Genomic DNA, 57,371 nt, shown 5'->3' on the forward strand with positions numbered 1-57,371 from the left:
AATTCGTCGTACAACTGGAAAAGCAACCGATTCGGTAGCTTAATAGAATAGTAAAAAATTTTTGCATAGAGGTTTAGGGGGAGTTATGATGAAGTATCGCTCAGTATTTGATATTATTGGTCCAGTTATGATTGGTCCATCAAGTTCACATACAGCAGGCGCAGCAAGAATGGGGCAAGTTGCTCGCCAGCTGTTTCGTCATGAACCAGAAAGAGTAAGCATTTCATTATATGGATCATTTGCAAAGACGTATCGAGGGCATGGTACGGATGTAGCATTGATCGGTGGAATATTAGGGTTTGAAACAGATGACTTACGTATTCCAGAGGCGCTAGACATAGCAAAAGAGCGCAAAATCGAAGTAGAATTCATTGAAGAAGATGCAAATGCACCTCACCCAAATACAGCGAGAATTCGTTTGTATAAAGGTGAAGAAGAAATTGAAGTTGTTGCTTGCTCAATTGGTGGCGGTAAAATTGAAGTTGTAGAATTAAACGGATTCGATCTTCAATTAACAGGCACGAGTCCAGCACTACTTATTGTAAATAACGATCGCTTCGGTGCTATTGCAGCAGTAGCTTCAATCCTTGCGAAACATGAAATTAACATTAGTACAATGAGTGTTTCTCGTAAAGAAAAAGGAAGAAGAGCGCTTATGGTTATCGAAACAGATGAATTATTAGCAGATGAAGTGATTGAAGAAATAAACGCGCAACAAAATATTTGTCAAGTAACTATTATGGAATAATTGCAGGGGGGACACACCATGTTTCGGAACGCAGCGGAACTAGTGGCGCAAGCTAAAGAACAAAATGTAAAAATCGCAGAAATTATGATTCAATGTGAAATGAAAACAAGAAGTATTTCACGTGAAGAAGTAATTGCTGGTATGGAAAAGAACTTAGTCGTGATGGAGCAAGCAGTAGAACGTGGTATTCGCGGAGTGAAATCACCAACTGGTTTAACTGGCGGAGATGCTGTAAAAGTTCAGGCGTATATGAATAGCGGAAAAGGCTTATCTGGAGATACGATTTTGGACGCGGTGAGTAAAGCTGTTGCAACAAATGAAGTAAACGCAGCGATGGGAATTATTTGTGCAACACCAACAGCAGGGTCTGCTGGAACAGTGCCAGGTGTACTGTTTGCACTGCAAGAAAAATTACAGCCGACACGCGAAGAGATGATCGAATTTTTATTTACAGCAGGAGCTTTCGGTATGGTTGTTGCGAATAATGCTTGTATTTCCGGCGCGGCAGGAGGTTGCCAAGCTGAAGTAGGTTCAGCAAGTGGAATGGCAGCAGCAGCAGCGGTTGAGATGGCTGGTGGAACACAAGATCAAGCAGCTACAGCGATGGCGATTTCATTAAAGAATATGCTTGGTTTAGTATGTGATCCTGTTGCAGGGCTTGTAGAAGTACCTTGTGTAAAACGTAATGCAGCAGGAGCTGCGAATGCGATGATTTCAGCTGATTTAGCATTAGCTGGCGTAACGAGTACAATTCCATGTGATGAAGTGATTGAGGCGATGTTTAGAATCGGACAAACGATGCCAGTAGCACTTCGTGAAACAGCTGAAGGTGGACTTGCAGCAACACCAACTGGTCGCCGTCTGCAAGAAGAGATTTTTGGGAAGACTAATAACTAAACAATATATGTTAATAAAAAAATGGAGCTCAAGTAAGATTGAGCTCCATTTTTTATTTTTCTTTTGTTAGTTGTTCTAATGTTTTCCCAAGATTATGTGATCGTTGTGTAGCCTGTGTAATACAAGAAATAAGTGCTTGTTGAAATTTATGTTCTTGTAATACTTCAATGCCTGCTTCGGTCGTTCCGCCAGGAGAAGTAATTTCCTTTCGCAAAACAGAAGGGTGTTTTTCACTTGCTTTTAGCATTTCAGCAGCACCAATCATCGTCTGAAGAATAAGTGACTTTGCAACATCTTCTTTTAAACCAATTGTTTTTGCGGCTTCTTCCATCGCTTCCACTACGTAATAAATATAAGCAGGCCCACTTCCAGATAATGCAGTGACAGCATGCATATCTTCTTCCTCTACAACAGAGACGAGACCGATTGTTTCAAATAAAGCTATGGCAGTCTGAATATGTTCCGCTGTTGCATGTTTTGAAGGCGAGATAGCAGTAGCTGATTTTAAAATAGCTGCAGATGTATTTGGCATCGCACGAATAATCGGAACATCTTTTTGAAGTAGGTTTCTAATCGAGTGAGTAGAAACACCTGCTAATAAGGAAATAATAAGCAGGTTATTATGTATATATTCTTTAAAAGGAGTAAGCGCTTCTGCAACATCCTTTGGTTTCATTGCTAGAAAAAGAATAGTTGTATCAGTGAGTAGCTCTTTTTTATTATGCGTACCTTTGACGCCATATTTTTTATGTAGCTCCTGCAATCTTGTCTCGTTAGAACGATTACTTACGGTAATTTGTTCGCCTTTCACAACATTTGCATGTAATAAGCCACCAATAATAGCTTCAGCAATAGAGCCTGCACCGAGAAAGGAAATGTTTTGAATAGACATGATGTTCCTCCTTTAAATTTGGTTAGAAATTCTTATAAATGTACATACATTCGTTTTTTTATAGGAAACACCTCTTTTTATCTGAAAATAATGACAAATATATATAGAAGTTGTAAACTGAAGAAGTATTCATTTTTGAACCGGAAAGAGACAGGGGGGCTAAGCATGACGGCGATTCACCGAATGGAGATTCCTGTGCCATTTGCAGTTGAAACTGTGAATGTGTTTTTAGTTGAGGGGGAGACATTAACATTAATTGATACAGGGACGAATACAGAAGAGGCAAGAAGTGCGTTAGAAAGGCAATTGGGTACATTAGGATATGCGATAGAAGATATTAAAACAGTAGTCATTACGCATCATCATGCGGATCATTGTGGGCTTTTAAATATATTTTCTGAGAAAACGAACATTATTGGACATCCTTGGAATGAGCCTTGGATCACGCAAAATCCAGAATTTTTAAAGCGGTATCATGAGTTTTTTAGAGAGACAGCTTTGCAATTTGGTGTTCCAGCGGCATTTTTGAAAGACGAGGCGTTATTGACGACGAAGACACTTAAATATTCTTGTAATAGATCGTTAACGCATACTGTGAGAGAGGGAGATCGTATTGATTCTTTACCTGGGTTTACAGTAATCGAAACACCAGGTCATGCTTCCACTCATATTTCATTATATAGAGAATCTGATGGAATATTAATTGGCGGGGATGCTCTCATTAGCCATATTTCTTCGAATCCCATATTAGAACCACCATATGAAGGACAAACAGAAAGGGCGCGCCCGTTATTACAATATAATCAAACGTTAAAGCGTTTAAGTGAAATGAATATTTCGCGCATTTTATCAGGACATGGAGAAGATGTTCTAAATGTGAAACAACTTATTGAAACGAGATTACAAAAGCAAGAAACACGTGCGTTTAAAGTGCTTGAGTTATTAAAGGAAAAACCAATGACAGCATTTGAAGTATGTGTAAAACTATTTCCGGTATTATATAAGGAGCAATTGCCGCTTACTATTTCAGAAACTGTTGGACAATTAGACTTTTTAGCATATAATCAACAAGTGATGATTGATGAATCTTCGCAACAATTGATTTATTATGCAAAGTAGGTGACAGCAATGACGGGACGTTTACAAGATAAAGTAATCGTCATTACAGGTGCTTCTAGTGGAATTGGAGAGCAAGTTGCAATGCAAGTTGCAGAGCAGGGGGCGGCTCCAGTATTAATGGCTAGAACAGAAGAGAAATTAAAAGCGTTAGCAGAGAAAATTAAAGAAACTTATAATACGCCTTGCTATTATTATGTATTAGACGTAAGTGAAGAGATGGAAGTACAATCTGTTTTTTCAAAGGTATTACAAGAAGTGGGACGTATTGATATATTAGTAAACAATGCGGGATTTGGTATTTTTAAAACATTTGAAGATGCGTCAATGGATGAAGTGAAAGATATGTTCCAAGTAAATGTATTTGGATTAGTAGCTTGTACGAAAGCGGTACTACCCTATATGGTGAAAAGGAACGAAGGACATATTATTAATATTGCTTCACTTGCTGGGAAAATTGCAACTCCAAAATCGAGTGCGTATGCAGCGACGAAACATGCAGTATTAGGATTTACGAATAGTTTACGCATGGAGTTGTCTAGTACAAATATTTTCGTAACAGCGATTAATCCAGGTCCGATAGATACAAACTTTTTTGAAATAGCGGATCAATCCGGTACATATGTGAAAAATATGGGACGGTACATGTTAAAACCAACATATGTAGCAGAGCAAATCGTAAAATCGATGCAAACGAAAAAGCGTGAAGTAAACTTACCGAAGTGGATGGGCATTGGTCCGAAACTTTATGTACTATTCCCAGGTTTATTTGAGCGTATTGCAGGTAAATCATTAAGTAAAAAATAGGAGATTTCCATATGGAAATCTCCTATTTTTTTATTTTCCAGTCACATAATCGTAAACGATATCCTCAACTGCCTCGTATACATCAATTTCAGTATTTGAATGAATTATCGTTTGAATATGTTTAATTAGCATTTCCTGATCCTCATTTGACATAGGATTACATTGATATTGCTGAAAACTTTTTATAATCATTTTCTCAATTAATTTTGCATTCATGTTTTCCCCACCTGTATGTACGTATGTATTGTTTTATTGTACTTGAAGTGAAATATAAAAACTACTATGCACTATTTTTGTATAAAAATTCGGTTGTGTATATTGTTTTTCTAGTAAAATTAAGTTTTGTAAGTTTATAAAATTAATAAATATTTAATTGACTCTATAAATATACAATATTATAATCATACTTAATTTAAAGAATTGATATGAGGAGGAGCATATGAAAGTCGCGATTATTGGAGCAACTGGGTATGGAGGTATTGAGTTAATTCGGTTATTAGAGCAACATCCATATTTTTCGATAGCATCTCTCCATTCTTTTTCACAAGTTGGCGAGTGTATAACAAATGTATATCCGCATCTTCGAAATATTCTTGTTCATACGTTACAAGAAATTAATGCGGAGGAAATAGAGAAGGAAGCAGAAATTGTATTTTTAGCAACTCCAGCAGGAGTATCAGCAGAGTTAACTCCAAAATTATTAGCAGTAGGTTTAAAAGTAATTGATCTATCTGGAGACTTTCGTATGAAAGATCCTTTCATATATGAACAGTGGTATAAAAGGGCAGCTGCAAAAGAAGAAGTTCTTAGTGAAGCTGTATATGGGTTAAGTGAATGGAAAAAGTCCGAGATTCAAAATGCAAATTTAATTGCAAACCCAGGATGTTTTGCTACAGCTTCGTTATTAGCGATATTGCCGTTAGTACGTAGCGGCATGATTGAAGAAGATTCAATTATTATCGATGCAAAATCAGGAGTATCTGGAGCAGGCAAAACACCAACAACGATGACTCACTTTCCAGAGTTATACGATAACTTGCGTATTTATAAAGTAAATGAGCATCAACACGTTCCTGAGATTGAGCAAATGCTTGCAGAGTGGGATAGGGAAACGAAGCCAATCACGTTTAGTACACATTTAATACCGATATCACGAGGGATTATGGTTACACTGTATGCGAAAGTAAAACGAGAAATGGAAATAGAACAACTTCAAAAGTTATATGAAGAAACGTATGAACAATCGGCTTTTATTCGAATTCGCACGCAAGGAGAGTTTCCAAGTCCGAAAGAAGTGAGAGGCTCAAATTATTGTGATATGGGGATAGCTTACGATGAAAGAACAGGAAGAGTGACAGTCGTTTCTGTTATAGACAATATGATGAAAGGTGCGGCTGGGCAAGCGATTCAAAATGCAAATATAGTAGCGGGACTAGAAGAAACAACAGGTTTACAACATATGCCGCTTTATCTATAAGGGGGACATGATGATTAAAGTAGCGTCTATTATAAAAGTAGAAAATGGTTCGATTGTAACTCCGAAAGGTTTCTCGGCAATTGGTACTGCAATTGGTTTGAAAAAGGAGAAAAAGGATTTAGGAGCAATCGTTTGTGATGTACCGGCATCATGTGCTGCTGTTTATACAACTAATCAAATACAAGCAGCCCCCTTGCAAGTAACGAAAGACAGTATAGCAGCTGAGGGGAAATTACAAGCGATTATCGTCAATAGTGGAAATGCAAATGCTTGTACAGGAATGAAAGGATTACAAGATGCCTACGAGATGCGTGCATTAGGGGCGGAATATTTTGGAGTGAAAGAAAATTACGTTGCAGTAGCTTCGACTGGTGTAATTGGTGTTCCTTTACCGATGGATATAATTCGAAAGGGAGTTGTAACTCTTATACCGACGAAGGAAGAAAGTGAAGCGCGTTCTTTTTCTGAAGCGATTTTAACGACGGATCTTATAACGAAAGAAACTTGCTATGAAATGATTATTGATGGGAAAAAAGTGACGATTGCTGGTGTTGCTAAAGGTTCAGGGATGATTCATCCGAATATGGCAACGATGCTGAGCTTTATTACGACAGACGCTCATATAGAGCATGACGTATTGCAAACGGCATTATCCCAAATAACGAATCATACATTTAATCAAATTACGGTGGATGGAGATACTTCTACGAATGATATGGTCATCGTTATGGCAAGTGGATTATCAGAAACGAAACCAATCAATATGGAACATACAGACTGGGAAGCTTTCGTATTTGCTTTACAGAAGGTATGTGAAGATTTAGCAAAAAAAATTGCACAAGATGGTGAAGGTGCTACGAAGTTAATAGAAGTAAATGTGCTAGGCGCGAAAGCGAGTGAAGAGGCAAAGAAAATTGCAAAGCAAATAATTGGTTCAAGTCTTGTAAAAACCGCAATACACGGTGAAGACCCAAATTGGGGGCGAATTATTAGCAGTATTGGACAAAGTGAAGTAGCGATTAATCCAAATACAATTGATATTACTCTTCAATCTATCGTTGTGCTGAAAAATAGTGAACCTCAAATGTTTTCTGAAGAGGAAATGAAAAAGAAATTACAAGAACATGAAATTATGATTGATGTGTATTTACATTTAGGAGAAGAGACCGGATCAGCTTGGGGCTGTGACTTAAGCTATGAATATGTGAAAATAAACGCTTGTTATCGTACATAAGGAGAGGGAAGATGAGCGATTATATTGTAGTGAAATGCGGCGGTAGTATGCTAGAGCAATTAAATGATGTATTTTTTGATTGTATAAAGAAATTGCAGCAGAAGTATAAGGTAGTGATTGTCCATGGTGGTGGTCCAGAAATTGATACCAACTTAAAAAATTGTAATATCAAAGTAGAAAAAAGAGATGGATTACGAGTGACACCAAAAGAAGTTATGGATATTGTTCAAATGGTGCTATGCGGGAGTACGAATAAAAAGTTTGTAATGAATTTGCAAAGGCATAATTTACTGGCGGTAGGTTGTTCAGGATGTGACGGCAAATTACTTCAAGTTCAACCTGTCAGCGAGGAGATAGGATATGTGGGAGAAGTAAGCTATGTAGAAACAGCCTTACTAAAAGGATTAATAAATATGAATTATATTCCTGTTATTGCTCCGGTCGGGATTCATGATAATGAGATTTATAACATAAATGCGGATACCGCTGCAGCGGGGATTGCGGCCGCACTATCCGCAAAAGAACTCGTTTTTATTACGGATGTAGATGGGATATTACATGAAGGGAAATTGGTAAAGAAAACAGATGAGTCTGAAATTGCAACTCTTATAGAAAAAGGAGTTATTACAGGCGGGATGATTCCGAAAGTACAGGCGGCACTAGCTTCATTAAAAATGGGAGTGCAAAAGATAAGTATCGTAAATGGTACAAAAGATTTTACTGAAGATACAGGAGAATGTATCGGAACGACGGTAACGAGAGGAGCGAGTATTGTATGACAAGTCATCTTTTTCAAACATATGGGAGAAGAACTGTTGAGTTTGTAAAGGGAAAGGGAACGGAAGTTATTGATAACAAAGGTAACCAATACTTAGATTTTACATCAGGAATTGGTGTATGTAATTTAGGACATTGTCATCCTACTGTTATGAAAGCTGTACAAGAACAACTTGATAATATATGGCATATATCTAACCTATTTACAAACGGCTTACAAGAAGAAGTCGCGTCATTATTAACAGAAAATATAGCATTAGATTATGTGTTTTTCTGTAATAGCGGAGCAGAGGCGAATGAAGCAGCATTGAAGCTAGCTCGTAAGCATACTGGAAAATCTCTCGTTGTAACATGTCTACAGTCTTTCCACGGTAGAACATTTGGAACGATGAGTGCGACAGGACAAAATAAAGTGAAAGAAGGATTTGGTCCGCTCCTTCCGTCTTTTTTACATACCCCATTTAACGATATAAAAGCGCTCAAGGAAGTAATGAATGAAGAAGTTGCGGCAGTAATGGTAGAAGTTGTTCAAGGAGAGGGAGGAGTCATACCTGCTGATCTATCTTTTTTGCAAGAGATTGAAGCATTATGTAATAAGTTCGGTTCCTTATTTATTATAGATGAAGTACAAACAGGGATCGGAAGAACAGGGACATTATTTGCTTACGAACAAATGGGAATAAATCCTCATATCGTTACTACCGCTAAAGCGCTTGGAAATGGCATTCCAGTTGGAGCGATGATTGGCCGGAAAGAACTTGGAACATCGTTTACTGCAGGATCACACGGTTCAACGTTTGGCGGGAATTATGTTGCAATGGCTGCAGCGAAAGAAGTATTGCAAGTAAGTAAAAGACCATCGTTTTTAAAAGAAGTACAAGAAAAGGGCGAGTACGTATTAGAGAAGTTGCGAGAGGAATTACAACATGTCGAATGTATTCAAAATATACGTGGTAAGGGGCTTATGATTGGGATTGAGTGTAAGCATGAAGTTACAAGTTTTATAGAAGAACTAGAAAAAGAGGGACTTCTCGTATTACAAGCAGGGCCAAATGTTATAAGACTATTACCGCCACTTATTGTAACGAATGAAGAGTTAGAACAGGCAGTATATATGATAAAAAAAGTAGTTTGTACAAAAAACGTATCAATCATATAAGGGGGAAATTTCATGTCAACTGTACAAGTACCGAAATTAAATACGAAAGATCTTTTAACACTAGAAGAATTAACGAAAGAAGAAATCATTTCTTTAATTGAGTTCGCTATATATTTAAAAAAGAATAAGCAGGAGCCTTTATTACAAGGCAAAATATTAGGGCTTATCTTTGACAAACATTCAACTCGTACGCGCGTATCTTTTGAAGCGGGAATGGTACAGCTCGGGGGACATGGCATGTTTTTAAGTGGGAAAGAGATGCAAATGGGAAGAGGAGAAACCGTTTCAGATACTGCGAAAGTATTATCGCATTATATTGATGGGATTATGATACGTACATTCTCACATGCGGATGTAGAAGAGCTTGCAAAAGAATCGAGCATACCTGTAATTAACGGTTTAACGGATGATCATCATCCTTGTCAAGCATTGGCAGACCTAATGACAATATATGAAGAAACAAATACATTTAAAGGAATAAAATTGGCTTACATAGGTGACGGAAATAATGTATGTCATTCATTGTTGTTAGCGAGTGCGAAAGTTGGAATGCATATGACTGTTGCAACGCCTGTAGGGTATGAACCGAATGAAGAGATTGTAAAAAAAGCGTTAGCGATCGCCAAGGAAACAGGAGCTGAAATTGAAATTTTGCATAACCCTGAATTAGCGGTGAATGAAGCAGATTTCATTTATACTGACGTTTGGATGAGCATGGGGCAAGAGGGAGAAGAAGAGAAATATACTTTATTTCAACCATACCAAATTAATAAAGAACTTGTTAAGCATGCGAAGCAAACATATTGTTTTTTACACTGTTTACCTGCCCATCGTGAAGAAGAAGTAACAGGAGAAATTATAGATGGACCACAGTCTATCGTATTTGAGCAAGCTGGTAATCGATTGCATGCGCAAAAAGCATTATTAGTAAGTTTATTTAAAAATGTAGAAGAGCCTTCCTAAGTGATGTACATCTCCAGTTGTTAGACACGAATAACAATTGGAGGTGTGCTTTTTAGATTGAAATGTCGTATGTATATTTGGTTAACTATCTCTATATCATTTATAATAAAAAGAGTAAACTACATTTGTTTTTCATATCATGTAAGGACATACTAGATAGACAAAATATAGTTAAAGAGATGATGAATTTGAAAACAACTAAGAAAACATATTCGTTTTTCCAGCGGATGTGGAGAATATTAAAGTTTCAATATTATAAGTTGCTTCGATCACCAGAAGGAGCAAAGAAAGTATCGTTAGGTTTTGCGATTGGTTTTGGTTTAGAGATGTTGGTTATATATACGGCATCGCTCGTCTATTTAATCTTTTATCCAATCGTTCGATTAGCAAAGGGATCTTTTCCTGCTGCAGTTATTGGCAATATTATTGGGAAAATATCGTTTCTCCCAGTAGTTTTATTTCCGCTTGCCTATGCGCTAGGGAAAATGATTTATCCATTTCATGTACAAAAAATACATCATGAACCCTTTACGATATCGGACTTGTTTTCAAGTCACATTTTTACGATATTAAAGAGCTTATTACAGAGTGAAGTGTATGTATTAATTGGAATGACGATTTTAGGAGTTGTATTTGGTGTAGTTTCATATTTCGTTGTGCATTATTTATATGAAAAGAACCGTAAGTTACGCCTGAAGAATAGAAAGAAACGAGTGAGAGAACCACTCATGCAAATATAAAGAGTGTCACATTCATTTTCTCCTTTGAATATGTTTAAGAAAAAGGGGGAGAGAATGAATGTATTATTATTACGTACCGCAAGTATATCCATATGTAAATTATCATCCGGTTTATGATATGAATAGACAATACGAATTATATCGACAACAACAATTACAGCAATTACCACAAATACCACAACAACAGCCTACGCAAGAACAAAAACCATATTTAACGACATGGCCATATTCAAATGTGTACTATGGTAATTATTACGAATCATAAAGCTGCTTCTATGTAGAAGCAGCTTTATGCGTTTGTTTTCAAAATTAAATTTTGAATGGTTTGAAGAGAGTGAATGAGCTTTTCGCGCTCTTCCTCAGATAATGTTTGGAAATTTTCTTTTAATTTGTCTAAAATGAATTGTTGATACTGATTTACTAACAATTTCCCTTCAACTGTTAGGGAAATTAAAATGACCCGTCGATCTTTTTCGCTATAATGACGCTCTATTAGTTCTTCTTGAATCAGTTTGTTTAATAGAGGTGTCATGTTAGGCCGTGAAATCGCTAGCCGCTTGCCGATTTCGGAAACTGCTAATGTGCCATTTTCATGCAGAAGCAGCAATACTTGTGTATGTGATGGCGGCATATGTCTTTGAGAAGAAAATTCTCCAGGAAGCATAAATTTGCGATAAAAAAGAGGCACTAGCGAAAGAAGATGATCAACAATACGTTCCCACTCGCGTGATTCCATATAAAGGCCCCCTTCCACTATCATTGTAACAAAAAAGACATGTTATAAAAATAGAATTGTTTCATGGAAATTTTAATATTTGTAGGCCAACACTTTTTTTGTAAATGAATCGGCAATAATCGCGTAGCCATCATCATTTGGGTGTACTTGGTCAAAGAGTAAATCTTTTTTATCATTTGATATTAATTTACGAATTGGTAAAACGATAGATGGTTGATTTGCTTTTGAAATGGAATAAACGGATTCATTCCAGCCATCTAAAAACATATCTGCATAACTGGCGATGGAGTCATCGAGTTGTAACGGATTATAGAGTTCTGAGAGAATGAGTAAAGCGTTCGGATTTTGATCTCGAACTGTCTTTACAATATTTTTTATATCCGCTTCAAAATGAGCTTTTTCTTTATTTAACATTTTAATACCATCTATAACACCGACATCACGATTTAAACGGAATAAATTATTTCCTCCAATATTAATTGTAATGATATTTGCAGCTTTAATTTTTTGCTTTACATCTTCTGATTGCACTTTTTTAGCGAGACGATCTGTTGTAAGACCGTTTATCCCAAGGTTTTCTACGGTAATTGGTTTATGAATTTGTGCTTCTATTTGTCTAGAAGCTAATTCAGCAAATCCCCCTTGTGTCGATCCATATCCTTTGGCGAGTGAATCACCTAGTACGAGATGATAAAAGGAATTGTTTGTTTGCTTATCAATCCAACTTGGAGTAGATATTTTTTCTGTGTTTTCTTCGGGTTCATTTTGTTTTGTCTCATCGTTCTTTTCAAAATAAGAATAAGAAATGATTAGAAGGAGGAGACAAACAATTGTTAAGATGACTTTTTTCATATATTCATCCTCCTTGTAATTGGTAATTGTATCATATTCAGCAGTATTAACAATGTAAGGGCATATTATATGTTTATGAAAAGTTTACAACAACTTTACAGAAAATTTGTAGAAGTATGTCAAAAAATATTGACGATATGAAAGTACATTATATATGATAATGTCAGATAAGGTGAAATTTTAATGAGTAGGGCTTTATTTCCCACTAATTAAAGTTTCACTAATCGGGCGTTTAAGGGGACTACTCATTAGCGCAGGATGAAATGAAAATCTTGTCTCTAATAGAAGAAAAAAGGTATGTGGTTAGAGGCAAATAGAGGTTTATTTCATTATTTTTGGTAATTGTATAAGGGGGATTTTTTGTGAAAAAGTCAAAAAAAATGCTAGCTGGAGCAACTCTTGCTATTGGTGTAATAGCGCCGCAAGTGTTGCCAACAACAGCTCATGCGGATGAGAACAACGGGGAGAGTACGGTTAACTTACGAATTCTAGAAACATCAGATATTCACGTTAACTTAATGAATTACGATTATTATCAAACGAAAACAGATAATAAAGTAGGTCTCGTGCAAACAGCAACACTTGTTAATAAAGCACGTGAAGAAGCGAAGAACTCTGTCCTATTTGATGATGGAGATGCATTACAAGGGACACCGCTTGGAGATTATGTAGCGAATAAAATAAATGATCCGAAGAAGCCTGTGGATCCTAGTTATACACATCCATTATATCGTGTAATGAATTTAATGAAGTATGACGTCATCTCTCTTGGGAATCATGAATTTAACTACGGTTTAGACTATTTAAACAAAGTAATTAGTAAAACAGAGTTCCCGGTTATTAACTCGAACGTCTATAAAGATGATAAAGATAATAATGAAGAGAACGACCAAAATTACTTTAAACCATATCATGTTTTTGAAAAAGAAGTAGAAGATGAATCAGGTCAAAAGCAAAAAGTGAAAATTGGCGTAATGGGATTTGTTCCACCTCAAGTTATGAACTGGGATAAAGCGAATTTAGAAGGAAAAGTGAAAGCAAAAGATATAGTTGAAACAGCGAAGAAAATGGTGCCAAAAATGAAAGCAGAAGGTGCAGATGTTATCGTTGCACTAGCGCATTCGGGCGTTGATAAGAGTGGATACAATGTTGGCATGGAAAACGCGTCGTATTATTTAACAGAAGTTCCAGGTGTAGATGCAGTATTAATGGGACATTCACATACTGAAATGAAGGATGTATTTAATGGTGTTCCAGTTGTAATGCCTGGTGTCTTTGGAAGTAACCTAGGTATTATTGATATGCAATTGAAAAAGGTAAACGGAAAATGGGAAATACAAAAAGAGCAATCGAAGCCGCAACTGCGTCCGATTGCTGATAGTAAAGGGAATCCATTAGTAAAATCTGATGAAAAATTAGTTAATGAAATTAAAGATGATCACCAAGCGACAATTGATTATGTCAATACAGCTGTAGGAAAAACGACAGCGCCAATTAATAGTTATTTCTCATTAGTACAAGATGATCCTTCTGTACAACTTGTAACAAATGCACAAAAATGGTATGTAGAAAAGTTATTTGCTGAAAATGGACAGTATAGCAAATATAAAGGAATTCCAGTTTTATCTGCAGGCGCACCATTTAAAGCAGGTGGCCGAAACGGTGCTACATATTATACGGATATTCCAGCTGGAACGTTAGCGATTAAAAACGTTGCAGATTTATATGTATATCCAAATACGTTATATGCTGTAAAAGTAAATGGTGCACAAGTGAAAGAATGGCTTGAAATGTCTGCAGGTCAGTTTAATCAAATTGATCCAAAGAAAACAGAAGAACAGCCGTTAGTAAATATAGGCTATCCTACATATAACTTCGATATTTTAGATGGCTTAAAATACGAAATTGATGTAACACAACCAACGAAATACGATAAAGATGGAAAAGTTGTAAATGCAAATACGAATCGTATTATAAATATGACATATGAAGGTAAGCCAGTAGCTGACAATCAAGAGTTCATCGTCGCTACAAATAACTATCGCGGAAGTAGCCAAACGTTCCCAGGTGTAAGTAAAGGAGAAGTTGTATACCAATCACAAGATGAAACACGTCAAATCATTGTGAAGTATATGCAAGAAACACCAGTTATTGATCCAGCAGCAGATAAAAATTGGACGTTTAAACCGATTGTTGCAGAAAAATTAAATACAACATTCGATTCTTCACCAAATGCACAAAAGTATATAAAGAAAGATGGGAAAATATCATATGTTGGACCATCTGCAAATGAATTTGCTAAATATGCAATTGATATAACGAAGAAGAACGATGATGATAAGGAAACTGGTGGAGGAAATCCAACGACACCGCCAACAGGTGAAGGAAATAATGGAGAGAATCCAACGACACCACCAACAGGTGAAGGAAATAATGGAGGAAATCCAACGACACCACCAACAGGTGAAGGCAGTAATGGAGAAAATCCAACGACACCGCCAGGATCTGGACAAACTACAACGGATAATCAAAACTCAAAAGAAACAACAACAACTGTAAGTGAAAAGAAAGAAGAACGTGATTTACCGAAAACAGGTACAAGTGTTGCTTCTACAATTGGAGCAGGTTTGGCACTTGTTGGAGCAGGATTACTTCTGTTATTTAGAAGAAAGAAAGCAAATAGATAGTCGAGAAATATAAAAAGGATTACCGATTAAGGTAATCCTTTTTATTATATTATGAAATTGTTACTGCTTTTTCTTTCTTCCATGAAAGACCAAATCCAGTAAAGCCGACGATAATCGTTAAGACTGGACAAGCTAAACAGAAGATAGCGTATGGCAGGTAATCAAATGTTGGAACGCTAAGGACGTTTGTTAAGAATACACCACTTACACCCCATGGTACGAGTGGGTTAATAACTGTACCTGCATCTTCTAATACGCGTGATAAATTACGACGCTCTAAACCAACTTCATCGTATTTATTAGCAAATGCTTGTCCTGTTAAAACGATGGATAAGTACTGCTCACCAAGTAAGAAGTTTACACCAATTGCAGTTGAAGCAGTAGAAATAATTAAGCGTGTACTATTTTTTACAAAGCTAGAGATGATATTCATGAGCTGCGTGATAATACCCATTCCTTGTAATAATCCTCCCATACAAAGTGCTAGGAAAATAAGTGCAATCGACATCATCATGCTTTGTAGACCACCGCGAGATAGTAAGCTATCAATATCTTTAATACCAGTTTTAGAAACGTAGCCGTCTTGCATAATTTTCATTAAATCAGCTAAAGAAGTGCTAGGTTTAAAAATAAAGAGAATAATAATTCCTACCACAATTCCTGCAAGCAATGTTGGAACTGCTGGAACTTTTTTAAATGCAAATAGGAACAGTAATAAAATTGGAATAAGTGTAACGATAGAAATCGTTGCATTTTTCTCTAATGTGCTAATAAAGTTTGTGAAGTCAACGTCTCCGCTCGTACCGCTTCCTAAAATGAAAAATGCGATAAAAGCAATGATGAAAGCTGGAACTGTTGTCCAAAGCATGTTACGAATATGCTCAAATAAATCTACACCCGTAACAGCAGGAGCTAAGTTTGTTGTATCAGATAAAGGAGACATTTTATCTCCAAAGAATGCGCCAGAAATAATTGCACCAGCGATTAGAGCCGGATCGTATCCGAGAGCACTACCCATACCCATAAAGGCAAGTCCTACAGTTGCAGCAGTTGTAAAGGCGCTACCGATACTTGTTCCAACAATTGCACAAACTACAAAAACAGTTGGAACGAAAATTTTAGGAGATACAATCTGGAAGCCGTATACCATTAAAGTTGGAATTGTTCCAGCAGCGATCCAAACACTAATTAATACGCCTACCAGTAAGAAAATAAAAATAGATGGAATACCAGCTGAAATACTACTGATCATCCCTTTTTCCATAGTAGACCAAGAGATTTTTTTCATAAATCCAAATGCTAATAAAAGAACGATACCAAATAAAATTGGGATGTGTGGTGAAACTTCTAATTGGATAACACTAAAGCCAATACAGAAAAAGATAAATAATGTTAAAAGAACAGATTCAATTTTTGAAACCATTGTTTTTCCCTCCTAAGTAATCTAAAATAGCTCTTTTTTATATAAAATTCGCCAATATTGTGTATTTCCTTCTAAATTTTAGAATTTTGTGACAAATTACTGGTAATTGTTGATCCTTCAATATGATACGGAAATGATTGGATAAAAAAACGTCCCTGCATATAATTATGCAGGGACGAAGAAATCGCGGTACCACCCTAGCTTGTGAAATGAATGTATCACAAAATAAAGGGTCGTATGATATGCGCTAATAAAATAAAAACGCCCCTGCAATATATGCAGGGACGAAAAATTCGCGGTACCACCCTAAATTGTGAAACAGTTTCGTTTCACCACTCTTTAGATATAACGGTCTATAACCGTCTTTCACTACTCCTTACGTTTCGCAAAAGAAGCTCCAGGGGGTAATTCATAATTCGCTCTGTACTGGTTCGCACCGACCACCAGCTCTCTGAAATCAGAAATCGAAATACTACTAAATCCTATCAATGCCGATTCATATGATGTTAGTTAAATTTTTATCACATTTTCATCTTATATGTCAATAAAAATGTTCAATATTTTTTTAGGGAAATAAAGGTTAAATATTTTTAATGTTCTAAATTTGTGCGTTATAATGAATTTGAAAGGGGAGGAAAAGAGTGAAGAAAAAAATAATTCTTTTTACCACCTTACTAGTCATTGGCGGAAGTGCTGGAATTTACACAGCTTTTGCAGCTGAATCAGAGCAGTCAAAACAAAGTCAAACAAAGCAGTCAGAAGTGAAGAAAGTAAAAGAAATAGAAGAGAAGAAATCGATGGAAAAAGCAGCTGAAAAACTAGGGGTTTCTACTGAAGGGAAAACAAAAGAAGAGGTTAAGAAAGAAGTAAATACTGCAAGATTTGAAAAACGTCACGATCTATTAATTGAACATGCAAAACAACTTGGAATTGATACAGAAGGAAAAAAAGATGAAGAGATTATTTTAGAAATTGGAAAGATACAACACGGAAAGTAGAGCAACTTATCATACGATAAGTTGTTCTTTTTTAAGAACTATTTGATTTAAAAATAATTGACAGTCTTTTGGATTTAATGTTAACTTTATTTATAAACAAGTTAACATTAGGGGTGACAATTGTGACTGTTAATAGTAATACGACTGAAAAATCGTCTTATACATATGAAGAGTTATCGGAAAAAAATAAAGCCTATGTATGGCACCCATTTACACAAATGAAGGATTATTTAGAAGAAGATCCTGTCATTATTGAACGCGGAGAGGGAAGAAAGCTATACGATGTAAATGGAAATGAATATTGGGACGGTGTTTCGTCTATTTGGTTAAATGTTCATGGACATCAAGTACCGGAACTAGATGAAGCAATTCGTGAGCAATTAAATAAAATTGCTCATTCTACTATGCTAGGACTTGCTAACGTTCCATCTATTTTATTAGCAGAAAAAATAATTGAAGTTGTGCCAGAAGGTTTGAAGAAAGTATTCTATTCAGACTCTGGTTCTAGCGCCGTTGAAATTGCAATTAAGATGGCCTTTCAATATTGGCAGCATAAAGGAAAACCGAAGAAACAAAGATTTGTTACATTAAAAGAAGCATATCACGGTGATACAATTGGAGCTGTTTCAGTAGGAGCGATAGACTTGTTTCACCAAGTGTATAGTTCACTTTTATTTGAGGCAATTAAAATGCCTTATCCATATACATATCGTTCTCCTTACGGAAATAATAAGGAGGAAATTGTAAAAAAACATTTAGAAGAAATGGAAGAGCTGCTGAAAGATAAACATGAAGAAATTGCAGCAATTATTGTAGAACCTTTAATGCAAGGTGCTGGTGGTATGATTACAATGCCAAAAGGATACTTAAGAGGACTACGTAATTTATGTACAAAATATAATGTTTTATTTATTACAGATGAGGTAGCGACTGGATTTGGGCGTACCGGGAAAATGTTTGCATGTGAACATGAAAATGTAACGCCGGACATTTTAACCGCCGGAAAAGGTTTAACAGGTGGATATTTACCAATTGCAATCACCGTAACGACAGATGAAATTTATAATGCCTTTTTAGGAGGATATGAAGAACAAAAAACATTTTTCCATGGTCATAGTTATACAGGGAACCCGTTAGGGTGTGCGGTAGCAATTGCGAATCTAGAACTATACGAAAAAACAAATTTAATAGAAGAAGTAGCACGTAAGACAGAATATGTGGCGACGCAATTAGAATCGCTCTTTGCATATAAACATGTAGGGGATATTCGTCAGTGCGGGTTAATGGTTGGAATTGAACTTGTGAAGAATAAGGAAACGAAAGAAGCGTTTGAATGGACAGAGAGAGTCGGTGTTCAAGTGTGTAAACGCTCAAGAGAGCTGGGCATGATTTTACGGCCACTCGGCAATACAATTGTATTTATGCCTCCTCTTGCTTCTACAATTGATGAGATTGATGATATGTTACATATTTTGTATAAAGCAATCTCGGATGTTACGGAGGGAGAATAATGAACGGTTTTTTTGTAACAGCAACGGATACTGAAGTGGGGAAAACTGTAGTTGCCGGTGCATTAGCAGGTGTATTTAGAGAATTGGGATATAACATCGGGGTATATAAACCGTTGCAAAGTGGACATGTTGCATCAAATCCAGAGGGAGATGCAGCAAGGTTAAAAGCATTATCAGGTGTACCAACAAAAGAAAATGAAATTTGTCCTTATTCTATTGAAGAGCCTCTTGCTCCGAGACTTGCCATGAAAAGAGCTGGAAGAGTAGTACATTTAAAAGACATTACTGATCATTATAATGAACTATTGAAAGAGTTTAATAGCCTATTTGTAGAAGGAGCAGGTGGACTGGCTGTTCCATATACAGAAGACGCTTTAGTAATTGATTTCGCAAAGGAATTACAGCTTCCTCTTATTATAGTCGCACGCCCTACATTAGGAACAGTAAATCATACAGTTTTAACGATTGCTTATGCAAAGGCACAGGGCTTAACAGTAGCAGGTATAATTTTATCAGGCTGCAAAGAATGTGAAATGGAAAGAGTACAAGAAAATAAAGAAATGATTGAAGAGCTAAGTGGGGTACCGGTTTTAGGTTTATTACCATTCTTTGAAGGTGCGTTTACAAAAGAAGAAGTCTTGGAATCTGCAAAAGAGTATATAATGATTTCAAAATTAGAGGAGTTTATCCGAAATGAATCAAACGTGGCGCACACATCTTCAATCTAAATTGCAACAATTAAATGAGCAAGGGCAGTATCGCAATTTGCATGTAACAGAACAAGCAGAAGAGACATGGCTTATTCGAGATGAAAAAAGGATGTTAAATTTAGCGTCAAATAATTATTTAGGGTTAGCTGGAGATGAGAGGTTAAAAGAAGCTGCTATTGCATGCACAAGAAAATATGGAACTGGGGCGACGGCATCAAGGCTCGTTGTAGGAAATTATTCACTGTATGAAGAGGTTGAGAGAAGTATATGCGATTGGAAAGGCACTGAAAAAGCCTTAGTTGTAAATAGCGGATATACCGCAAATATTGGAGTGATTTCTTCATTAGCCTGTCGTCACGACATTGTGTTTAGTGACAAATTAAATCACGCAAGCATCGTTGATGGAATTATATTAAGCGGAGCAGAGCATAAAAGGTATCGTCATAATGATTTAGAGCATTTAGAGAAGCTGTTGCAAGTAGCACCGCCAAAAAAGAAGAAATTAATCGTAACAGATACTGTTTTTAGTATGGACGGTGATACTGCATATTTAAGAGATTTAGTGCAAATGAAAGAGAAATATGGAGCAATGATTATAGTTGATGAAGCACATGCGAGTGGGATATATGGAATTGATGGAGCAGGATTGTCCCATATAGAAAAAAATATTGCTCAAAATATTGATATACATATGGGGACATTTAGCAAGGCTTTAGGGTGTTATGGTGCGTATTTGACAGGTGATGCAATGTATATAGAGTATTTACAAAATATGATGAGAAGCTTTATTTTTACTACTGCTTTACCACCAGGAATGTTAGGGGCGGTACAAAAAGCAATTGAAATTGTGAGAGAAGATAATGAAAGAAGAGAGAGACTTATAGAGAATGGAGCATATTTTAGGACACATTTGCAAGAAGCTGGTTTTGATATTGGGAATAGCTCAACTCATATTGTACCGATTGTAGTCGGTTCAAATGAAACAGCTTTACGGTTTAGTAAAAGGTTGCAAGAGGTAGGTATTGCAGCAATTGCAATTCGTCCACCAACGGTTCCAGTTAATAGTTCACGGGTCCGTTTTGCGGTTACGTCCCAACATACAATAGCTGATTTGAAATGGGCTATTCAGCATATTATACGCATTGGTAAAGAAGAGGGGTTTTTCGTATGAAAGAGCTAAAGATTATTTTTATTCCTGGGTGGGGAATGGAAGAAGGTGTTTGGACTTTAGTTCTGCCGTATTTTAAAGGATATTCTGTTCAATGTATCAATTGGCGTAATGTGAAAGAACAAAGTGAATTTGCGGGGCGAATAATAGATGTAGCAAAAGATGAAAATGTAATTTTAGTTGGATGGTCACTAGGAGCGTTAGCAGCAGTTCAAGCTCATAAAAAGGTTAAGGCAAAAGGTATCGTACTAATTGGTGGTACTGCCAAATTTACAAATACGAGCGATTATACGAGTGGATGGAATACTCTGCATGTAGAACGGCTAAAAAAGAATGTAGCGAGAAAGAAAGAAGATACGCTCAAGCGGTTTTATGAAAATATGTTTACAAAGGATGAGCTGAAAGAGAATACAAGGTTTGAAGATATGATAAAACGCTTTAAAGGTGATTCTATTCAGTCTTTGCAATTAGGTTTGAAGTATTTAATAGAAGCAGATATGAGAGAAGAACTGAAAGAAATTAAAGTCCCTATACTACTTATTCACGGAGAGCAGGATGTAATTTGTCCATTGTCTGCAGCACGTAGTATGTCTGAGAATGAGACTGCCACGCTCAAGATAGTAAGTGAGGCTGGACACGCATTATGTGTAACGAATTTCGAATATTGCGGAAATGAGATAATTCAATTTGTAGAGGGGATACGACATGATCAACAAAACGTTACTACAAAAACGGTTTAACGCGGCAGCTGTATCCTACGATCAATATGCAAATGTACAAAAAAAGATGGCACATTCATTACTTTCTACATTGAATCGGCGATATAGTGCAAATTCATCGATACGTATTTTAGAACTTGGATGCGGGACAGGATATGTTACAGAGCAATTATCAAACTTATTTCCGAAAGCACATATTACAGCCATTGATTTTGCTGAAAGTATGATTGCAGTTGCGAAAACTAGACAAAATGTGAAAAATGTAACGTTTTACTGTGAGGATATCGAAAGATTACGACTAGAAGAAACATATGATGTCATTATTTCAAATGCCACATTTCAATGGCTAAATGATTTAAAACAAGTGATAAGAAATTTATTTCATCATTTGTCTATAGATGGGATATTACTCTTTTCAACGTTTGGACATGAAACATTTCAAGAATTGCATGCTTCGTTCCAGCGGGCGAAAGAAGAAAAAAATATACAAAATGAAACATCGATTGGGCAACGTTTTTATTCGAAAAATCAGTTGCGCCATATGTGTGAAATAGAAACAGGGGATGTGCATGTTTCTGAAACATGTTACATAGAGAGATTTACAGAAGTTAGGGAGTTTCTACACTCTATTCGAAAAGTAGGAGCGACCAATAGTAATGAAGAATCATATTGTCAAAGTCCCTCACTCTTTCGTGCGATGCTTCGCATATACGAAAGAGACTTCACGGAAAATGAAGGGATAATGGCGACGTATCATGCTTTATTTATGCATATAACAAAAGAGGGGAAGAGATGAAATGAAACAAGTACAAACAAAAAGGGATTGGAAAAAACTTGCACATGACGTAGTAGAAGAGAAAATGATTACGAAAGAGGATGCGATTGCGATATTAGAAGCTGATGATACAGAAGTGTTAGAAATTATGAATGCAGCTTACATCATTCGCCATCATCACTTTGGTAAGAAAGTAAAATTGAATATGATTATTAATACGAAATCTGGATTATGTCCTGAAGATTGCGGATATTGTTCACAGTCTATTATTTCAGAGGCGCCGATTGATAAATATGCATGGCTAACGCAGGAAAAGATTGTAGAAGGAGCACACGAAGCAATTCGCCGTAAAGCAGGTACATATTGTATTGTGGCATCTGGTCGTCGTCCGACGGATAAAGAGGTGAATCACGTAATTGGAGCAGTTAAGGAGATTCGTGAAACGACAGATTTAAAGATTTGTTGTTGTTTAGGTTTCTTAAACGAAGATCAAGCAGGACGTTTAGCAGACGCGGGTGTACATCGTTATAACCACAACTTAAATACACATGCAAATAATTACGAAAGCATTTGCTCCACTCATACGTATGACGATCGTGTTGATACAGTTCAAAAAGCAAAACAAGCGGGCATTTCACCATGCTCTGGGGCAATTTTTGGAATGGGGGAGACAATAGAAGAACGTGCTGAAATTGCATTTGAATTACAACGTATAGATGCAGATTCAATTCCATGTAATTTCCTTGTTGCTGTAAAGGGTACGCCGCTTGAAGGACAAAAAGAATTAACGCCGGTAGAATGTTTAAAAGTGCTGGCGATGATGCGTTTTGTAAACCCAACGAAAGAAATTCGCATTTCAGGGGGACGTGAAATCAATTTACGTTCTGTACAGCCAATCGGTTTATTTGCAGCAAACTCTATTTTTGTCGGAGATTATTTAACGACAGCTGGACAAGAACCGACTGCAGACTGGGGTATGATTGAAGATTTAGGGTTTGAGATTGAAGAATGTGCATTATAAGATAGATAAAAAGCAAACTTGTAAAAGAGTTTGCTTTTTTGTAAATAAAATGTAATAAATAGTTGTGAAAGCTTGATACTATTGGTTTTTGAGCAAAAAAAAGAATTTTGGTGGACGAATTTTCCAAGCCCCAATTGTACATAGTAAATATGTAATTTATATTGGGTTGGAGGATTTTACATGCACAAATATATATTAGCGATTATGACTTGTCTAATTTTACTAAAAGCAATAAGTGCTGATCCAGTTAAGGCCGCCGAAAATCCTGAACAAAAAGAGATGCAACAACGAATTGAACAACATTTTCGAACGAAAGCTGAACATTTTGGATTGAAAACAGAAGGAAAAGACTTAAAGGAAGTGCGAAAAGAAATTACTATTATAGAAGAGGCGAAGAAAAGAGAGAATGTATGGAGAACAGCACAAACGCTTCGTATACAAACAGAAGGAAAAACAATGGATGAATTAATAAAAGATGTACGGAAAAAAGTAAAAAAATAAAAAAGAGGCCGCAGCCTCTTTTTTATTTTTTATGCCCATTGTTTTGATAAATGAGCCATTTCAATCGCAGCAACGGCGGATTCATAGCCTTTATTACCAGCTTTCGTGCCCGCGCGTTCAATCGCCTGCTCGATCGTTTCAGTCGTTAATACACCGAAAATAACTGGGATGTCTGTTTGTAGTGATAAAGATGCAACTCCTTTTGCTACTTCATTACAAACGTAATCGTAATGTGTTGTAGCACCACGAATTACAGTACCTAACGTAATAACAGCATCATACTTCCCGCTATTAGCCATCTTTTTAGCGATTAAAGGAATTTCAAATGCGCCAGGAACCCAAGCAACATCGATATCAGTTTCTTCTACACCGTGACGCTTTAATCCATCTAAAGCTCCGCCGAGTAACTTACTTGTAATAAATTCATTAAAACGTCCAACAACAACCCCAACTTTTAATCCTGTACCAACTAAATGACCTTCGAATACCATAATGAATCTCTCCTTTTATTATAAGTTTAGTAAATGTCCTAATTTGTTTACTTTCGTTTGTAAATACGTTTTATTCTCTTCTTTTGTTGGCATTTGCAATGGAACACGCTCGATTACTTCTAAATCGTAACCTTGTAAGCCAGCAATTTTTCGCGGGTTATTCGTTAATAATCGTAACTGTTGTAAACCTAAATCTTTTAAAATTTGAGCGCCAATACCGTAATCACGCAAATCAGCTGGGAATCCAAGTTTTTCGTTTGCTTCTACCGTATCGAATCCTTCTTCTTGTAACTTATAAGCGCGAAGCTTATTAAGAAGGCCGATGCCTCGTCCTTCTTGTCTCATATAAAGAAGAACGCCTTTTCCTTCACGTTCAATTTGAGCAAGTGCAGCATGGAGTTGTGGTCCGCAATCACAGCGGCATGAGCCAAATACATCTCCTGTTAAGCACTCTGAATGAACGCGTACAAGTACAGGCTCTCCTGTTGAAATATCACCTTTTACGAGTGCGATATGCTCTTTCGTATCTAATGAATTAGAATAGCCAATTGCATGGAAAGTACCGAAATCTGTAGGTAATGTAATTTCCACTTCTCGCGTCACTAGTGTTTCATGGTGGCGGCGATAAGCAATTAAATCTTCTATTGTAATCATTTTTATATCAAATTGTTTTGCGCACTGTAGTAAATCAGGTACGCGAGCCATCGTACCGTCCTCATTGATAATCTCACAAATGACTCCAGCTGGTTCTGCTCCGCAAAGCTGTGCTAAATCGACGGCAGCTTCTGTATGACCAGCACGGCGCAAGACACCGCCTTCTTTCGCAATTAATGGAAAGATATGTCCAGGACGATTGAAATCAGCACCTTTTGATGCAGGGTTTAATAATTCTTGTATCGTAGTTGCCCGTTCGTGAGCGCTAATCCCTGTTGTTGTAGAAACATGATCAATACTCACTGTAAATGCAGTATGATGCGAATCTGTATTATGAGCTACCATTGGTTCTAATTGTAGACGTTCTGCGTATTCTTCCGTAATCGGTACACAAACGAGACCACGCCCATGTGTAATCATAAAGTTAATCGTTTCTGGCGTAATATACTCTGCTAAAGCGATAAAGTCGCCTTCATTTTCACGGTTTTCATCATCGCATACGATAACGACTTTTCCTTGTTTTAAATCTTCTAGAGCTTCTTCAATACGATGAAACATAATGCTTCCCCCTTATAGAAATCCGTTTTCTTGTAAAAAGCTTTCGCTCATTGAACCTGTTCGTTTTACAGGTTTAGAAATAAAGCGTTCGATATATTTACCGATCATGTCACACTCAATGTTTACGATGTCACCGGCATTCTTTGCTCCGATAACAGATTCGCTTACTGTGTGCGGGATGAGTGAGATTGTGATGGAAGATTTGTCTATATCAAATATTGTTAAACTCGTTCCATCAACAGCAACGGATCCTTTATGCAAACAATAGCGCAGCAATTCATCAGCAATAGCTATTTTGTAATAGACGGCATTATAGTGTTGTTTTTTGTTTAATATCGTTCCGATGCCATCAATATGTCCTGAAACGAAATGTCCACCGAATCGTCCGTTTGCAGCTATCGCCCGCTCTAAATTTACTTTAGAGTGTTGTTTAAGCATGCGAAGTGATGTTGATTGCATCGTTTCAGGCATTGCGTCCACTGTGAATGAAGTTGTTGTGAAACTCGTTACAGTTAAGCAAATACCGTTAACCGCGATACTATCACCTAAGTGAACATCTGATAAAATATTATTTGCATGGATCGTTAACTTCATCGCTTCTCCGCTTTGATGCATGTTTGCAATCGTTCCTAATTCTTCTACAATTCCTGTAAACATTCCGTCACCTCACTTCGGGCATTCGCAACGATTTTTATATCATCACCAACTTGTTTCATCTCTTGAATTTCCAAGGAAAGTGCATCATGTAATGCTGCGAAACCATTTCCCCCAAATAAAGTAGGGGCATCTTTCCCGCCAATTAATTTGGGGCTTATATAAGTTACAATTTCATTGAGATGCTTTGTTTGTAAGAAGCTTGCGTGAACTGTTTGACCACCTTCAACGAATAGAGAAAGAATTTGCTTCTCTCCAAGAAAGAAAAGGAGGTCCTTGATTTCTATATGTTTTGTTTTCATTTGGAATATAGCTATATTTTCAGATTCATAAGAAGCTATTTTCTCTTTATTTACATCCTTACCGACAATAATCCATGTCGGTGCTAAACCATCTGTTATGACATGAGAAGATGGTGGCGTTCGTAAATGGGTATCTAAAATAACACGAATAGGATTTTTACCCCCGTTAGGAATTCTTGTCGTTAAATGCGGATTATCAGCTATAACTGTATTCACTCCAACGAGAATCGCATCATGTGTATGACGATATTGGTGAACATCAGCTCGTGCTTCTTCACCTGTAATCCACTTACTTTCACCCGTGACAGTTGCTGTTTTTCCATCTAAGCTCATCGCTGTTTTTATTGTTACAAATGGACGCTTCGTTTTCATGTAGTGAAAAAAGAAACGATTTAATAAGGTGGCTTCTGTTTCAAGAACACCGGTAGCTACCTCGATGCCAGCTTCTTCTAATCTCCTTTTTCCAGTACCAGAAACGAGAGGATTGCAATCAAGAGTAGCAATTACAACCCGTTTGACTCCTTTTTTGATGAGCAATTCACAGCAAGGTGGTGTTTTTCCAAAATGGCTACACGGTTCAAGTGTTACATAAACGGTGGCTCCTTTTGCTTTTTCACCAGCCATATGAAGCGCGTGAACTTCTGCGTGTTCTTCACCAGCACGTAAATGAGCACCAATACCGACGATGTTTCCTTCTTTTACAACAACAGCACCAACCATAGGATTTGGACTTGTTTGTCCAGATGTCCCTTCTGCTAACTGCAGGGCAATCCTCATATATTCTTGATCTGTCATTCTCTTCACCTCTCCTGAAAAAATCAAAAAACCCCAAGGATTTTATATCCTTGGGGTTTGGGAGACGTGATTTCTAGAAATATAGTTCGAATACGAAAGTACAGGAAAGAAACCTAACGATGATTGGTATTTTTGCATAAGGAAAAATACTAGCAAAAATATCGGATTTTTCAAACGCTAGTCGTATCTTTTTATTTCAGTATAGAAACATAAGTATACAAAATAAAACATATATAAAGATTCAAAACGAAACTTTAAAAATATGCATACTGAAATAAAAGTGTATTCGCTATATAAAATTACTAGAAAACATATCCTTCTCCCATCCAGACTATACTGTCGGCCCTAGAGTTTCACTAGATCCACCGTTTTCGAGTTGAAAACGGGTCACGGACTTAGAAGTTTGCACTTCATCACCGCCGGTTGGGAATTTCACCCGACCCCGAAGGATGTTGTTTGCTCAAATTATAGCACAAAAAAAATAAAAGGCTAGAAAAAAATATTCGAATGTGAAGAATTGTGTGAAAATATATGTAAGTTGGAATGAGGACAAAAGTACGAGGAATGTTGTAAGGAAAAGGGGGACGAGAGTTAATGAAAAGAAAAAACATGCACAAAAAAATGTGCATGTCACATGTGAAATTATTCTGCCTCTGGTGCTCTAACGACAGACTCGAATTTCCCTTTATGCGAAGCATCGCAATAAGGCATATTTTTTGATAAACCACAACGGCATAAAGAAAATGCCGGTTTTGCTGGGAATACATTCCCTTGTGAATCGACTAATTCCACGTCCCCTGTAACGCGAAAAGAGCCATTATCATTTACTTTAATTTGTACTTTCGCCAACGCCATCCCTCCTTCCCAAACGCTTAATTTCATCATATAATTAAGAGAAGTACTTGACAATATAAAGTGAAACTTTAATTAGTGGGGGAGGTATCCCCCACTAATTATTAGTTGAACCAATCGGGCTTTTAGGGGCAGTTAATTTCCCACCTAACTTCTTTGTTTTAGCTGAGTTTTGAGGTGGGAGTTTTACTGCCCGCAAATAGCGGGGTAAAATGAGCACTTTCTTTGGGAGAGAAGAGAGTGTTATAATGTTTTTTATAACTGACTAGAGTAAGGTGACGAGAGATGGATAAACAATTACATACATTACGAAACATTGCAAATGAGCGCACGTGGGCATCATTTTTGAATGATAATCATCCATATAGTTTGTTACATTGGTCCATTGCAGGTGTAGGGCAAGAGGCAAAGGATGTTTGGTTACTTCAAGATGAAGTAACATTTCAAACGACAGAATTTCCAACGTTAGATGATGCAATGCAATGGATTTCTGTAAATATGGAACAAGTTACAGACGTTTTAGCGCAATAAAAAAACAGGCTTATGCAAGCCTGTTTTTTGTTTCTTTTACATATGAGTTTAAAAATTGATCAACGGCTGCTTCATACTCTTCTTTATTTTCGTTATAAGAGCAAGCGTGTGCACCGCGTTCTGCAATATAAAGTTGTTTATTGTTTTCTTTTGCTTCATATAGTGATTTCGTCATATCAGCTAAAATATAATCATCATCTTTACTATGAATAAAGAGGACGGGATTATTAATATTTTTTATACAATCGATTGGTGAAACTTCGCGAATCGTATAACCGTCACGTACTTTTAAAAAAGCATTTGCTAAAGGTAATAAAGGCCATTTAGGTAAATGGAATTCAACCTTTAAACGGTGTTGTAATTGCCCGTAGAAATCAGAAAAAGGACAATCTGCAATATAGAAATCAGCACCATCTTCTACAAGTCCTGCGTATTGAAGAAGTGTTGCAGCTCCCATAGATTCACCATGAATACCGAGTGTTATATTTGTTCCAAAGCGACTTTTTAGCCAGTCAACTACAGATTTTAAATCATGTTTTTCATAGTATCCATAGCTTGTTGTTTTTCCGCCAGTTTTACCATGACGACGATGATCATAAATAACGACATTATACCCTCTGTTTAAAAATAACCTTGCATATTTTACAGAGTTCATTTTATTTACAGTTACGCCGTGACAAAAAATCATAAACTTATTGGAATGACTAGCAGGAATGTAATATCCGTGAAGATCATATCCGAATTGCGAAGGAATATGAATTTCTTCTTTATGAAGAGCATCAAAATCCTCTAAACGAAAATGTTTTTTCGTTTCTCTTTCGAGTACTTCTTCCTCTGTTTTTTTCTTTAAGTACATCACTTTATTTGTAAAGAAAATCCCAAGGGCAGTTATCGCACCTAGTATAGTAAACAATGCTGCAAAAAAACGTTTCATACTTTACCTCATCCTCCAAATACCGTTACATGTGATACACTTACATTGTATCACAATGATAGAAAAGGGGAGAAATAGGAAATGGTGTATATACAAAAAATTACGCCAGCGATGAAAGAAACAATCCGAATGTTCATGTGTGAGAACTGGGGGAGTTCATTGATGGTTTCACGTGGTAAGGGGCATCAGTTAGAAGAGTTGCCAGGATTTGTTGCGCTCTCGGATGACAGAATAATCGGAATTATAACGTATGAAGTGACCGGAAATATGTGTGAAATTGTATCGTTAGATAGCTTTGAAGAAAGAAAAGGAATAGGGACGAAACTTGTAGATTGTGTATTACAAGTTGCAGAAGAAGAACGGTGCGGGCGGGTTTGGCTCATAACAACAAATGATAATATGAATGCGTTACGTTTTTACCAAAAACGTAATTTTATGATGACTAATTTATATGTGAATGCAGTGGAAGAGGCACGAAAAATAAAGAAAGAAATTCCGCGTATCGGATATGATAACATCCCAATTTTACATGAAATACAGTTGGAGTATCGTTTAATAAACTGATGTAACAATTTTCAGAAATATAAGTTATTAACCTTGACGAATATTGTAATTTAGGTTACCGTAAAATTGTAATCTATTACCATATTAAGGGGTGACGATGTGGCAACTATACGTGATGTTGCAAAATTGGCAGGTGTTTCAGTCGCAACCGTTTCACGAGTTATTAATGAAAAAGGATACGTTCATGAGGACACAGTAAAACAAGTAAAGGAAGCAATTGAGGAATTACGTTATAGGCCAAATAATGCAGCAAAGCCATTATTTAAAGAGAATTCAACGATAATTGCATTACTTGTAGATAATCTATATGATCCATCAAACATCACTTTGCTACATTGTATTGAGGAAATAGCATATAAAGAAGGATATCAAATCATTGTTTGTAATATAGAGAATAAAGATAGATACATACATATGTTGAAGGGAAATAACGTTGCAGGTGTTATTTTAACAAGATCCGTTTTTAAAAGTATAGGAGAAATTCCACTTCCGTTTGTTGTGATTGATGAAAAAAAATCCCATGCAAATTATTATGAAAGTGGACAAAGAACGGTTTCTTTATTAAAAGAAAAGGGCTGTCAATTTCTTGCTTATTTCGATGAGAGAGAAGATAGTGAAGAAATGGAAGAGCACATATCAGGATTTTTAGACGCTGTTTGGGAGGAAGGGATCTCTTATCGAGAAGTATGTGTACAAGGGTATACGAATAAACAGTTTATTACATTCTTGCAAACTTACCCGTATATAGATGGAATTGTAACTTCAAGTGAAAAGGTTACTTTTGAGTTAATTCAAGCAGCGAAAAATTTAAATATCCGTATACCGGATAAGTTGAAAATTATCGGACCGAACGGGAGCATAGACAGTGAATGGATAGGCCCATCACTCATGAAAATTGAAAGTTGCGCCGAAGAAAATGGGAAAATAGCTTTACAACAATTAAAAGAAAAAATAAAAAAGTAAAAGGTGCGTAAAAAACGCACCTTTTATAATGTAATTGCGGCAATAAATCCGAATATAAGTAACGGGATATTATAATGCAGAAAAGTTGGTACACATGTATCCCATATATGATGGTGTTGACCATCAGCATTTAAACCGGATGTTGGTCCAAGTGTACTATCTGATGCTGGTGATCCTGCATCGCCTAGTGCTCCGGCTGTACCGATAATTGCAATGGTGGCCATTGGACTAAATCCAAGCTGCATGCAAAGGGGGACAAAAATTGTTGTTAAAATAGGAATGGTTGAAAAGGATGAACCAATTCCCATCGTAACGAGAAGTCCAATCACAAGCATAAGAAATGCAGCGAGTGGTTTGTTATTTCCAATTATATGTGCACTCGTTTGCACAAGAGATTCAACATGTCCTGTTTTTCGAAGAACAGCGCCAAATCCAGCGGCTGCAATCATAACAAAACCGATAAAGGACATCATGCGCATTCCGCTTGTTAATATCGCATCTGCTTCTTTAAGAGGTAGACTACCACTTACTGATAAGACGATAATCCCCGCTAAAGCACCGAAAATCATTGATTCTGTTGCTAATTGAACAGTTAATGTGGCTATGATAGATAATAATCCGAAAGTAATGCTCCGTTTTGTATAGGGAACGATTTCATTTGCGGTAGTATGAACTTGTTCTGTTTCATACGTACGAGGTTTCCGGTACGTAATGAATACTGCTACACATAATCCAATAATCATACCAATTGCTGGAATAGTCATTGCTTTTGGAATAAGTGCGACATCAAATGTAAGACCACTTTGCGCAGCATTTGTTTGCAATACGTCATGATAAATTTTTCCAAATCCTGCTGGAATCCACATATAAGGAGTAATCAATCCGAATGTAATAATACATGTAACAAGTCGGCGATCCACTTTCAGCTCATTTAATACTTTTAAAAGTGCTGGAATTAAGATGGGGATGAAAGCGATATGAACAGGAATCACATTTTGTGAGAAACAAGCCATCGTTAAAATGATGAATAAAATAAGTATTTTAGAATAAACTTGTTTTTTCGTGTCTTGTTCATTGCCAATCCATTTTAGTGCAGTTTGAATCATGGCATCTGGAAGTCCTGTTTTGGAAAGGGAAATAGCGAAACCGCCAAGCATTGCATAACTTAAAGCGATTGGAGCACTGTTTCCAAGGCCAGTTGTAAAAGTGTTAATAGTTTCTGAAATACCGAGTCCACCGATAATTCCGCCTGTTAAAGCTCCAACAATGATGGCGACAATGACCTGGACACGTAACAAACTAAGCAATAGCATAACTGCTACTGCGACGAGTACAGCATTCATAATAAATGTAATCTCCCTAAAATTTTATTGTGCTAAGGCAAGTAAATATGAAGCACTTTGCTATATTTATACATAGTTGCGACATATTATTATAAATTGTTTTCTATGAAATGTAAAAGAGCCTTTTGTTACTAATGTTGAAAAGCTAGCTCTTGTTTAATTGATTGTAAAGAATTGGCGAATAATTCTGGTTCTTCTAAATCAGGAGAATGTGCTGAATTTGGGAACCAAATCATTTTTTTTATGGGGGCTTCTATCACATCACAATATTCCTGAACGAGAGCATAAGGAGTTTGATAATCATAGCGACCAGAACAAAAATAAACCGGAATAGATAAGCTTGAAATAGAAGAAAAGAAATCGATTGTCAACATTTCTTCCCATAAAACGCCAGATTTTAAATTTCCTGCGAGAAACTTGAACCAATCTAATAGCGTATATTCAGGGGAAAAGAAGCCTTTTCGTATGAAAGAAAAGGAAGATCCGTTTTGGATTGCTCCGCCGAATGTGCCAAGCCACTTTCTTTGAATAATAAGGCGTCTCGTATCTAAAAATGGTGGTTTGCCTAATTTCAAAAGGGACGCTAATGCTTTTTTATGATCATGTTTTTTTGCAGAACGAATTAAATGCTGATATAGCAATTCTTCGTTTTGTTTCATATGTACAATCTGCCCAATACCGATGTAAGCCTCGATATACTGTGGATATTGATGTGCTATGTTAAGCCCAATAATGCTTCCCCAAGAATGACCAGCGAGAAATAGTTTCTGTTTATTGAACTTTTTAAGTACATATTGAATCACTTCTTTTGCATCGGAAACGAATTGTTCGATTGTAAAATTTGCTCCGAAATCTTTCATTGAAAAGGATTTACCTGCCCCGCGCTGATCCCAATTAATAACGATGAAGTGTTTCTCCAATTCTTTTTGAAAATGACGAATAAATCCAATTTGTGCCATGCCAGGTCCGCCATGACAACATAATAAAATTGGCTGCTCTATGTTTTGCCCGCGCATAAGGAGAGTTTGTTTTCGATTATGAATTAAAACGCTTTCCATCGTAGCAATACTATTAGGAATGAGTTTTTTATTTTCATTATAAAACTGTGGTGTATAGCTACGAAAAAGCATATTGAAAACCTCCTTTTCTGAAATCGTATGAATCGCACAGGCTATTCGTTTTGCATATACTGTTAGAAAATCATTGTAACATACCATACTAGTGTCATTTCAACACGGGAGGAGGGAAATTGTGACGATTGGAGAAATTATAGATTGCTTAAATAGACGTGAATCCATCGCTATCATAGCAAAACGTCTTGAAATAAGCCCGTATACATTATCAAAGAAATTAAGATTGATCGGATATGAATATGATGGAGAACAGAAGAAACGTATTTTTGTAGGAGATGGAGAAGAACCGCGTCACTTACAACTCCAAGAAGCGACAGCCCTTCAATATGCGAAAACGGATTATCAATTATTAATTTATGAACAATTACAAAGCATTTATGAATTATTAAGCAAGAGAGAAGAAATAATCGCGCCAATTATGAGTATAAGTACAGAAAAAAAGAAACGTACTTTTTCTATTAATAAAGAAATATTAGCAAAACTAGACGTTATATCAGAATCGAAAGGAATTCAAAAATCTAAACTTGTAGAAGAGGCGTTACAACAATTTTTACAACAGTATGATTTTAACAAAACATCACATTTTGATAACTAAAGAAAAGGATACTATGTTCATTGTAAGAACGAGTATCCTTTTTAGGTTTTACTAATATTGTGGATTAAGTATAAGTGCGTATCCTTTACAATAAAAATCTGGATCGCATATTAGGGAAATACTTAATTTACCTTTTGAATTCTTCCATCAATAACTGGCTGAATTGGTTCTTTTAATTGTTTTACATAATCGACTAGCGCTTCAAAGTCGTTTGGACCAGTTTCTGAATTCTTCCCATTTTTAAATGATACGAATCCGTCACCGCCAGAAGCTAAGAAAGCATTAGCAACTAAGCTATACGTTTTAGATGGAGATAACTCTTCGCCATTTGTTAAGCGGATATTCGTAACCTTTTCACCGTTTGGTTTATTTGCATCCCACGTATATTGAATACCTGAAATTTGAAGCATTCTTGTTGTTCCTTTTTGCCATTGCTGATTTAAAATGTCACGAATATCTTGACCTGTTAAATCGACTTTAATCAATTGGTTTCCAAAAGGCTGAATGCCATATAATTCGCCCCAAGTAATATCGCCAGCATCTAAGTCATTACGAATGCCACCAGGATTCATAAGTGCGATTTGAGCTTGCATCGTTTGACGCTGTGCGTCGGCAATTATATTCCCAAGAGTAGATTCACCAGCATCATTTTGTTTTCGGTCGATAGGTGCTGTAGATTTTCCTACAACTTCATTTACAAGTGGTGCGATTTTTTCTTTATATTGATCTATTTTTTGTTTTACTTGTTTATCAGGTTCCACACCTTCATGATATGTTGTAATCACTTCAGCTTTTTTCTTTACAATATCTTTTGTTTTACGATCAATTGTTACATCTGCGTCTGAGAAAGCTGTTCCATAAGAGTTCGCTTGGACGATTAGTTTATTATTTACAGTACCATTTACATACGTGTGACTATGTCCACCGAAAATCACATCAACTTCTGGGTCTGTTTCATTTGCAATTCGAGTAAGGTCTCCATTTGTCACGCCAGACTCATCAGTTGTTCCGCCGACATGGGCAAGGACGACGATGGATTTAACACCAAGACGCTTTAATTGTTGCGCTGATTTATTAATTGCTTCTACTTCGTCAGTGATCTGTACATTTTTAAGCATAGTAGGCATCACGACATTTGGCGTATCAGTTGTAACAACGCCAATGAATCCTACAGGAACACCATCTACCATTTTTACAGTAAATGGTGGTAAAAATAAGCGACCAGTTGATTTGTTATAGAAGTTAGCAGCGACATAAGGGAAGTTAGCACCTTTGAAATTCCCTGTTTTCTCGTGATATCCACCGTAAATGAGGCGTTTCATTTCATCGATACCTTCATCAAATTCATGGTTTCCGATTGTACCAACATCGAATTTTAAGTCATTTAAAAATTCAATCGTTGGTTCATCTTGTAACAACGCTGAAACTGGTGGACTAGCTCCGACAATATCGCCAGCATGTACGAGAAGTGTATTAGGGTTTTGCTTTTTACGTTCTTTTAAATAAGTAGCTAAGTATTCAGCGCCACCAGCTTCTTTGTTATTAATTTTTTTAACAGTATCTAGTTGTCCATGAAAATCATTAATACCAAGCATTTGTACGTCTACGTAGCGGTTTTGTTCAGCTGGATTCTGGGATGGGGGAGCGGCAAATACGCTTGAAAAAGTAATGGTGCTTAAAACGGCAACAGCAGGAATGATTTTTTTCCACATAATTTAATTCTCCTTTTTTATAATCTGACATCATACGACATAATTTTAATAGATTCATAGGATTATATCTATATAAAAATTTAGTTTTTTCGAAAAATTAACATATTTACAAAAAGTGAATAATAGAGTAAAGAACCTTTTTTATTGTCGAGTTCATTGTGTATCTACTATAATGGAGGAAAAAGTAAAAGGTGAGTAGCATGAAGAAAAAGAAACAAAGACAAGTGCAAAGACAATCGCAAGTGAATAATCCAGAGAAAGAGTTGCTTACATTAGGCGATCAATTAAATGATTCACTCATGCAGCAATTAAAGAATAAAAAGAAAGAATTGCAAGTGAGAGAAGAAGAAAAAGAGGCAGCTGAACTGGAAAGAAAGCGCCAAGAACAAAAAGAACGTGAAAAGAATAAATCATTTGAAGAACTGTTAAGTGAAAGTAGCCTTACTTGGAAAGACTTTAAATAATATAAAAAATGATCAGTGCATACCGCTGATCATTTTTTTGACGAGCTTGTAAGAAAAGGGGAGTTTTAATGAGAAAAATTGTAGTCGTTCCGCATGAAAATCATTGGAATGAAAAATTTCAAATAGAGGCCGAACGATTAAAATCGGCGATGCCAGAAATAGTGAAAGTCCACCATATTGGAAGTACATCAGTGCCAGGACTGGCAGCTAAACCAATTATAGATATGATTATGGAAGTAGAGAGTATTGACAGAGTAGATCATTGGAATGAACGTTTTGAAGAGCTTGGTTATATCGTAAAAGGGGAAAATGGTATTTCAAGACGTCGTTATTTTATTCATGGAACGGAGGAAAAACGCTCGTATCACTTACACGTTTTTGAAAAAGGAAATCCTGAGATAATAAGGCATTTAGCGTTTCGTGATTATATGATGGCTCATTGTGAAGAAGCAGAGGCATATGCAACCTTAAAGAAAAAATTAGCCGAAAAGTATACATATGATGGCACGTTATATACGGAAGGAAAAAATGAGTTTGTGCGTAGTGTTGATGAAAAAGCGAAAGAATGGAGAGAAGGAAATATAAATAATTGAGTTAGCGTTTTAGTGTATAAAATTATTATGTAAACTGTACATATGTTTTGACTTTTTGGTTGAATCTTGTTGAAATAAAGTGGTGGCTTATAAAAAATGTAAGAATGAAAGGGAGACGACTGTGCACATTCCAACAACTACACTTCATAATGGCGTAAAAATGCCGATGATTGGTCTAGGCGTTTATAAAGCGAAAGAAGGCGACGAAGTAAAACAAGCAGTAAAAACAGCGTTAGAAGTTGGATACCGTTCGATTGATACAGCAACTGTATATGAAAATGAAAGCGGTGTCGGAGAAGCGGTTCGTGAATCAGGGATTCCGAGAGAAGATATATTTATTACAACAAAAGTTTGGAACGACGATCAAGGATACGAGGAAACACTTGAGGCGTTTGAAAAAAGCTTAAAGAAATTACAAATGGACTATGTAGATTTATATTTAATACATTGGCCAATAAGAGGGAAGTATGTTGATACGTACCGAGCGCTAGAAAAACTGTATGAAGAAGGTAAAGTGCGCGCGATTGGTGTTTCAAATTTTCATCAACATCATTTAGAACTGTTATTACCAAATTGTAAAGTGAAGCCGATGGTCAACCAAGTGGAACTTCATCCGATGTTAGCGCAATTTGAATTGCGTAATTTCTGTCAAGGTGAGCAAATTCAAATGGAAGCATGGAGCCCATTAATGAGAGGCGGGGAAGTATTTCAGCACCCGATTATTCAGGCCATTGCTACGAAATATGAAAAAACACCTGCGCAAGTTATATTAAGATGGGATATTCAGAGCGGGGTAGTGACGATTCCTAAATCTGTTACACCATCCCGTATTAAAGAGAATTTTACTATCTTTGATTTTTCACTAACAGAAGAAGAGATGACTCAAATTAATACGTTAAATCGTAATTTACATGTAGGAACGAATCCTGATAAATATGATACGCTATAAAAAGACGCTACCGGTATGGTAGCGTCTTTTTAACGATGTAAAGCGTAAGTATCACATTTAGAAATTTGCTGAAGTTGTATATATTCTGCTGTTGTTAACTTTTTTTGTTTACTAGCCTGTACATTTTCTTGCAATTGTTGAATAGAGCTTGCACCAGGTATAACAGCTGCAACAGTTTCGTTATGTAAGCAATATTGAATAGCTGTTCCTGTTAGAGAGCTTTCTCCGATTATTTCTTTTACATTCGCGAGTGTCGCATATAATTCATCGTAAGAATAAGAAAGATAATTCTTTTCTTTTACTCTTTCTATCTTTCTTGCATTATTATCAGTTAAAATTCCTTTTGCAAGTGGCCCACGAGCAATAATGCTAATTTGATGTTCACTTAGAAGTGGGAACCATTCTTCAGGGCGACGATTTAAAAGGCTATATTCCATTAGCACACTAACGATATTTGAACGTTTAGCATATTCACGGATAACATTTGGACGTATAGAAGAAATACCGTAATGGCGAATAATACCTTCTTTTTTTAATTCTTCAAAGGCTTCAATTGTTTCATCTATTGGATCTTCAATCGTCCCGCCGTGAAGTTGATAAAGATCAATATAATCAGTTTGAAGTCTACGTAAACTTTCTTTCACTTCAGCCTTTATGTAATTTTTAGAAGGATCCCAAGACCACTCGTTTTTTTCTTCTGTCCATCGATTTCCAACTTTTGTTGTAAGAACAATTTGGTCTCGTTTCCCTTTTAAGGCTTTTCCAACAAATTCTTCGTTTAATCCATAATCATATAAATCCGCTGTATCAAAAAAATTGATTCCTAAATCGATTGCTTCATCGATAATACGCATAGCTTCTGTTTCAGATGTACCGAGAGACATGCAGCCAAGGCCCATTTCTGTAACAAACAAATCTGAGTTTCCTAATTGACGTTTTTTCATAGGTCAACCTCCTTACCTTTATTGTACGAAAGGAAAAAGAGGTTGACAAACGTTTACTTTTTATTTGCTGTAATCCACTCTTGTACAGTTGTATACTCTTTGCCATATTGTTTTAGCTTATGGCGAATTTGCCACGCTTTTCCGACTAAAGTGACGCGATTTGGTAAAATATAAACTTTCATTTCTATCACGCTCCTTTCAATGTGGTAAAATGTATGAGGAAAGAATAGGAAATAGAACAGGGAGATGAAGTAGTATGAGTAATCTTGCAGAGAGAACAGTAAAAACTGAGCCAATTTTTGATGGTAGAGTTATAAAAGTTCGTGTTGATGATGTAGTATTACCAAATGGAGCAATGAGTAAACGTGAAATTGTAAATCACCCTGGTGCAGTTGCTATTATTGCTATTACTGATGAGGGGAAAATTGTGCTTGTTGAGCAGTATCGTAAAGCGCTTGAAAAGGCGATTATAGAAATTCCGGCTGGCAAGTTAGAACCTGGTGAAAAACCTGAGGTGACAGCAGTTCGTGAATTAGAAGAGGAAACAGGATATGTATGTGAAAATATGGAGCTTATTACTTCTTTCTATACATCTCCAGGATTTGCAGATGAAATTTTATATGTATATAAAGCGACAGGTTTGACGAAAAAAGAAAATAAAGCCGAGTTAGATGAAGATGAATTCGTGGAATTGATGGAAGTATCGTTAGAAGAAGCGATTATTCTTATGAAAGATCTTCGTATTCATGATGCGAAGACGATGTTTGCAGTACAATATTTACAACTACAAAAATAAACACTCGCCAAAGGCGAGTGTTTTTTAATTGATTTTTGCGTATACGCGTGCATCACGTAAGCTACCATCTGGTGCTATGAAATCATTTTCCATTGTACCTTCTAGAATAAATTCTAAACGTTCTGCTAGGTTACATGCATTTGCATTTGTTGCATCAGTACGAATTTCAATTCTTCTAGCACTTAGCTTATCAAAGGCAAATTGAATGGCACCTTTAATGGCTTCAGTCATATAGCCTTGTTTTGTATAAGCGCTATGCAGCCAGAAGTGAAGTGAAAACTTTGGAATATCCCAGTTTTCAGGCTTGAGCGTTATAGCTCCGATGAATGTACCAGATACTTTATCGTATAAGTGAAAATCAAGTGTTTCACGAAGTAAAAACTGCCCGTGAGCGTTACGAACGATTTCTTCAGCACTTTCTTCTGTTTCAGCGTTAATTGGCATCCACGGTACTAAGTCTTCTAGAGAAGCTTGGATTGCTTCATACACTTCTGCACCATCACCTGGAAATGGCTTACGAACTTGTAAGCGTTCAGTTTGAAATAATGTTGGAAAATCTAATAATAATGGTTTCAAGAGAAATCCCTCCTATTCTCTACTTTTTAGTTTAGCAAAGTAGAGCGGAATTTCAATGTTAATTCGTCATACTTTTTTCTTTCTTTCATACATTTTTAGTAAGAGTGTGAACGGAGGGAAGAAAAATGTGGAGAAAAACTTGGCAAGACCGTGTAATGTCTCACATACAGGAAAACTCTTCATTATATATATTTAACGCTGTTTTATTATTGATGGGAGTAATATTTGGGGCCATTCTTGTAAATAGTTTACAATTAAATCAAAAACAAGATTTATCATTTTATTTACAACGTTTTTTTGGACAAGTTTCTAAAGGAGAATTTGCTATTGCGAGCGAAATGTTTCGAGAAAGTTACTTTTCGCAATTAAAATACATTGGATTTATTTGGATTTTGGGGATTTCAATTATTGGATTGCCACTTATTTTTATTTTATTATTTGTAAAAGGAGTAGTTGTCGGATTTACAGTAGGTTTTTTAGTCAGTCAGCATGGATGGAATGGATTATTATTAGCATTCGTTTCTGTATTGCCACAAAACCTCATTATTATTCCAGTATTTCTCGTTATGACAACAATTGCCGCAAGCTTTTCCTTACGCATGATTAGGCATCAATTTATCAGGAAAATAACCGAGCCATTATTACCATTATTAATTCGTTATACATGCTTCTTTCTTGTAATTGGAGCGGTGTTAGCTCTTGCTTCTAGTGTAGAAGCTTATGCATCACCAGTTTTAATGAAAGAAGTCGTTGAGGCTATTAATAAACAATAAATACTTTTTGAGAATAATTATCAATTTGTTTTTATTGTTTTTCTTTTGACAGAAGCCCTTCTTCTGATATAATGGTGTAAGAGTGGCGAGGAGGGAGTAGTACCGAATGGAAGAAAGAATTGAACGAATTAAGAAGCAATTACATGCAGCGAGCTACAAATTAACACCGCAACGTGAAGCAACAGTTCGTGTGCTGCTAGAAAATGAAGAAGATCATTTAAGCGCAGAAGATGTTTACCTCCTTGTAAAAGAAAAGTCGCCAGAGATCGGATTAGCAACCGTCTATCGAACTTTAGAACTATTATCTGAGTTAAAAGTTGTCGATAAGATTAACTTCGGAGACGGTGTTTCACGCTATGACTTACGCCAAGAAGGTGCGCAGCGTTTTCACCATCATTTGATTTGTACACAATGTGGTGCTGTACAAGAAATACAAGAAGATTTACTTGGTGAAGTGGAAAGGAAAGTAGAACGTGACTGGAGCTTTAAGGTGAAAGATCATCGTTTAACATTCCATGGGATTTGTAAAAATTGTCAAGAAAATGAAACGGATGAAAAATAACCTTTTCCTATTTATCTAGGAAGAGGTTTTTTATTTGAATAAGGTATAAATTGGTGAAAGCTTGGCATATGTTGTAATAACTTATATTTTGGAGGAATTTACAATGCGCCGAGCTTTAAAATTAACTTTTGATGGGATAAAAGTATTTTTATTATTTACAAGTTGTACGATTTTGTTTTATTTCGCTATACTATGGATAAATGAAGAATATGAAAGTTATCATCGTTATGAAAAACCAAAAGAAGAGACTGTAGAAAAAGTATCAGGGAATGAAGAGCCGGCAAAGGATGCTTTCGTAAATAGAATGATGTTTTTCTATGAAAATGGGGAGTAGTGTAGATTGGAAGATCAATTAAAAGATTTTATTCATTATATGGTTGTCGAAAAAGGGCTAGCGAAAAATACAGTAGTATCTTATGAACGTGATTTAAAAAGTTATGTAAAGTATTTGCAAAATGTAGAACAGGCGAAAAGCTTTCATGAAGTGACACGCTTGCACATTGTTAATTTTCTGCAGCACTTAAAAGAAAACGGAAAATCTTCGAAAACATTAGCACGTCATATTGCATCGATTCGTTCGTTTCACCAATTCTTACTTCGTGAACGAGCGGTAGAGCACGACCCATCCGTACATATTGAAACGCCGCAAGGAGAACGGAAATTACCGAAAGTGCTATCAATCGATGAAGTAGAGGCGTTACTTCAGACGCCAAAAATGACGAGTGCTTTTGGGGTTCGTGACAAAGCGATGCTAGAGTTACTTTATGCAACAGGACTTCGTGTTTCGGAATTAATTGCCTTAAATTTAGAAGATGTACATTTAACGATGGGGTTTGTTCGTTGCATAGGGAAAGGGAATAAAGAAAGAATTATTCCACTAGGAAGTTTAGCGACGGAAGCGATTCAAAAGTATATTGAAAAGGGAAGAAGAGAATTGATGGGTAAAAAAGTGGTAGATGCACTCTTTTTAAACCATCATGGGAATCGATTATCAAGACAAGGATTTTGGAAAATTTTAAAACGATTGGCGAAAGAAGCAAATATTGAAAAAGAGCTTACACCACATACGTTGCGCCATTCTTTTGCTACGCATTTATTAGAAAATGGAGCAGACTTGCGTGCTGTGCAAGAAATGCTAGGACATGCAGATATTTCAACGACGCAAATTTATACGCATGTTTCAAAAGCTAGATTAAAAGATGTATATAAACAGTTTCATCCGAGAGCATAGTTACTATGCTCTTTTTTTCATAGATTCAAAAGGCTATAGTACTTCACAAAAACTTCACAAACATTTCGTACATTGTTTTCAGCAGAAGACTAGAATATTACAATGTATTTCCTCTATACTAAATAAGGTATGAAGGAGGAAATGATGATGAAAAAACTTATTATGACTTTATTTATCGCGATGCTAGCATTGGCTGGCTGTAATACAAACAAAGAAGAACCGAAAAAAGAACAGAAACTAGAAGCTGTAAAAGTAGCAGTTCAAACAAATCCGAAAGAAATTAAACCTGGTGAAAAAACAGAAGTACAAGCACTTGTTACACAAGGAAAAGAAAAAGTAACAGATGCTGATGATGTAAAGTTTGAAATTTGGAAAGCTGGCGACGAAAAGCACGAGATGTTAGATGGGAAGCATAAAGGAAAAGGTGTTTATGCAGTAGAGAAAACGTTCGAGACGGATGGAGTGTACCATATTATCGCTCACACAAATGCACGTGAAATGCATGTTATGCCAGAAGTAAAAGTGGCTGTAGGAAATGCGAAAGTAGAAGATGCGAAAAAAGAAAATAGTGATCACGGTGCAGGGCATGGCGATCATAAAAGCGATACAATGATCCATCTTATGGCTGGTGATATAAAAGCAAATGCTGAATCAACTATGAAAGTTCATTTAAAACAAAAAGAAGAAGCGTTAACTGGTGCTGAAGTACAACTTGAGATTTGGAAAGATGGTGTTGAAAAACACGAATTTATTCCAGCGAAAGAAGGAAATAAAGGAGAGTATGAAACGAAACATACTTTCAAAGAAAACGGTTCTTACAAAGTGAAAGTTCATGTTAAAAAAGGCGAACTACATGAACATAAAGAAGAAACAGTAGAAGTAAAATAAAAAGTAGCTCTTTAGAGCTGCTTTTTATTTTTATTCCGTAAACGTCCAATTGATGAGGGCTAATAATCAGTGGAGAAGAACTAAACTCCTGCTAATCAAAGTTTCACTTTATATGAAGAAATAAATCATAAAATAATTAGCACTTATTTGCATAATGGATTACAATAGAAGTGTGAAGAAAATGAGAAATTCTACGAAAATGTATTAAAAAGAAAGCGTAAACATGTTATGATATCAGTATCAGATGTCTGACATCTGACTTAGAAAAAACTAGAAATGTTTTTGAGTCGTTTCAAAGTAAACGAAATAGGTTAGAGAATCAATTAAAGAAGTACTGTTTGACAATGAGAACGAAAGAGAATTCTTATGGAGAACAGTTTCACTTTATAGCGTTTTGAACATACTACAAGAAGTAGAACTGAACTTATAGGAGGTCGCAGTTATGAATAAATATAAACGTATATTCCTAGTCGTAATGGACTCTGTAGGAATCGGCGAAGCACCGGATGCTGAGCAATTTGGTGATTTAGGTTCTGACACAATTGGTCACATTGCTGAACATATGAATGGATTACAAATGCCAAATATGGTGAAGTTAGGTCTTGGTAACATTCGTGAAATGAAAGGTATCTCTAAAGTAGAAAAACCGCTTGGATATTATACAAAAATGCAAGAGAAATCTACTGGTAAAGATACAATGACAGGACATTGGGAAATCATGGGTCTTTACATTGATACACCATTCCAAGTGTTCCCTGAAGGATTCCCAAAAGAATTACTTGATGAATTAGAAGAAAAAACAGGTCGTAAAATTATCGGTAATAAACCAGCTTCTGGAACTGAGATTCTTGATGAACTTGGTCAAGAACAAATGGAAACAGGTTCTTTAATCGTTTACACTTCTGCTGATAGCGTATTACAAATCGCAGCACACGAAGAAGTAGTGCCGCTTGATGAGTTATATAAAATTTGTAAAATTGCACGTGAATTAACGTTAGATGAGAAGTACATGGTAGGGCGCGTTATCGCTCGTCCATTCGTTGGTGAGCCTGGAAACTTTACACGTACACCAAACCGTCATGATTATGCATTAAAACCATTCGGCCGTACGGTAATGAATGAATTAAAAGATAGTGACTACGATGTTATTGCTATCGGTAAAATCTCTGACATATATGATGGTGAAGGTGTAACTGAGTCACTTCGTACGAAGTCTAATATGGATGGAATGGATAAGCTTGTAGATACATTAAACATGGACTTTACAGGTCTTAGCTTCTTGAACTTAGTTGACTTTGATGCATTATTTGGACATCGCCGTGATCCACAAGGATACGGAGAAGCTCTGCAAGAGTATGATGCTCGTCTTCCAGAAGTATTCGAAAAACTAAAAGAAGATGATTTATTATTAATTACAGCAGACCACGGTAATGATCCAGTTCACCACGGTACTGATCATACACGTGAATATGTACCGTTATTAGCATATAGCCCAAGCATGAAAGATGGCGGACAAGAATTATCAATTCGTCAAACATTTGCTGATATTGGTGCAACGGTAGCAGAAAACTTCGGCGTGAAAATGCCAGAACATGGAACAAGCTTCTTAAACGAGCTAAAGAAATAGGGGGATAAACAAATGAATCGTGAACTTATTACAAAATCAGCTTCATACTTAAAAGAGAAATTTCAAGAAACGCCACAAGTAGGACTAATCCTTGGATCTGGACTAGGTGTATTAGCAGATGAAATCGAGAACGCAGTAACAGTACCTTACAGTGAAATCCCTGAATTCCCAGTATCAACTGTAGAAGGTCATGCAGGTCAACTAGTATTCGGTACACTTCAAGGTGTAACAGTAGTAGCAATGCAAGGACGTTTCCACTTCTATGAAGGATACGACATGCAAAAAGTAACATTCCCAGTTCGTGTTATGAAAGAACTAGGTGTAGAAACAGTTGTTGTAACGAATGCAGCTGGTGGTGTAAATACATCATTTGAGCCAGGCGATCTTATGTTAATTTCAGACCACATTAACTTCATGGGTACAAATCCATTAATCGGACCGAATGATTCTGAAATGGGCGTACGTTTCCCTGATATGTCTACATCATATACGACAGAACTTCGTGAAATGGCGAAACAAGTTGCAGCGGACTTAAATATTAAAGTACAAGAAGGTGTATACGTTGGAATGACAGGTCCTGTATATGAAACACCTGCTGAAATTCGTATGCTTCGTACACTTGGCGGAGATGCAGTTGGTATGTCAACAGTACCTGAAGTAATTGTAGCGCGTCATGCTGGTATGAAAGTACTTGGTATTTCTTGTATTTCAAATATGGCAGCTGGTATTTTAGATCAGCCACTTCATCACGATGAAGTAATCGAAACGACAGAACGTGTTAAAGCTAACTTCTTAGCATTAGTAAAAGCAATCGTAAAACAAATGAAGGGGTGACCTCACAATGAGAATGGTGGACCTAATTGCAAAAAAACGTGACGGACATGCATTAACGACAGAAGAAATTAACTTTATTGTTGAAGGATATACGAATGGTGATATTCCTGATTACCAAGTAAGTTCACTTGCAATGGCAATTTTCTTCCAAGATATGAACGATCAAGAACGTGCTGATTTAACTATGGCAATGGTAAATAGCGGTGATACAATCGACTTATCAGCTATTGAAGGGATAAAAGTAGATAAGCACTCAACAGGTGGTGTTGGTGATACAACAACACTTGTGTTAGGTCCATTAGTAGCCGCTTTAGGTGTACCGGTTGCAAAAATGTCTGGACGTGGGTTAGGACATACTGGTGGTACAATTGATAAATTAGAAGCAGTTCCAGGATTCCATGTTGAAATCGAAAATGATGAATTCATGCGACTTGTAAATGAAAACAAAATCGCAGTTATTGGTCAAAGTGGAAACTTAACACCTGCGGATAAAAAGTTATATGCACTTCGTGATGTAACGGCAACAGTAAACTCAATTCCGCTTATTGCAAGTTCGATTATGAGTAAAAAAATTGCTGCTGGCGCAGATGCAATTGTTCTTGATGTAAAAACTGGAGCAGGTGCATTTATGAAAACAGATGAAGATGCAAAACGTTTAGCAGAAGCAATGGTGCGCATTGGTAATAACGTTGGTCGTAATACGATGGCTGTTATTTCTGATATGAGTCAACCACTTGGTGAGGCGATTGGTAACGCACTTGAAGTACAAGAAGCAATTGATACATTACAAGGTAAGGGGCCGAAAGATTTAGAAGAGTTATGTTTAACGCTTGGAAGTCAAATGGTATACCTTGCTGGACAAGCTTCATCTTTAGAAGATGCACGTGAGAAATTAATTGAAGTAATGAACAACGGTAAAGCGCTAGAATCATTTAAAACGTTCTTATCAGCGCAAGGCGGCGATGCTTCTGTTGTTGATGATCCTTCGAAATTACCACAAGCACAGTTTAAAATTGAAGTAGAAGCGAAGGAAGACGGTTATGTATCAGAAATCGTTGCAGACGAAATCGGAACAGCAGCAATGCTTTTAGGAGCAGGACGTGCGACGAAGGAATCTGAAATTGATTTAGCAGTTGGCTTAATGCTTCGCAAAAAAGTAGGGGACAGCGTGAAAAAAGGTGAATCCCTTGTTACAATTTACGCAAACCGTGAAAATGTGGAAGATGTAAAAGCAAAAATTTATGAGAACATGAAGATTGCTAACGAACATGTAGATGCACCAACATTAGTGCACGGCATCGTTACTGAATAATAAAAAAGGGCCAAGGAGTATTTCTCCTTGGCTTTTTTTGCTATTTTTTGTTTATAATAATAATGGGTGAAATTATGATTAGAATTTGTGCAATAACAAAAACAGATGAAGTATTATATGATGTTTCGCTAGAAGAAACAACGAAAGACCATATTGTATGGTATTGGCTAGATTTATATAAGCCAACGAAAGAAGAGTATACATACATTTTGCAAGATCATTTTAAGTTCCATCCCCTTGCAATTGAAGACTGTATAGAATATGTACAGAGGCCAAAAGTTGATTTTTATGATGGATATAACTTTTTAGTTCTTCATGCATTTGGTGAGGATGGATTAGAACCGCACGAGATCGATTTATTTATAAGTGATCGTTTTATTGTTTCTTTCCACTTTTCTCATAATAATGCAATCGAAAGAGTATGGAAAACACTTGGAGAAAAGAAGCGTATTAAAAATAGTCCTTTACACGTAGCGCATACCATTATCGACCAAATTGTGGACGACTATTTTGCGCCTGTATATTACATTGAGGATCATTTAAATGCCATTGATGATAATTTAACGGGTGAGACAGCAGGAAGTGTGCTAGAAGAAGTATTTGATATACGTGCAGATTTATCAAAACTAAGGCGTACAATCATTCCGATGCGTGATTTATTGTATCGTATTTTAAATTCGACTCGTTTTTACGGTATAAGTGATCATGAAATTTACTTTAAAGATATACATGATCATTTACTTAAACTGACAGAAATGATTGAGGCAAGCCGGGAGTTAACGGCAGATATTCGAGATAGCTATTTTTCATTAAACTCACATCATATGAATAACATTATGAAAACATTAACTGTATTCTCGACTATTTTCATGCCATTAACATTTATTGCGGGAGTATACGGAATGAACTTTACGCATATGCCAGAGCTTGGTGGACAATATAGTTATTTTATTTGTCTACTTCTAATGGCACTAATTGGCGGTGGCATGATGGCTTGGTTTTATAAAAAAGGATGGTTTAAGTAAAAAAACACCGAGGAAAATTCCTCGGTGTTTTTACTTAACCAATAGCATGTAATACAAACATGGCTAAGAATAAGCATGTAACGATATACATAGACGGTGCGACTTCTTTACGCTTTCCAAGAGCAACTTTTAAGATAGGATAAGCAATAAATCCGAACGCAATGCCATCAGCGATACTATATGTGAGCGGGATCATGACGATAATTAAGAACGCTGGAAATCCTTCTGAAAAATCGTTCAGAGGAATTTGCTGAATGCTTGTAATCATCAGGCCGCCAATAATAATTAAGATTGGTGCAATGGCACTATCAGGAATTAGTTTGACAAACGGAAGTGCAAACAGTGATGCAAAGAATAGCAACCCTGTAACGATAGACGTCAGACCTGTCTTTCCGCCTGCAGTAATACCTGCGGCACTCTCTACTGTTGATACGGTAGGGCTTGTGCCAAATAGACCACATGTCATTGCTGAAATTGCATTGGCTTGGTAAGCACGTGGGAATTTACGGTCATCTTCTAATAAACCGTGCAGAAGTCCCATGTTCTCAAAAATAAGCACCATGCTTAAGGAGAATGTTGCAATCCAAAACGGTAAGGAAGAAAGTTTGCCAAATGACATAGCTCCAAACACATCGCCGTAATTAGCGAATGAGAATGAACTATTTCCGATTTGACTTGTATCAACAAGACCAAATAGCCATGCAATACCAGTTCCTATTGCAATCGTCCATAAAAAGCTTCCACGTACGTTACGAATAAATAGTACAAGTGCAACGATAAGAGTAAGCACGGTCGCAAGAACGACAGGGTTACTTAATTTCCCCATTGCAACAGCAGTATTTGGATTCGAAACGACTAAACCACCTTTTTGCAATCCGATAAATGCTAAAAATAATCCGATACCGACAGTAATAGCTTCCTTTAATGATTTTGGAATCGATACTGAAAGCACGCGAGCGATTGGTGTAAACGCAGCAATTGCAAAAATAATACCAGAGATGAAGACAGCTGCTAATGCTTCCTGCCAAGTTAATCCGAGCGTATGCACAGCAGTGTACGTGAAGAATGCATTTACACCCATACCAGGGACAAGAATAGCAGGTGCATTTGCCCAAAATGCCATGAGCAGACATCCGATAAATGAACTGAAAACAGTTGCTAAAATTCCAGCTTCAAGAGGAATGCCAGCATCGGATAAAATGGATGCATTTACAATCATAATATATACGATCGTGAAAAATGACGTAACTCCAGCTAAAACTTCTTGTTTTGGTGATGTTTCGTGTAAACCTAATTTAAATGTTCTTTCAAGTATTCCTTTCATGTTAAACCTTCTTTTTCATATCCCTCTCCCACCCGTGATATCTCTTTCGTAAGAGCTCACCGTCCTTTATTATATCAGAACATCATGTTTTTACAACAAGGAAAATGATAACGTTTACTTATAAATGAAATTATTTATAAATACGTAAAAATCGCTCGTATTGTTGAAATGATTTCTAATTCTCCCGATTGAATGGGCGGAGCTGCTTGTGCATGTAAAGTAGCATAGGACGTCACTTCCCGTGGTAATTGGGCGGATTCTTCAACGAATGAGAGTGGAACAGGATTAATGTTTAAATTGTATGTACTCGCAATAGCACGAGCTTTTTCTACCGCTTGTTGCAGAGCTTGAATGAGAGCTTGCTCATAATATTTATTTGGATGAGATATCCGAAAACGTAAACCTTTTGCTAAGTTTGCTCCATTTGAAACGGCTATATCATATACTTCCCCTGCTTTTTGTACATTTAAAACGGTAATTTCATACAAATGTTCCACACGGTATCCTTGCAGTAATGCTTTATCATTTACATATTCGTACTGGGGCGTAATCGTATATGAAATGGTTTCTATATTTTGGTCGGCAATACCTAGTTGTTTTAGTGCATCTAATAATTGTTTTGATTGCACTGCATTCTCTTCTTGTGCCTGTTTTACATTTTTATGATCTGTACGAATACCAATCGTTAATATAACAACATTTGGTTTTGCTTTTACAACGCCTTCACCTTGCACCGTAATGGTAGCTTCTTTACCAGTATTAGCTGTACGTACGTTGTGTAAATAAGGATTCATTCCACCTTGCATCTTCCATCACCATCCTTATTTATATGTATATGTGTGAACAAAAAAGAAATTTGTATGAAAAAGTTACATAAATGAGAATGTTAAAGAAAGAAAGCATATACAATAAGGGTATTTATAGATTATAATATGTGTAAATATGATAAAAAAGGGACGAGGCTAGTGAACGAAAAAAGAGAAACACTGATTTTAGAGTTATCCGGATCATTTCGAAAGATGATACGTTTATTACAAAATGATATTAATACACGTTTTGCAGAACATATGCCATACAATGAATTTTCTGTATTACGCGCGTTATTTTTAAAGAGTCCACAGATGGCTTCGCAAATTGCGAGTGAAGTAAACGTAACCTCTAGTCATATTACAGCTGTTACTGATCGTCTCGTACGAAAAGGGTTTGTAGAAAGAAAGCGTTCAAATTCAGACCGTCGTATCGTGTACCTAGAAATTACAGAACATGGAAGAGAAGTAACTGAAAAACTTGAAGCTGTGCGTAAAGAATATTATAAAGAGAAATTTAAAGGTTGGAGCGACCAAGAAATCGAAATGGTGTTAGAGCTATTTGGCCGCGTATTATAATAAATGAGGATAGGAAGCGAAAGCTTTCCTATCCTTTTTCTTTTGAATAAAAACATTTTGAAACTCCAATACTTTAATTAAAAAGAATCGGAGTGAAAAATTATGAAACGTATTTGTACGTTTTTCATTATGATTGGAAGTTTTTTCTGCTTTAATCAATTCGCGGATGCCGCAACGCCTCTTCAAGTCGTTCAGAAAGAATTACAACATATTTCAAATAAGCAACCTGTTTTATATTCAAAACTATGGATTCGTTCAATGCAGAATGCTATTTTATTTCATCATAGTGATAACCTTCGGCATGAAGATACGATAAGCAATGTGACAAAATCTTCTCTTATAAAAGTAAAACAGCTTCCACTTCAGAAAGCATCGCAGTATATCCCGAGATTATCGCAATATATTTCTAAGTTTGAAGCTGAGAATGTGCAAGTGTACTATGTTTCAGCTCGTTATGAAGTGAAAAAAGAAAATCCGTATCAGTTAAATGGCATGAATTATTTTATGCAAGTGTTTATTCAACAAGGGGGGGAATGGCGAATTGCTGAAAGCATAGTTGCTCCAACAGATCAAATCGTGGCAAATGGTGATGGATTTGGAACGAAGCAAGAAAAAGAGTATGGGAAAAGAAGAGAGAATGTGAAATAACCTCCTCATGAAGAGGAGGTTATTTTATTTAAAATTCCAAGAGACTTTCCATTTTAATATTTTAGGTAGGAAGAAATACGTAATGAAACTAGTCACTAAAAATCCGATGTAAAAGCTGGACAATGACTGCGCACGACTCAGCATTAAACCTCCAACCATTCCACCAAAGAAAATCGCACAACCCATAACTACTTTTTGTAGTTTCGGATATAATAAGTAGTTACCATTTCGCTCATTGACTGAACGGGCATATAAATATATACCGAGTGGTAATAAAATAATGATATGTGCGATAGGTCCAATCAATGTTTTTGCCGGTGGAATCTTTGTAAAGTTTGGTTCGTTATGACGTACTCCATTTTGATCGGTATAAGCGCTTTGTGGATCATAATTAAAGTTAATAGTAAAATCTTCTGCTGGACTAGAAATACGTATGCTTTTCATCACATCATGTATAAGGCCAGTGTCCTCATGAAATTCAGTGTTTGAGTGAACAGCAATGACTCCTGAGATAAGTGATGGAAGTAAAGCAGGGAAGATTAATATAACTGCAGTGAGAAATCCTTGCGATATAATATTCCCTGCAATTGTACCTACACATAAGGTAAGTGTATAAATAGCGATTAATACAATTAACATGTATATAAAATAACTATGAAAGGGGGAAAATACTTGATATTTATTATGAAAAGTTACCTTTTTCATAATAGCAAATAGCCCCCAGTTTAAAATGACAACAGCGGCAATATTACAGACTCCAAACAACCACTTTGTTATATAGAGGTGTGAACGTTTAAATGGCATAGACCATAACAAGTCGCTAGCGTTATTTTGTCTTTCCCATCCAATTAACGTACAAGCTAGGACGATCAGTACGCTACCTAACAGCATGACAGGATCTAGAAGTGTTAAATCAAAGTGGTAATGATATACATAGTTCCACTTTTTAATGTCATTTAGAAATTGTTGCTCTTGAATAGAAGTCATATAGTATTTATATGAAAAAGTATAGAAGCTGACAAGCCAAAATAACCATACAACATATTTACTTTGCTGATACGTTCTTAGCCACAGTGCTTTTTGAAACATAGGATCTCTCCTTTAAAAAACTTTATAATTTGTTAGGCGTGATAATATAACATAAGTAATGATTCCAGTTAGAAACAAACCGATATAGTAGCTCGGTAAGAAATTAAAATTGTTTATTTTATAGCCGCCTAGTAATGCAAAGTAAATGGTTGTCCCCCATATCCATATTTTTAAATGCTTTTGGAAAATAAATATCTTTTGACCGTTTTCATTTGGCGATCGTGTATATAAATATGTCCCAAGTAGTAAATAAAATATCGTATAGAAAATAGGGACTAGCATTGACTTGGCTGAATAATATATATGAGATGCTGGATCTCTTAAAGCAGTTGGATTGTTCTCGATCTTACGGGATTCCGGATCATAGTAATAATTGATAGAAAAGTGATTAATTGGTGCAACTATATTTGTTTTTTGATTGATTTCATAAAGTTGTCGATATAAGTTTTCATTTTTAATATCTGCAGCGTACAAATGGTTTGTTGTAAAAGTGTATAGTAATGTAATAAATGTAACCCCTGCTAGTAACCACGGAATACAAAAAACAATCTGTGAAACAACACTGCCAGTAAAAGTACCGATGCATAGTGCAGCTGTATAGACTGCGATATAAGAAACAATTGCATAAAGAAAGTATCGGTGAAATGGACTAAATGATTGATAATCAAAATGAATAGTTGTTCTATAAATAACATACATAAGAATCCAATTTACAAGTAACGAGATCACAATACAAAAGGAACCGAAAGTCCATTTAGATAAGAAAACATCTTTTCTTTTAAATGGCATTGTCATAAGTAGTGTATTAGATTGGTTGCTACGTTCCCATCCTATTAATAAGCAGGCTAAAGCAATGATAAGAATAGTTAACCAAAAACTATTACTTTCTCCTGAAGAAAAGGTATAAAAATAATAATAATGTTTCCCCTTTTCTTGTAATTCGTAATACATATCAAGTTGTTGCTGAGCACTTCTATAGTAGCCAAAAGGTAACAAGTAAAGCGAACTAAAGAAGAATAGTAACACAGCATATTTCCCGCGTTTCCAATTCCACATCCACAACGCCTTATGAAACATACCCATCCTCCTCCAGTGTCGTAACGAAGACATCTTCAAGTGACATTGTTAATTCTTCAATGAGTATAGGTTGTTCTTTATAAAACTTCTCCAGTGTTGTAGCCACATTTCCCTCAATTAAGATTGTAAATACTTTTCCTGTTTGATTTAATATTTTAATATTGCTTAAGTTTTCTAGTTTTTGAGGTAATGAACGTTCATAAGCAACTTGTATTTTAGCAAATCGTGATTTTGCATCGTCTAGTGATGTAATAGACGAGATAGTATGGCCTTTTAATATAATAATTGTATCTGCGATTTGTTCCACTTCATCTAAATGGTGCGTTGAGATGAAAATGGTAATCTCTTTATCTGCAACTTCTCCAACGAGAAATTGGAGGATCTGCCGTTTAACGATAGGGTCAAGTCCATTTGTCGGTTCATCTAAAATGATATATTCTGCCTTTGTAGAAACGGCTAAAATGATGGCAAGCAGTGCTTTCATTCCTTTTGAATAACTACGAATTCGTTTGTTTGGTAAGCTAAAACGCTCCAACAGTTCATAGAAATATACTTCATCAAATGCGTTATAAACTTCTTTATAAAACTTTACAATTTCTTTTACCGTATATCCGTTCAATATGTTAGTAGAATCCGGAACATATACGATTTTTTGCTTTATTTCAGGACACTGATGAATGTTTGTATCTTCATATGTAACAGTCCCTGCATCAGGGTCTAAAATACCGACCATCGTTCGTAATAAAGTTGTTTTCCCCGCGCCGTTTCTTCCGAGTAATCCAATAATACTTCCTCTTTGTAATGTGAAAGAAACATCATCTAAAATTGTTTGATTATCAATTGTCTTCTTCAAGTTTTTCACTCTCAGCATCCGCATTTCCTCCAATCTCTTTATAGTATGAATCTATCCAATCATGAATTTTATCTTTCGTAACACCAAGATAAGAGGCTTCTAATAGTAATTGATGAAATTGCTTTTGAACCATAGCGATTTTCCTTTCGTCTAATGTTGGGGTAATCGATTGGGATACAAATGTTCCTTTTCCTCGTAATGTTTCAATAATTCCTTGTCGCTCTAACTCTTGATACGCTTTACTTACTGTATTTGGATTTATAACGAGTAAAGAAGCGAGTTCGCGTACAGAAGGAAGTTTATCACTTGGAGCTAACATGTTTTTCAATACGAGTTCTTTTATATTTTGAACAATTTGTTCCCATATCGGAGTGTTGCTTCTTGGATCAAGTTGAATATGCAAGAGCAATGTCTCCTTTCTGACTTGTATTAAGTGTACTACTGCATGTAATACACTTAATACAATATAGGTGATGAATGTATTTGTCAACTGAAAATATTAGAAAAATATGGTATTAAAAAATAATAAATTGGAAAAAATAGGTTTGATATAGAATGGAGGGTTAGTCATGAAGCGAGTTTTTGGAATACTTGTTTGTTTCATGTTATTGCTTTCTGGTACTTCAGTTAGTTTCGCACAATCTGAGAAGACGAAGCAGGAAAAAACAGAAGAAACAACGCCGAAGTTAGCGGAACAAGCGTCATCAGCAATTGTAATTGAACAAGATACAGGTAAAGTTTTGTTTGATAAAAATCCAAATGAGAAGTTACCACCTGCTAGTATGACGAAGATTATGACAATGCTATTAATTATGGAACAAGTTGAAAAAGGAAAACTAAAACTGACCGATAAAGTTAGAGCAAGTGAGCATGCAGCTTCAATGGGTGGATCACAAATCTTTTTAGAGCCTGGAGAAGAGATGACTGTAAATGAAATGCTAAAAGGTATTGCTATTGCATCTGGAAATGATGCGTCTGTTGCAGTAGCGGAGCATATCGCGGGTTCAGAAGAAGGTTTTGTAAATATGATGAACAAAAAAGCGAAAGATTTAGGACTGAAAAATACTCATTTTCAAAATCCAACAGGTCTTCCGGCTAAAGACCATTATTCCACAGCAAATGATATGGCTATAATGGCGAAAGAATTGATGAAGTACCCACTTATTCGCAAATATACAGGTAAATACGAAGACTATTTACGAGAAGATACGGATAAGAAGTTTTGGCTCGTGAATACGAATAAGTTAGTACGTTTTTATCCTGGAGTAGATGGTGTGAAAACGGGCTTTACGACAGAAGCAAAATATTGTTTAACAGCATCGGCTGAAAAAAATGGCATGCGTGTTATTTCAGTTGTTATGGGAGCACCTACATCGAAAGAACGGAATAATCAAGTAACAAAGCTTCTTGACTATGCATTTGGACAATATATGACAAAGAAATTGTATACACGTGGCGAAAAAATTAAGACTGTACAAGTAGGAAAAGGGAAAAAAGAAAAAGTAGATTTAGTTGCGTCAGACAATGTGTCTCTTCTTATGAAGAAGGGCGAAAATATGGACAAAGTAAAGCAAGAAGTAATTGCTGAAAAGAAAGTGAAAGCGCCGATTAAAAAAGGTGACGCGCTTGGTACACTTGTTATTAAAAAAGATAAAGATGTTTTATTAAAACAAACAATTGTAGCAAAAGAAGATGTTGCTGCAGCGAGCTGGTGGGAGTTATTTAAAAGAAGTTTTGGGATGTTTTCAACATCAAAATAGCGGCAAACATTTTGCCGCTTTTCTATTCGTATGAAAGTAAATAATTGCCGAATGTTTTCACTTTATGGCGAAATAGTTCTTCTTTTGTCAGCAGGAAGGATTCTTATGTTGTATCACGAAAATCTTTATGTATGTAAATGAGTAAAGTTTGAGCATAAGGAGGAAATCGTGTGAGTCTTTCCATGCAATTAGAAGTAAAGCGTGACGTCCTATGTGTGAGACTAGCGGGTGAATTAGATCATCATACTGCTGAAGAGTTGCGAACGAAAGTAACAGATATGATTGAGACACATGGTGTTCATCATATTGTTTTGAGCCTAGAGAACTTATCGTTTATGGATAGTTCTGGTTTAGGTGTTATATTAGGCCGATATAAGCATGTAAAGGGATTAGGTGGAGAAATGGTTGTTTGTGCAATTTCACCGCCTGTTAAGCGTTTATTTGAAATGTCGGGCTTATTTAAAATTGTTCGCTTAGAAGAAAGTGAAGCGCATGCGCTCGCGACGTTGGGGGTGGCATAAATGAGAAATGAAATGAACCTTCAATTTTCAGCATTAAGTCAAAATGAATCATTCGCTCGCGTTACAGTAGCTGCTTTCATTGCGCAACTAGATCCAACGATGGAAGAACTTACGGAGATTAAAACAGTTGTGTCAGAAGCAGTTACGA

65 protein-coding genes, 1 riboswitch and 1 other annotated feature (1 of these 67 cut by a window edge) are annotated in these 57,371 nt (G+C 36.2%); of the genes, 42 read left to right on the forward strand and 23 right to left on the reverse strand.

Translation table 11 applies throughout. The features are described from left to right. Positions 1-88 precede the first annotated feature (88 nt). Positions 89-748: an L-serine ammonia-lyase, iron-sulfur-dependent subunit beta gene (gene sdaAB, locus QEP67_RS06660; protein ID WP_000877441.1), complete on the forward strand. Its 660-nt coding sequence runs from the start codon at positions 89-91 to the stop codon at positions 746-748. A gap of 18 nt (positions 749-766) precedes the next feature. Next, positions 767-1,645 carry an L-serine ammonia-lyase, iron-sulfur-dependent, subunit alpha gene (sdaAA, locus tag QEP67_RS06665; RefSeq protein WP_000489470.1) on the forward strand — a complete coding sequence of 293 codons (879 nt, stop codon included), beginning with the start codon at positions 767-769 and terminating at the stop codon, positions 1,643-1,645. Positions 1,646-1,697: 52 nt separating this feature from the next. Here sdaAA and proI read toward each other — a convergent pair whose 3' ends face one another. Then, positions 1,698-2,537 carry a pyrroline-5-carboxylate reductase ProI gene (proI, locus tag QEP67_RS06670; protein WP_000027262.1) on the reverse strand — a complete coding sequence of 280 codons (840 nt, stop codon included), beginning with the start codon at positions 2,535-2,537 and terminating at the stop codon, positions 1,698-1,700. Between the two features lie 165 nt (positions 2,538-2,702). On the opposite strand from proI, the gene QEP67_RS06675 reads away from it, so the two are divergent. Beyond that, the gene (locus tag QEP67_RS06675; protein WP_000125142.1) at positions 2,703-3,656 is read left to right on the forward strand and encodes an MBL fold metallo-hydrolase; all 954 of its coding nucleotides are present in this window, start codon (positions 2,703-2,705) and stop codon (positions 3,654-3,656) included. Positions 3,657-3,665: 9 nt separating this feature from the next. Beyond that, the gene (locus QEP67_RS06680) at positions 3,666-4,460 is read left to right on the forward strand and encodes an SDR family oxidoreductase (protein ID WP_048565694.1); all 795 of its coding nucleotides are present in this window, start codon (positions 3,666-3,668) and stop codon (positions 4,458-4,460) included. Positions 4,461-4,490: 30 nt separating this feature from the next. Here the strand turns inward: QEP67_RS06680 and QEP67_RS06685 are convergent, their stop codons facing one another. Beyond that, positions 4,491-4,676, reverse strand: a complete 186-nt coding sequence (locus tag QEP67_RS06685) for a YqzH family protein (RefSeq protein WP_048565693.1) — start codon at positions 4,674-4,676, stop codon at positions 4,491-4,493. A gap of 223 nt (positions 4,677-4,899) precedes the next feature. On the opposite strand from QEP67_RS06685, the gene argC reads away from it, so the two are divergent. The 7 genes from argC to QEP67_RS06720 all read left to right on the forward strand — a co-directional run bounded on the left by argC (position 4,900) and on the right by QEP67_RS06720 (position 11,075). Then, positions 4,900-5,937, forward strand: coding sequence for an N-acetyl-gamma-glutamyl-phosphate reductase (gene argC / locus QEP67_RS06690; protein WP_000861236.1), 1,038 nt, complete (start codon positions 4,900-4,902; stop codon positions 5,935-5,937). A gap of 10 nt (positions 5,938-5,947) precedes the next feature. Continuing rightward, positions 5,948-7,171, forward strand: coding sequence for a bifunctional glutamate N-acetyltransferase/amino-acid acetyltransferase ArgJ (gene argJ, locus QEP67_RS06695; RefSeq protein ID WP_048565691.1), 1,224 nt, complete (start codon positions 5,948-5,950; stop codon positions 7,169-7,171). An 11-nt stretch (positions 7,172-7,182) separates the two neighbouring features. After that, positions 7,183-7,950, forward strand: coding sequence for an acetylglutamate kinase (argB, locus tag QEP67_RS06700; RefSeq protein WP_001286788.1), 768 nt, complete (start codon positions 7,183-7,185; stop codon positions 7,948-7,950). Beyond that, entirely contained in the window at positions 7,947-9,107 is a 1,161-nt protein-coding gene (argD, locus tag QEP67_RS06705; protein WP_064459840.1) for an acetylornithine transaminase, read from the forward strand. Before argB ends, argD begins: the two co-directional genes overlap by 4 nt. Positions 9,108-9,119: 12 nt before the next feature. Next, on the forward strand, positions 9,120-10,070 hold the full coding sequence (argF, locus tag QEP67_RS06710; protein ID WP_000108856.1) for an ornithine carbamoyltransferase: 951 nt from the start codon (positions 9,120-9,122) through the stop codon (positions 10,068-10,070). A 179-nt stretch (positions 10,071-10,249) separates the two neighbouring features. After that, positions 10,250-10,810 carry a DUF2062 domain-containing protein gene (locus QEP67_RS06715; RefSeq protein WP_014893525.1) on the forward strand — a complete coding sequence of 187 codons (561 nt, stop codon included), beginning with the start codon at positions 10,250-10,252 and terminating at the stop codon, positions 10,808-10,810. 58 nt (positions 10,811-10,868) lie between these two features. Beyond that, entirely contained in the window at positions 10,869-11,075 is a 207-nt protein-coding gene (locus QEP67_RS06720) for a hypothetical protein (protein ID WP_048565686.1), read from the forward strand. A gap of 24 nt (positions 11,076-11,099) precedes the next feature. Here QEP67_RS06720 and QEP67_RS06725 read toward each other — a convergent pair whose 3' ends face one another. Further along, positions 11,100-11,546 (reverse strand): MarR family transcriptional regulator, encoded by a 447-nt coding sequence (locus QEP67_RS06725; protein ID WP_000445824.1) that lies wholly within the window; start codon positions 11,544-11,546, stop codon positions 11,100-11,102. A 72-nt stretch (positions 11,547-11,618) separates the two neighbouring features. Then, complete coding sequence (locus QEP67_RS06730; protein WP_353706547.1) at positions 11,619-12,398, reverse strand: GDSL-type esterase/lipase family protein; 780 nt, start codon at positions 12,396-12,398, stop codon at positions 11,619-11,621. A 362-nt stretch (positions 12,399-12,760) separates the two neighbouring features. On the opposite strand from QEP67_RS06730, the gene cpdB reads away from it, so the two are divergent. Continuing rightward, positions 12,761-15,085 (forward strand): bifunctional 2',3'-cyclic-nucleotide 2'-phosphodiesterase/3'-nucleotidase, encoded by a 2,325-nt coding sequence (gene cpdB / locus QEP67_RS06735; RefSeq protein WP_061672344.1) that lies wholly within the window; start codon positions 12,761-12,763, stop codon positions 15,083-15,085. A gap of 49 nt (positions 15,086-15,134) precedes the next feature. Here cpdB and nhaC read toward each other — a convergent pair whose 3' ends face one another. Continuing rightward, entirely contained in the window at positions 15,135-16,508 is a 1,374-nt protein-coding gene (gene nhaC / locus QEP67_RS06740; RefSeq protein WP_061672343.1) for a Na+/H+ antiporter NhaC, read from the reverse strand. A gap of 277 nt (positions 16,509-16,785) precedes the next feature. Continuing rightward, positions 16,786-17,006 (reverse strand) — a binding site (T-box leader). Between the two features lie 143 nt (positions 17,007-17,149). Here nhaC and QEP67_RS06745 point away from each other — a divergent pair. The 8 genes from QEP67_RS06745 (at position 17,150) to QEP67_RS06780 (ending at position 23,911) form a co-directional block, all read left to right on the forward strand. Then, entirely contained in the window at positions 17,150-17,506 is a 357-nt protein-coding gene (locus QEP67_RS06745) for a hypothetical protein (protein ID WP_002107756.1), read from the forward strand. Between the two features lie 77 nt (positions 17,507-17,583). Beyond that, a complete protein-coding gene (gene bioA, locus QEP67_RS06750; RefSeq protein ID WP_353706623.1) occupies positions 17,584-19,017 on the forward strand; it encodes an adenosylmethionine--8-amino-7-oxononanoate transaminase in 1,434 nt (477 codons plus the stop codon). Further along, the gene (bioD, locus tag QEP67_RS06755) at positions 19,017-19,745 is read left to right on the forward strand and encodes a dethiobiotin synthase (protein ID WP_001013033.1); all 729 of its coding nucleotides are present in this window, start codon (positions 19,017-19,019) and stop codon (positions 19,743-19,745) included. Before bioA ends, bioD begins: the two co-directional genes overlap by 1 nt. Continuing rightward, the gene (bioF, locus tag QEP67_RS06760; RefSeq protein WP_001077313.1) at positions 19,711-20,898 is read left to right on the forward strand and encodes an 8-amino-7-oxononanoate synthase; all 1,188 of its coding nucleotides are present in this window, start codon (positions 19,711-19,713) and stop codon (positions 20,896-20,898) included. Before bioD ends, bioF begins: the two co-directional genes overlap by 35 nt. Further along, the gene (locus QEP67_RS06765) at positions 20,895-21,635 is read left to right on the forward strand and encodes an alpha/beta hydrolase (protein ID WP_000661271.1); all 741 of its coding nucleotides are present in this window, start codon (positions 20,895-20,897) and stop codon (positions 21,633-21,635) included. Before bioF ends, QEP67_RS06765 begins: the two co-directional genes overlap by 4 nt. Beyond that, entirely contained in the window at positions 21,601-22,410 is an 810-nt protein-coding gene (gene bioC, locus QEP67_RS06770; protein ID WP_000608892.1) for a malonyl-ACP O-methyltransferase BioC, read from the forward strand. The genes QEP67_RS06765 and bioC overlap by 35 nt, the downstream gene beginning before the upstream one ends. 1 nt (position 22,411) lies before the next feature. Further along, positions 22,412-23,410 carry a biotin synthase gene (gene bioB, locus QEP67_RS06775; protein ID WP_000815837.1) on the forward strand — a complete coding sequence of 333 codons (999 nt, stop codon included), beginning with the start codon at positions 22,412-22,414 and terminating at the stop codon, positions 23,408-23,410. 180 nt (positions 23,411-23,590) lie between these two features. Further along, entirely contained in the window at positions 23,591-23,911 is a 321-nt protein-coding gene (locus QEP67_RS06780; RefSeq protein WP_000549778.1) for a hypothetical protein, read from the forward strand. Between the two features lie 29 nt (positions 23,912-23,940). On the opposite strand, the gene ribH is transcribed toward QEP67_RS06780, so the two are convergent. From ribH to QEP67_RS06805, 5 genes are all read right to left on the reverse strand, one after another. Continuing rightward, positions 23,941-24,402 (reverse strand): 6,7-dimethyl-8-ribityllumazine synthase, encoded by a 462-nt coding sequence (gene ribH / locus QEP67_RS06785; protein ID WP_000230900.1) that lies wholly within the window; start codon positions 24,400-24,402, stop codon positions 23,941-23,943. Positions 24,403-24,420: 18 nt separating this feature from the next. Then, complete coding sequence (gene ribBA, locus QEP67_RS06790; protein WP_000468987.1) at positions 24,421-25,614, reverse strand: bifunctional 3,4-dihydroxy-2-butanone 4-phosphate synthase/GTP cyclohydrolase II; 1,194 nt, start codon at positions 25,612-25,614, stop codon at positions 24,421-24,423. Between the two features lie 12 nt (positions 25,615-25,626). Then, positions 25,627-26,271 carry a riboflavin synthase gene (ribE, locus tag QEP67_RS06795; RefSeq protein ID WP_000493897.1) on the reverse strand — a complete coding sequence of 215 codons (645 nt, stop codon included), beginning with the start codon at positions 26,269-26,271 and terminating at the stop codon, positions 25,627-25,629. Next, positions 26,253-27,365 (reverse strand): bifunctional diaminohydroxyphosphoribosylaminopyrimidine deaminase/5-amino-6-(5-phosphoribosylamino)uracil reductase RibD, encoded by a 1,113-nt coding sequence (gene ribD, locus QEP67_RS06800; protein ID WP_000131998.1) that lies wholly within the window; start codon positions 27,363-27,365, stop codon positions 26,253-26,255. Before ribD ends, ribE begins: the two co-directional genes overlap by 19 nt. Positions 27,366-27,675: 310 nt before the next feature. Continuing rightward, positions 27,676-27,819: riboswitch (FMN riboswitch) on the reverse strand. A gap of 188 nt (positions 27,820-28,007) precedes the next feature. Continuing rightward, on the reverse strand, positions 28,008-28,214 hold the full coding sequence (locus tag QEP67_RS06805; protein WP_001151582.1) for a CDGSH iron-sulfur domain-containing protein: 207 nt from the start codon (positions 28,212-28,214) through the stop codon (positions 28,008-28,010). Between the two features lie 288 nt (positions 28,215-28,502). Here QEP67_RS06805 and QEP67_RS06810 point away from each other — a divergent pair, with 288 nt between their 5' ends. Continuing rightward, positions 28,503-28,748, forward strand: a complete 246-nt coding sequence (locus QEP67_RS06810; RefSeq protein ID WP_000360794.1) for a DUF2552 family protein — start codon at positions 28,503-28,505, stop codon at positions 28,746-28,748. A 10-nt stretch (positions 28,749-28,758) separates the two neighbouring features. On the opposite strand, the gene QEP67_RS06815 is transcribed toward QEP67_RS06810, so the two are convergent. Next, entirely contained in the window at positions 28,759-29,682 is a 924-nt protein-coding gene (locus QEP67_RS06815) for an alpha/beta hydrolase (protein ID WP_000819239.1), read from the reverse strand. An 81-nt stretch (positions 29,683-29,763) separates the two neighbouring features. Between QEP67_RS06815 and QEP67_RS06820 the strand changes: the two genes are divergently transcribed. Both QEP67_RS06820 and QEP67_RS06825 read left to right on the forward strand, forming a co-directional pair. Next, on the forward strand, positions 29,764-30,246 hold the full coding sequence (locus QEP67_RS06820; RefSeq protein ID WP_000262551.1) for a GNAT family N-acetyltransferase: 483 nt from the start codon (positions 29,764-29,766) through the stop codon (positions 30,244-30,246). Positions 30,247-30,345: 99 nt separating this feature from the next. Then, on the forward strand, positions 30,346-31,209 hold the full coding sequence (locus tag QEP67_RS06825) for a LacI family DNA-binding transcriptional regulator (RefSeq protein ID WP_151035539.1): 864 nt from the start codon (positions 30,346-30,348) through the stop codon (positions 31,207-31,209). Positions 31,210-31,232: 23 nt separating this feature from the next. Here the strand turns inward: QEP67_RS06825 and QEP67_RS06830 are convergent, their stop codons facing one another. Together QEP67_RS06830 and QEP67_RS06835 are read right to left on the reverse strand one after the other, a co-directional pair. Further along, positions 31,233-32,552: a Na+/H+ antiporter family protein gene (locus QEP67_RS06830; RefSeq protein WP_000994830.1), complete on the reverse strand. Its 1,320-nt coding sequence runs from the start codon at positions 32,550-32,552 to the stop codon at positions 31,233-31,235. A 131-nt stretch (positions 32,553-32,683) separates the two neighbouring features. After that, the gene (locus QEP67_RS06835; protein WP_000898963.1) at positions 32,684-33,682 is read right to left on the reverse strand and encodes an alpha/beta hydrolase; all 999 of its coding nucleotides are present in this window, start codon (positions 33,680-33,682) and stop codon (positions 32,684-32,686) included. A gap of 121 nt (positions 33,683-33,803) precedes the next feature. Here QEP67_RS06835 and QEP67_RS06840 point away from each other — a divergent pair, with 121 nt between their 5' ends. Continuing rightward, the gene (locus QEP67_RS06840) at positions 33,804-34,280 is read left to right on the forward strand and encodes a ribbon-helix-helix domain-containing protein (protein WP_000151917.1); all 477 of its coding nucleotides are present in this window, start codon (positions 33,804-33,806) and stop codon (positions 34,278-34,280) included. Positions 34,281-34,402: 122 nt separating this feature from the next. On the opposite strand, the gene QEP67_RS06845 is transcribed toward QEP67_RS06840, so the two are convergent. Beyond that, positions 34,403-35,992: a 5'-nucleotidase C-terminal domain-containing protein gene (locus QEP67_RS06845; protein WP_353706548.1), complete on the reverse strand. Its 1,590-nt coding sequence runs from the start codon at positions 35,990-35,992 to the stop codon at positions 34,403-34,405. A 200-nt stretch (positions 35,993-36,192) separates the two neighbouring features. On the opposite strand from QEP67_RS06845, the gene QEP67_RS06850 reads away from it, so the two are divergent. From QEP67_RS06850 to QEP67_RS06860, 3 genes are all read left to right on the forward strand, one after another. Continuing rightward, the gene (locus QEP67_RS06850; protein WP_000727569.1) at positions 36,193-36,456 is read left to right on the forward strand and encodes a YqkE family protein; all 264 of its coding nucleotides are present in this window, start codon (positions 36,193-36,195) and stop codon (positions 36,454-36,456) included. Between the two features lie 68 nt (positions 36,457-36,524). After that, positions 36,525-37,049 (forward strand): GrpB family protein, encoded by a 525-nt coding sequence (locus tag QEP67_RS06855; RefSeq protein WP_151035538.1) that lies wholly within the window; start codon positions 36,525-36,527, stop codon positions 37,047-37,049. 121 nt (positions 37,050-37,170) lie between these two features. Beyond that, complete coding sequence (locus QEP67_RS06860) at positions 37,171-37,998, forward strand: aldo/keto reductase (protein ID WP_151035537.1); 828 nt, start codon at positions 37,171-37,173, stop codon at positions 37,996-37,998. A gap of 29 nt (positions 37,999-38,027) precedes the next feature. On the opposite strand, the gene lolS is transcribed toward QEP67_RS06860, so the two are convergent. Continuing rightward, positions 38,028-38,942, reverse strand: a complete 915-nt coding sequence (gene lolS, locus QEP67_RS06865; protein WP_151035536.1) for an aldo/keto reductase — start codon at positions 38,940-38,942, stop codon at positions 38,028-38,030. A gap of 53 nt (positions 38,943-38,995) precedes the next feature. Continuing rightward, positions 38,996-39,124: a Z-ring formation inhibitor MciZ gene (mciZ, locus tag QEP67_RS06870; protein WP_000870295.1), complete on the reverse strand. Its 129-nt coding sequence runs from the start codon at positions 39,122-39,124 to the stop codon at positions 38,996-38,998. Positions 39,125-39,198: 74 nt separating this feature from the next. On the opposite strand from mciZ, the gene QEP67_RS06875 reads away from it, so the two are divergent. Beyond that, positions 39,199-39,738: an NUDIX hydrolase gene (locus QEP67_RS06875; RefSeq protein WP_000067040.1), complete on the forward strand. Its 540-nt coding sequence runs from the start codon at positions 39,199-39,201 to the stop codon at positions 39,736-39,738. 24 nt (positions 39,739-39,762) lie between these two features. On the opposite strand, the gene QEP67_RS06880 is transcribed toward QEP67_RS06875, so the two are convergent. Further along, positions 39,763-40,314, reverse strand: a complete 552-nt coding sequence (locus QEP67_RS06880; protein ID WP_000803489.1) for a GNAT family N-acetyltransferase — start codon at positions 40,312-40,314, stop codon at positions 39,763-39,765. A 155-nt stretch (positions 40,315-40,469) separates the two neighbouring features. Between QEP67_RS06880 and spoIIM the strand changes: the two genes are divergently transcribed. The 9 genes from spoIIM to corA all read left to right on the forward strand — a co-directional run bounded on the left by spoIIM (position 40,470) and on the right by corA (position 48,566). Beyond that, positions 40,470-41,087, forward strand: coding sequence for a stage II sporulation protein M (gene spoIIM, locus QEP67_RS06885; RefSeq protein ID WP_226544967.1), 618 nt, complete (start codon positions 40,470-40,472; stop codon positions 41,085-41,087). A gap of 106 nt (positions 41,088-41,193) precedes the next feature. Next, on the forward strand, positions 41,194-41,649 hold the full coding sequence (locus QEP67_RS06890; RefSeq protein WP_000392657.1) for a Fur family transcriptional regulator: 456 nt from the start codon (positions 41,194-41,196) through the stop codon (positions 41,647-41,649). A gap of 103 nt (positions 41,650-41,752) precedes the next feature. Further along, on the forward strand, positions 41,753-41,983 hold the full coding sequence (locus QEP67_RS06895) for a YqzK family protein (RefSeq protein WP_001250432.1): 231 nt from the start codon (positions 41,753-41,755) through the stop codon (positions 41,981-41,983). 6 nt (positions 41,984-41,989) lie between these two features. Continuing rightward, positions 41,990-42,880 carry a site-specific tyrosine recombinase XerD gene (gene xerD / locus QEP67_RS06900; protein WP_000390083.1) on the forward strand — a complete coding sequence of 297 codons (891 nt, stop codon included), beginning with the start codon at positions 41,990-41,992 and terminating at the stop codon, positions 42,878-42,880. Between the two features lie 144 nt (positions 42,881-43,024). Continuing rightward, a complete protein-coding gene (locus tag QEP67_RS06905) occupies positions 43,025-43,768 on the forward strand; it encodes a FixH family protein (protein WP_002107764.1) in 744 nt (247 codons plus the stop codon). Positions 43,769-44,210: 442 nt separating this feature from the next. Next, on the forward strand, positions 44,211-45,395 hold the full coding sequence (gene deoB, locus QEP67_RS06910) for a phosphopentomutase (protein WP_064472669.1): 1,185 nt from the start codon (positions 44,211-44,213) through the stop codon (positions 45,393-45,395). A gap of 12 nt (positions 45,396-45,407) precedes the next feature. Next, positions 45,408-46,229, forward strand: coding sequence for a purine-nucleoside phosphorylase (locus QEP67_RS06915; protein ID WP_001078444.1), 822 nt, complete (start codon positions 45,408-45,410; stop codon positions 46,227-46,229). A gap of 7 nt (positions 46,230-46,236) precedes the next feature. Continuing rightward, complete coding sequence (locus QEP67_RS06920; protein ID WP_001243064.1) at positions 46,237-47,541, forward strand: pyrimidine-nucleoside phosphorylase; 1,305 nt, start codon at positions 46,237-46,239, stop codon at positions 47,539-47,541. Between the two features lie 62 nt (positions 47,542-47,603). Beyond that, positions 47,604-48,566 carry a magnesium/cobalt transporter CorA gene (gene corA, locus QEP67_RS06925; RefSeq protein WP_002008459.1) on the forward strand — a complete coding sequence of 321 codons (963 nt, stop codon included), beginning with the start codon at positions 47,604-47,606 and terminating at the stop codon, positions 48,564-48,566. A 34-nt stretch (positions 48,567-48,600) separates the two neighbouring features. Here corA and QEP67_RS06930 read toward each other — a convergent pair whose 3' ends face one another. Further along, entirely contained in the window at positions 48,601-49,890 is a 1,290-nt protein-coding gene (locus QEP67_RS06930) for an NCS2 family permease (RefSeq protein WP_000676233.1), read from the reverse strand. A gap of 134 nt (positions 49,891-50,024) precedes the next feature. Continuing rightward, positions 50,025-50,696, reverse strand: a complete 672-nt coding sequence (locus tag QEP67_RS06935; RefSeq protein ID WP_001161445.1) for an SIMPL domain-containing protein — start codon at positions 50,694-50,696, stop codon at positions 50,025-50,027. A gap of 159 nt (positions 50,697-50,855) precedes the next feature. On the opposite strand from QEP67_RS06935, the gene QEP67_RS06940 reads away from it, so the two are divergent. Together QEP67_RS06940 and QEP67_RS06945 are read left to right on the forward strand one after the other, a co-directional pair. Beyond that, positions 50,856-51,275: a MarR family transcriptional regulator gene (locus QEP67_RS06940; RefSeq protein ID WP_001003308.1), complete on the forward strand. Its 420-nt coding sequence runs from the start codon at positions 50,856-50,858 to the stop codon at positions 51,273-51,275. A 102-nt stretch (positions 51,276-51,377) separates the two neighbouring features. Continuing rightward, entirely contained in the window at positions 51,378-51,923 is a 546-nt protein-coding gene (locus QEP67_RS06945) for a hypothetical protein (protein WP_000820917.1), read from the forward strand. A 24-nt stretch (positions 51,924-51,947) separates the two neighbouring features. Here the strand turns inward: QEP67_RS06945 and QEP67_RS06950 are convergent, their stop codons facing one another. Genes QEP67_RS06950 through QEP67_RS06965 form a run of 4 tightly spaced genes read right to left on the reverse strand, consistent with a single transcriptional unit; the run spans position 51,948 to position 55,345 of the window. Further along, positions 51,948-53,012, reverse strand: a complete 1,065-nt coding sequence (locus QEP67_RS06950) for an ABC-2 transporter permease (RefSeq protein WP_061672333.1) — start codon at positions 53,010-53,012, stop codon at positions 51,948-51,950. Between the two features lie 12 nt (positions 53,013-53,024). Next, positions 53,025-54,089, reverse strand: coding sequence for an ABC transporter permease subunit (locus QEP67_RS06955; RefSeq protein ID WP_000468538.1), 1,065 nt, complete (start codon positions 54,087-54,089; stop codon positions 53,025-53,027). Further along, positions 54,079-54,960: an ABC transporter ATP-binding protein gene (locus QEP67_RS06960; RefSeq protein ID WP_353706549.1), complete on the reverse strand. Its 882-nt coding sequence runs from the start codon at positions 54,958-54,960 to the stop codon at positions 54,079-54,081. Before QEP67_RS06960 ends, QEP67_RS06955 begins: the two co-directional genes overlap by 11 nt. Next, positions 54,926-55,345 carry a GntR family transcriptional regulator gene (locus QEP67_RS06965; protein ID WP_000548043.1) on the reverse strand — a complete coding sequence of 140 codons (420 nt, stop codon included), beginning with the start codon at positions 55,343-55,345 and terminating at the stop codon, positions 54,926-54,928. The genes QEP67_RS06960 and QEP67_RS06965 overlap by 35 nt, the downstream gene beginning before the upstream one ends. A gap of 166 nt (positions 55,346-55,511) precedes the next feature. On the opposite strand from QEP67_RS06965, the gene dacF reads away from it, so the two are divergent. The 3 genes from dacF to spoIIAB form a co-directional block, all read left to right on the forward strand. Continuing rightward, positions 55,512-56,702: a serine-type D-Ala-D-Ala carboxypeptidase DacF gene (dacF, locus tag QEP67_RS06970; RefSeq protein ID WP_000831992.1), complete on the forward strand. Its 1,191-nt coding sequence runs from the start codon at positions 55,512-55,514 to the stop codon at positions 56,700-56,702. A gap of 170 nt (positions 56,703-56,872) precedes the next feature. Further along, a complete protein-coding gene (gene spoIIAA, locus QEP67_RS06975; protein ID WP_000059133.1) occupies positions 56,873-57,223 on the forward strand; it encodes an anti-sigma F factor antagonist in 351 nt (116 codons plus the stop codon). Then, on the forward strand, positions 57,224-57,371 hold the beginning of the coding sequence (gene spoIIAB / locus QEP67_RS06980; protein ID WP_048546248.1) for an anti-sigma F factor. The gene runs 293 nt beyond the window's last position; only the first 148 of its 441 coding nucleotides appear in the window; the start codon lies at positions 57,224-57,226; its stop codon lies off the right edge, out of view.

The sequence above is a fragment of the Bacillus cereus group sp. MS39 genome (assembly GCF_040448665.1).
GTDB classification, from domain to species: domain Bacteria; phylum Bacillota; class Bacilli; order Bacillales; family Bacillaceae_G; genus Bacillus_A; species Bacillus_A wiedmannii.

Coding starts and splice junctions, on each gene's coding strand:
- sdaAA (WP_000489470.1), top strand. CDS start 767: ATGTTTCGGAACGCAGCGGAACTAGTGGCGCAAGCTAAAGAACAAAAT.
- QEP67_RS06915 (WP_001078444.1), top strand. CDS start 45,408: ATGAATCGTGAACTTATTACAAAATCAGCTTCATACTTAAAAGAGAAA.
- QEP67_RS06895 (WP_001250432.1), top strand. CDS start 41,753: ATGCGCCGAGCTTTAAAATTAACTTTTGATGGGATAAAAGTATTTTTA.
- bioF (WP_001077313.1), top strand. CDS start 19,711: ATGAATCAAACGTGGCGCACACATCTTCAATCTAAATTGCAACAATTA.
- ribD (WP_000131998.1), bottom strand. CDS start 27,365: ATGACAGATCAAGAATATATGAGGATTGCCCTGCAGTTAGCAGAAGGG.
- argJ (WP_048565691.1), top strand. CDS start 5,948: ATGATTAAAGTAGCGTCTATTATAAAAGTAGAAAATGGTTCGATTGTA.
- QEP67_RS06780 (WP_000549778.1), top strand. CDS start 23,591: ATGCACAAATATATATTAGCGATTATGACTTGTCTAATTTTACTAAAA.
- QEP67_RS06950 (WP_061672333.1), bottom strand. CDS start 53,012: ATGTTTCAAAAAGCACTGTGGCTAAGAACGTATCAGCAAAGTAAATAT.
- argD (WP_064459840.1), top strand. CDS start 7,947: ATGACAAGTCATCTTTTTCAAACATATGGGAGAAGAACTGTTGAGTTT.
- QEP67_RS06830 (WP_000994830.1), bottom strand. CDS start 32,552: ATGAATGCTGTACTCGTCGCAGTAGCAGTTATGCTATTGCTTAGTTTG.
- QEP67_RS06685 (WP_048565693.1), bottom strand. CDS start 4,676: ATGAATGCAAAATTAATTGAGAAAATGATTATAAAAAGTTTTCAGCAA.
- ribH (WP_000230900.1), bottom strand. CDS start 24,402: ATGGTATTCGAAGGTCATTTAGTTGGTACAGGATTAAAAGTTGGGGTT.
- QEP67_RS06810 (WP_000360794.1), top strand. CDS start 28,503: ATGGATAAACAATTACATACATTACGAAACATTGCAAATGAGCGCACG.
- QEP67_RS06935 (WP_001161445.1), bottom strand. CDS start 50,696: ATGCAAGGTGGAATGAATCCTTATTTACACAACGTACGTACAGCTAAT.
- bioB (WP_000815837.1), top strand. CDS start 22,412: ATGAAACAAGTACAAACAAAAAGGGATTGGAAAAAACTTGCACATGAC.
- bioD (WP_001013033.1), top strand. CDS start 19,017: ATGAACGGTTTTTTTGTAACAGCAACGGATACTGAAGTGGGGAAAACT.
- QEP67_RS06715 (WP_014893525.1), top strand. CDS start 10,250: ATGATGAATTTGAAAACAACTAAGAAAACATATTCGTTTTTCCAGCGG.
- argC (WP_000861236.1), top strand. CDS start 4,900: ATGAAAGTCGCGATTATTGGAGCAACTGGGTATGGAGGTATTGAGTTA.
- QEP67_RS06890 (WP_000392657.1), top strand. CDS start 41,194: ATGGAAGAAAGAATTGAACGAATTAAGAAGCAATTACATGCAGCGAGC.
- spoIIM (WP_226544967.1), top strand. CDS start 40,470: ATGTCTCACATACAGGAAAACTCTTCATTATATATATTTAACGCTGTT.
- bioA (WP_353706623.1), top strand. CDS start 17,584: ATGTTAACTTTATTTATAAACAAGTTAACATTAGGGGTGACAATTGTG.
- QEP67_RS06930 (WP_000676233.1), bottom strand. CDS start 49,890: ATGAAAGGAATACTTGAAAGAACATTTAAATTAGGTTTACACGAAACA.
- QEP67_RS06960 (WP_353706549.1), bottom strand. CDS start 54,960: ATGCTGAGAGTGAAAAACTTGAAGAAGACAATTGATAATCAAACAATT.
- QEP67_RS06820 (WP_000262551.1), top strand. CDS start 29,764: ATGGTGTATATACAAAAAATTACGCCAGCGATGAAAGAAACAATCCGA.
- nhaC (WP_061672343.1), bottom strand. CDS start 16,508: ATGGTTTCAAAAATTGAATCTGTTCTTTTAACATTATTTATCTTTTTC.
- QEP67_RS06835 (WP_000898963.1), bottom strand. CDS start 33,682: ATGCTTTTTCGTAGCTATACACCACAGTTTTATAATGAAAATAAAAAA.
- QEP67_RS06720 (WP_048565686.1), top strand. CDS start 10,869: ATGTATTATTATTACGTACCGCAAGTATATCCATATGTAAATTATCAT.
- QEP67_RS06920 (WP_001243064.1), top strand. CDS start 46,237: ATGAGAATGGTGGACCTAATTGCAAAAAAACGTGACGGACATGCATTA.
- corA (WP_002008459.1), top strand. CDS start 47,604: ATGGGTGAAATTATGATTAGAATTTGTGCAATAACAAAAACAGATGAA.
- QEP67_RS06845 (WP_353706548.1), bottom strand. CDS start 35,992: ATGTGGAAAAAAATCATTCCTGCTGTTGCCGTTTTAAGCACCATTACT.
- QEP67_RS06875 (WP_000067040.1), top strand. CDS start 39,199: ATGAGTAATCTTGCAGAGAGAACAGTAAAAACTGAGCCAATTTTTGAT.
- QEP67_RS06955 (WP_000468538.1), bottom strand. CDS start 54,089: ATGTTTCATAAGGCGTTGTGGATGTGGAATTGGAAACGCGGGAAATAT.
- QEP67_RS06850 (WP_000727569.1), top strand. CDS start 36,193: ATGAAGAAAAAGAAACAAAGACAAGTGCAAAGACAATCGCAAGTGAAT.
- argB (WP_001286788.1), top strand. CDS start 7,183: ATGAGCGATTATATTGTAGTGAAATGCGGCGGTAGTATGCTAGAGCAA.
- QEP67_RS06945 (WP_000820917.1), top strand. CDS start 51,378: ATGAAACGTATTTGTACGTTTTTCATTATGATTGGAAGTTTTTTCTGC.
- ribE (WP_000493897.1), bottom strand. CDS start 26,271: ATGTTTACAGGAATTGTAGAAGAATTAGGAACGATTGCAAACATGCAT.
- QEP67_RS06905 (WP_002107764.1), top strand. CDS start 43,025: ATGATGAAAAAACTTATTATGACTTTATTTATCGCGATGCTAGCATTG.
- QEP67_RS06765 (WP_000661271.1), top strand. CDS start 20,895: ATGAAAGAGCTAAAGATTATTTTTATTCCTGGGTGGGGAATGGAAGAA.
- proI (WP_000027262.1), bottom strand. CDS start 2,537: ATGTCTATTCAAAACATTTCCTTTCTCGGTGCAGGCTCTATTGCTGAA.
- dacF (WP_000831992.1), top strand. CDS start 55,512: ATGAAGCGAGTTTTTGGAATACTTGTTTGTTTCATGTTATTGCTTTCT.
- sdaAB (WP_000877441.1), top strand. CDS start 89: ATGAAGTATCGCTCAGTATTTGATATTATTGGTCCAGTTATGATTGGT.
- QEP67_RS06725 (WP_000445824.1), bottom strand. CDS start 11,546: ATGGAATCACGCGAGTGGGAACGTATTGTTGATCATCTTCTTTCGCTA.
- deoB (WP_064472669.1), top strand. CDS start 44,211: ATGAATAAATATAAACGTATATTCCTAGTCGTAATGGACTCTGTAGGA.
- bioC (WP_000608892.1), top strand. CDS start 21,601: ATGATCAACAAAACGTTACTACAAAAACGGTTTAACGCGGCAGCTGTA.
- QEP67_RS06680 (WP_048565694.1), top strand. CDS start 3,666: ATGACGGGACGTTTACAAGATAAAGTAATCGTCATTACAGGTGCTTCT.
- QEP67_RS06855 (WP_151035538.1), top strand. CDS start 36,525: ATGAGAAAAATTGTAGTCGTTCCGCATGAAAATCATTGGAATGAAAAA.
- argF (WP_000108856.1), top strand. CDS start 9,120: ATGTCAACTGTACAAGTACCGAAATTAAATACGAAAGATCTTTTAACA.
- QEP67_RS06815 (WP_000819239.1), bottom strand. CDS start 29,682: ATGAAACGTTTTTTTGCAGCATTGTTTACTATACTAGGTGCGATAACT.
- ribBA (WP_000468987.1), bottom strand. CDS start 25,614: ATGTTTCATCGTATTGAAGAAGCTCTAGAAGATTTAAAACAAGGAAAA.
- QEP67_RS06675 (WP_000125142.1), top strand. CDS start 2,703: ATGACGGCGATTCACCGAATGGAGATTCCTGTGCCATTTGCAGTTGAA.
- QEP67_RS06730 (WP_353706547.1), bottom strand. CDS start 12,398: ATGAAAAAAGTCATCTTAACAATTGTTTGTCTCCTCCTTCTAATCATT.
- mciZ (WP_000870295.1), bottom strand. CDS start 39,124: ATGAAAGTTTATATTTTACCAAATCGCGTCACTTTAGTCGGAAAAGCG.
- lolS (WP_151035536.1), bottom strand. CDS start 38,942: ATGAAAAAACGTCAATTAGGAAACTCAGATTTGTTTGTTACAGAAATG.